Consider the following 54,712-nt stretch of genomic DNA (forward strand, 5'->3'; position numbering starts at 1 on the left):
GTTGTTCCTGTTGTTCCTGTTGTTCCTGTTGTTCCTGTTGTTCCTGTTGTTCCTGTTGTTCCTGTTGTTCCTGTTGTTCCTGTTGTTCCTGTTGTGACAGGAAGGAACGCTTGTCGGGTGGGGCAATCACAAAAGCAAGCTAGGGGGCGGGTGCTGGCAATATGAAAAGCTGTGATGTTCCATCAGGGCTTTGCAAACCGGGGGATGAGAGAGTGGATGATCTGCCACTGCGTGGCTCTGGCTCACTTGTCGACATAGGTGTTTGCGTTTGCCGGAAAGCAAAAAACCGACCCTGAGGTCGGTTTTTTTAAATTTGGCGGTGAGGGAGGGATTCGAACCCTCGATACTATCCACGATTATGTAAACCACTGATTTCATTGCGATGCAATGACTTGTAACATTGCCGATTGTACCACTAGTTTGTACCACTAGACGCATTAGATCACTTACTGCTAAACCCAATGCAATCCATTAACTCAGGGCCTCAAGTTAGCTACTACGACTCAATTTTTGGGCTGATACTCTTGAAAATATCGTTCTGCTAAAGCTTCAGCCTTGCCTAATTCTTGTTTGTTGAGTTTTTTTTCATGCTCATGGAGCACATGACTACTTACAGAGTCACCATTTGCTGACGCTGTCAATAACCAAGCATACCCTTCAACTAAATTATTCTCACCTAGCAGATAGTAACTAACAGCACGTTGTGCCTGGGCATGACCTTGCTCAGCAGCTTTCCGCCCCCAAGCATAGGCTTGCGTTTTACTCCGAGGAATTCCGTGCCCGTAGTAATACATATTGCTGAGTGCAAATTGTGCATCAATATGGCCTTGCTCAGCGGCCTTTCTATACCACATAACAGCTTGCTTATCATCAACTTGAACAAAAGCCGATGGAGCTTGTTCGGTTAACGGGCCAAGGTCCATCAGAGGAGCTTGATACAAACGTCCCAGTTGATATTGAGCTTGGGCATACCCTTGATCTGCTGCTTTAATGATCAGCTCCACACTCTTCTTTTCATCCTGAGGTATCCCTTTACCTAAAGCATACATCCTAGCAAGCTCATACTGAGCTAGTGCATAGCCTTGGTTTGCGGCGTTACGATACCACTTCACAGCTTGCTTATCGTCTTGGCTTACCCCTTGCCCTTGTTCATACATCCAGCCTAGTGCGTATTGCCCATCAGCTTCCCCTTGCTTGGCTGACTCTTGAATTCGTTGAGCCATTGCGGCATCAATTTCAGTCCCTGTCGCCTCAGTAACCCCGCTCAGAGCTATGCTGACCACTATTAGTAGAGCTGTTAATAATCCCTTTTGGGAGAACATAGAGTTTCCTTTGAACAATGTTTCTAAACATAAACTTGGCGATGGTGGTCGTTACCTCTGACCAACTATTCGATGTACACTCGACACGCTTATTCCTAGCCGTTTCGCAACAGATGCCTTAGCGATGCCCTGCGATAGAAGATGCAGCACCTCATCCCGCTTCTCCATCGCTGTCGGCTTCCGGCCCTTGTAGACCCCTTTGGCCTTAGCCAAGGCGATTCCTTCCGCCTGACGCTCCAGCATGATTTCCCGCTCGAACGTGGCGATGGCCCCGATCATGGTCAGCATTAGCTTACCTGTCGGAGTGGCCGTGTCGATGCCTAGATTCTGGATCTGTAATGTTACCCCTTTGGCGTGTAACTGGTCTGTGATCTCCAGCAAGAGCCTAGTTTACCAAATATCTCGACTGGCTTGATGCCCAGCATACAAGCTAAAGAAAAAGGAGCTCTGATGTGAGCTCCTTCAAGTCTACTAGGCTAGAATCGCCACTGCCGGAAACAGCAGAAGCACATGGAACACCAACAGGATCGGGGTCGGATAGCCCTGCACCTTCCCCAGCTCCTCTTTTACCCCCTCTGATAACGCATCGCTATTACGGTAGCAAGGCAGTACGAAGAGCATGGCAAAACCGAGGTAGACCATACCGGCACCTATCTGGCCCACAGCTTCGTACTGTGACATCGCGAAATCAATCAAGGGGTTCCCAGCCATGCCATCACGTTTAAAGCGGATAAACCATCCGAACATGATGCCTGCTGTTGTCATACCAACCGACGCCAGGGCAATGACTCGCAGCTTACTCTGAGCCATCCCTATCGCCCTAAGCCGCTTTTCGAGGCAGATAAAGCTGATCAGGGCCCAGTGGAATGACCAAAAGGCCGCGACCAACAGCATGATCGGCAAGCCTGGGAAGCGATTTGACCGAAAGCCTGCCATTCCCAACCCAAAGTAGAACACGATGACAACCACCGCAGTTAACCATATTCCCCACAAGTGAGCCTTCAACATCCCCGAGAGGTAGGCGTTGTAACTGCAAATGCCCCCCCGCTGGTAGGGATTATTGTTGACCTCACTCGAATCTAGCTCAGGGTCTCTACGCAGCGACTGCTTCAGCCACAGACGATAACGGGCCCATTTGCTCGCCATCTGTGTCGAAAACGTCTCCCGCTGCTCGAAGAACCGGCCGGACTCTTGTTTCGTCTTCTCTTGTTCCATGTAGTTTTCCTTGTTGTCAAAACTATTCATTCGCCAGACAGTCCACGCAAGATCCGCTGCACACTGGAGAGACTGATCCCCGTTCGACGTGCGATTTCGGCCTTGGCTAGTCCCCGTTCAGCGAGTGACAGCACCTCCTCCCCTTTAGCCATGGCGGTCGGCTTGCGACCTTTGTAGACCCCACGCTGTTTTGCCATAGCAATCCCTTCTGCCTGACGCTCCAGCATCAGCTCCCGCTCAAACGTGGCGATGGCACCGATCATGGTTAACATCAGTTTTCCGGTAGGTGTCGAGGTATCGATACCCAGATTCAAAATCCTCAGAGCAACCCGCTTAGCGTGCAGGTACTCCGAGATCTCCAACAGGTGGCGAGTGTTGCGAGCCAAGCGATCCAGCTTGGTCACCATCACTACGTCTCCCTCACGAACAAAATCCAGCATCAACGCGAGCTGAGGGCGGTCATCCTTGGCACCGCTCACCTTCTCCCTGAATATCTTGCTGCACTCGGCCAGAGCCTGAAGCTGGGCATCCAGGCTCTGGCCCACAGTGCTGACACGTGCATATCCCACCAGTGCCATGGTCTCCTCCTGGTCAATAGGGCAAGGTACACTGACGCGACCGGTCAGAAGGTCGAAAGGAACCCATATGACCGGCAAAAAGTGGCACTTTCGCTCGCGTCACACGGGCTTGGTCTATTGACCTGTGCCAGTGATACAAATGAAAGCGGGCCGCTCCGTGATGGAGGGCCCGCAAGGGTTGTCAGCCAGATAGCTCTGGCTGCTTTATCTATTGGTCATGCAGGGTGCCGACCGAGGGATCTCAATGACGCGTCGCCCCGCCCGGCATCCGCAATACCTTGGCCAGCTCCTCGGCATGAGCCTTGTCACGGGCGATTAGGCGGATCATCAGGGTTCCCCCTGCAATGGCAACCAGAGTCACCGAGGTCAGGATCATTTTGTTCATGGGTAGTCCTCTTCGTTCATGTTGTAGAAGTGTGGCGGCATGTAGCGAGCCATCATCGCGTTGACGATGACAGACGCGAACGCCGTCAGGGCTGCCTTCAAGGCGTCCAGCAGCAAGGTTTTCATGAAGTCATTCATAGCGATTACTCAGGGGTTATCTTCAGGCGGTAGACCTCCATCCGGTGATAGTCGAGAAAGTTCCTCTCCCAGAGCCGGTAGAGGTCCATGGTGGTGGCCAGCGGCCACTCTCCACACCAGAGCTGTGAGGCCAGCCCGGCGTTGAAGTCAAAATCGAGATCCTTGACCAGCTCGCCACCGAGGTAAGTGAACTCGGTGACGTAGGCCATCCCCCAGCTACCAGCCCGTTTTTCCAGACGGATTTCGACCGGACGGTAACCGCCCGTGTCGGCGGAATAATCGGGACTGCGGAAGTTGAGGGTCAGGGCAGTGGCATCGGGGTGGAGGTCGATTAACTTGGCGAACAGGGCCTGTAGCGGTTTGGATGGGGTCATAGCAGCCCCCTGTCGGCAAACGAAACGATGTCGTGCTGTCCCACCACAAAGTGGTCGAGCACTCGCACGTCTACCATCTCGAGCAGATCCTTGAGACGAGTAGTAATCGCTTTGTCTGCGTCTGAAGGGTCGACCATACCGGAGGGATGGTTGTGGGCCAGTATGACCGCTGCGGCGTTTCTGTTGAGGGCCGCCTTGACCACCTCACGGGGATGAACAGTGCCCGCATTGATGGTGCCAAAGAACAGCTCTTGGTAATCGAGCAGTCGGTGTTGATTGTCGAGCAGCATGACGGCGAACACTTCCCGCTCGTACTCCCCCATCTTGAGCCGAAGGAAATCTGCTGCCGCTTTGGGCTGAGTGAAGGCGTGGCCCAGATGCCGCTGTCGGCTCTCCAGAATGGCCAATGCCTGATTGATGATGTGATCACTCTGTCCGGGGTGATCGTCGTAGTGATGTGTCATAACAGTAACCTCGCGTCGTTTTGGTACACGAGTTACTTATGCCAGGGGGCCTGGTTGTTATTGAATCCGAACGGGACTGGTATAAGGGGTGCAGGGGCCCACATTCACCTATGAGCCCTCTTAAAACTTTTTAGACGGATTTCACGGTTTTCCCTTTCATGACGCGATATGTTTCCACTTATGGTCAAAAAGGAGGGATAAAAACCCACTTGAGACCATTTGTTAGCAATACAGTCTCGTTTTGTGTGAAGGAGAACACCAGTGGCAACTACTCATTTTATCCCCGCTCAACCCAGTGAGTACGGTTACATCATTGTCGAACCAAATGACAACGGAGAAACAACCCTTGAGCGTTATCCATTGCTCGGGTACGCCGTCAAGATTACAGAAGGCAAGCCAGAAGACTTCAAGATACAGACACAGCCAGTCTGCACAACAGGTGAGAGCTTCACCCCGAACTTCATCCAGCGCTATGACGGCACCTTCAGCCGAGCTGATGGCGAGTACCTCTGTCACTCCCTGTCAGAGATGATGAATCTTTTCGGTTTCGAAGCAGATGATCTGCATACTCTGCCCCCGGCAAATGCCAAAGAGCTATCAGGATACGTCTGGCGCCCACTGCGAAATCCGCAAAGCTAATATCTGCTGATTTTGGATCTGGCCCTTTTGCCCGCCACCAAAGGCAAAGGGGCCATTTCGGATGTTCAATCTGCTGAAATCTCATCTGTTTATAGAACTTTTTCTGTATGGAATCTCGTAGAAAAAGTTCTTAAATCTGCCAAAAATTCAGCAGATCGGCAGACCTCCTCGACCTACCTAGCTACCTAGCTACCTAGCCCTAGGATGTTGTTGCCACTTCCTTTGCTCGGTCTCGTTGCCCGCTGAAGGAGCACGTCAACCCTGACATGCCTCTCCAGAAAACGCCTACTGGCTCTGTGTCCGTAATGACTGATGGCCAGCCAACCCCTCGAGCAGCAAGTCCAGCAGCATATTCTGCAACGCCTTGGCCTTATCGGGGTGAGAGAGGTACGTCAGCGACATGCCCTGCTGGGTTTCCATTCGTCCGATGACCGCTTCATCCACCGCATTTGGAAAATCGCCATGCAGAATCGATTCCCGTGGGTTATTGCGGACCTGCTCCATCAGGGGCCCGTTTTCACTCAGCTTAGTCACCATTCCCTGCACCCAGTCGAGCTTGTCCCCATCAGTCACTTCCAGGCCAAACAGATCGTTCATCCGAGCCAGCAGCTCGGAGAGGAAATCCTTCTTCTCCTCTTTCGGCTTGGCACTGCCGAGGGATGCAATGCCCTCCAATCCATAACCGGCAGCATTCTCTTTGAGTTGCAGATCCTGGGTCCGCTTGGCCTTGAGGTGGTAGTGGCTCAGCATCACCGAGGAAAGGTCTACTTGCTCTTCATCCAACACCTCTTCCCGCAGCAGGGGCAGCAGGTGGCGTGCAAAGACACACAGCCGCTCCATGTCGTAATCGTCGAAGGGGGTGATCTGGGAGACAAACTCATAAAACCGCACATAGCCGTTGAGGTTCTTCTTGAACAGCTCCAGCACCGAACGGGCTTCCCCTGCCTCTTTCAACCGCCGCTCGGCGTTGGCCTGATCGCTACCTGATCCGCCCTGTTCCATCAGCCATTTGAGCTGGGTCCGACACTCCCGAATAGCATCGATGGCCAGCCGGTAACGCTTGGCGAAGCGATCTCTGGCCGGAACGGCGTGCCGCAAGAAGGCATCGGCCCCCCGTTTGGGGTCGAAGTAGGCATCGGTAAACGCCACCACCTCGGGCCAGGTGAAGATCCCTTCGCCCTTGAGCTTGTGGAACAGGTCATAGATAAGGTTCGGGTCCGACACTGAATCCAGCGTGGCGGTTTCGTAATACTTTTGGAACTCTTCCAGCACATCCTGCGGGTCGTTCACGAAGTCGAGCACATAGGTACTCTCCTTGCCCGGATAGGTGCGATTGAGCCGCGAGAGGGTCTGGATGCAGTCCACCCCGGTTAAGCGTTTGTCCACATACATGGCACACAGCTTGGGCTGATCGAACCCGGTCTGGAACTTGTTGGCCACCAGCATCACCTGATAGTCAGCCGTATCGAACGCCTTACGCATGTCCCGGCCCTTCAGCTCCGGGTTCATGTTCCGCTCGTTCCACGTCTGTCCCTCGTCCTCGATGTCGCCCGAGAAGGCCACCATGGCCCGAATGGCTTGATAACCCTGGACCTTAACGTACTTGTCGAACGCCAGCTTGTAGCGGACCGCCTCCATCCGGCTGCTGGTCACCACCATCGCCTTGGCTTGACCGGCCAGCAGCGGTGCAACGTGCTGGCGGAAGTGCTCGACTATCACCTGCACTTTCTGGCCAATGTTGTGCGGGTGCAGCCGGACCCACTGGGATAGCTTGCGCTTGGCCTTCTTGCTGTCCACTTCTGCATCAGCCGCTTCGCTCTCCATCGCCAGCTTATAGGCCAGTTGGTAGCTGGTGTAGTTCCGCAGCACGTCAAGGATGAACCCCTCCTCGATCGCCTGGCGCATGGTGTAGACATGGAATGGCTCGGGTTTGTTCTCATCAGAAATGGGCAGATGGGGCTTGGGCGAGCGACCGAACAGCTCCAGCGTCTTGGCCTTCGGGGTAGCAGTGAAGGCGAAGTAGCTGATGTTCTGGCTGCCGCCACGGGCAGCCAAGGTCAGGTTCATCACATCCTCGGCCGAGAGCTCTTCTTCATCATTCAACTGCTCGGCCATCAACACCTCACGCAGCTGACGGGCAGTCTTGCCGGTCTGGCTGGAGTGAGCCTCGTCGGCCACCACCGCAAAGCGGCTGGATTTCAGGCTGGAGCTCTCCTGAATCGCCTTGAGCACATGGGGGAAGGTCTGAATGGTGACGATAATGATGGGAGTGCCGCTGGTCAGTGCCTCGGCCAACTGAGCAGATTTGCTGCCATCCCCCTCTTCCCGATTAATGCGGGAGATCACCCCGGATGCGTGATCGAACTGAGCGATGGTCTCCTGCAACTGGCTATCGAGCACGGTCCGGTCGGTGACGACGATGACCGAATTGAATAGCTTATCCCCGTCACTGACTCGCCGCAGCGACGCGAGCTGATGGGTCAACCAAGCGATAGAGTTCGACTTGCCCGAGCCCGCCGAGTGCTGGATCAGGTACTTCTGGCCGCTGCCTTCTTGGCTCAACGTTGCAAGCAGCGTCTCCACCACCTTCCACTGGTGATAGCGGGGGAAGATCATCGTCTCTTTCTTCTTGAGACGGCCCAGTGCGTCCTCTTCGTGCTTCACCTGCAGATGCAGATAGCGACCCAGAATATTGAGGAAGGTCTCGGGTGCGAAAATCTCCTGCCATAGGTACTCGCTGGCGAACCCTGTCTCAGGCTGATCGTTCCCCGCACCGCCTTGGGCTGTGCCACGGTTGAACGGCAAGAAGAAGGTATCTGCCCCAGCCAGCCGGGTGGTCATCGCCACCTCGAACTGATTGACGGCAAAGTGCACCAGCGCCCCCCGCCTGAAGGCCAGCAAGGGCTCACGCTTGCCCGCCGTCACCAATGGGCGGTCGACGCGGTACTGCTGCTTGGCGTTCTCCAGGCTCTGCTTGAAGCACGACTTGAGCTCCAGCGTTGCCACCGGTATGCCGTTCAGGAACAGGGTGAGGTCGAGTCGTCCATCATAGCCGTGAGGGCTGTAAACCAGCTCCGGCACCACCCGCAGCCGGTTCTTGGCATACCGCTCAACCAGCTCTGGGTTAAGGTCATGGTCGGGCTTGAAGGTGGCCACGGCCAGCCGATGCCCTCGGTCCTCTACTTGATGACGGAGTAACCACAAAGTACCCCGCTCATCGCTCTCAAGGGATCGAGCCACGGCGTTGAGCAGATGACGCTCTGGCTCCTCACCGTAGGTTTTACAGTATTTCTGCCACCCCTCTGGCTGGCTCTCCTGCACATAGGCGATCAAATCTTCCGGATAGAGGGCTCGCTCTTTGTCATAGAGTGCCGACTCACCGACCAACCAACCTGATGCGACCAGTTGCTCGATGATATGATCCTGAAATGCCTTCTCCCGAGCCCTATTTTCCAAACTGAGGTCCAGGCTCATGGCTGACCCCCTCGGGCCAGCAGTACCTGATAAAGCGACTGCATCGCCGCCAGATGCCCCGGCAGACGGCTATAGATCTCGACCGCAAGAGCTTCCTTGTAGGTATGCGAGGTCAGGTTGCGATCTTTGAGCATCGACAACCAGACCGTCTCATCGGCCAGCCAGTGGGCCGCATAGGCTTGGCTCATGCACTCACGGGGGGTATTGGCTTCGATACCTTCCGCCGCCAGCGCCTTTTTCAGGGTCTTCCAGGTCAGTTCGATACAGAACTCGAAGCGTTGGATGCTGGCATCGACCACCAGCGGTTGGCTCGCGTCATAGCTCAGGGATTCGGCGAGACGTTGCAGGGCGTTGCCAAGGGCAACCAGATTCAGATCCAGACTCATTGCACTTCCTTAAGGCGTCATTCGTCGGTAGAGAGGCACCCTGTCACGCAGGATGGCCTGATACAGCAGGCTCTGGGGCGACTCCTCATCGAGTCGCACACAATCGATAGGGAGCAGGGTATCGGCCTCATCGATGATCGCCAACACCTGCTGCCATTGCGCCTCGCAGGCACCGGGGCACTCGATGGCGAGATCGATATCGGAGCGTTCACGCTGCTCACCCCGGGCTCGCGAGCCAAATAGCCAGATCGCCTCGACAAACGGTAATCTCGCCAGTGCCTGTAGAAATTGGTAATCGGCAAGCTGCATACCAGACCTCAGTATTTCTTATGCTCATTGGCTTGGCTGTAGAGAAGGAATTCCATCTGCGACATGATACGGGCTTCTTCACGTAGACGGCGACCCTGATCGCGGCAAAACAGTACCCGGTTGGCATCGACAATCGCAAAGGCAAGCGGAATGGGCGCCTGATTGATATCGACCACCGATAACTGCCCCTCGGCCAGCCCCAAGGCTCGCTGCCAGTCGAGGGCCAGCAACTCGGGCCGCAACCGGTTATCCAGAGAGTCAACCAATTTGACGGGGTCGAAGGCTACCGCCAGATCCCAATCGCTATGGGGCCCAGCGTTCCCCTTGGCGTGGGAACCATAGAGCCACAGCACCATCACCTCGGGGTGAGCGGCGGCGAGTGCGGCTAACTGTGTGGTGAGGGTAGGCAGAGTCATACCATTCACTCCTGTGCGAGAAAACGAGAAGGTCTGATAACGCGATCGTCCGATTACGCTTCGCTAATCGAACCTACGGGCTCACCAGCAGCAGATCGATACGATCTTGCTCGCGAAATACCTGCAGGTCGTCGTAATCGCAGAGATCGATATCGAGCAGAGAGACTTCGCCACTACGTCGATCCGGCAAGTCATAGAGCAACCTTGAAAGCAGCGACTCAAAGAAGCGAGAGCCCAAACCATGGGGCTCACGGGGATTGAAGAGGGTGCCGAAAAAATGGGAGTGGCGGATCTCCTGACGCACCATCCCCATTGCCTCAAACAGATTGAACTCGGAGACCATGCCCCCCAGCTTATCGAGCTCCTTGCTATCGAAAATCAGCTCGGTCAGCCAGCGGTACTGCTCGTCATTGCTGGCTGGTGCGATAGCATCAGTCGCCTCGGTTGGCGGCATTGAACTCATGCTGCTGCCTCTTCTGCTGGCGGTGTCCAGCCACGCAGATCGATCTTGCCGGTCACGGCGGCGGAAATCAGGGCGGTACGGCGTTCTTGCATCAGTTTGATTGCGGTATCCGCCTTGCTAATTAAAACTGAGAAGGTTATCCGATGAGTTTTTATTTCAGATAGAATTGCTTCGACTTCACCCGATGGAGGTAGAGGTATCACAATTGACTTAACGATGTCAGTATTAAGGTTAGGCTGCCCCGAGCCTTGCTTTATGCGTTCTCGGAGATTATCAGTCAGGGTCGATAGGTAAAAGTAAGCATATTCAGTGTTTACAGAAAGTTTTTCAAAACCAACCACACCATCATTGGCATTTGCATCTATTGATAATATTTTAGGCACACCAAGAGTTGCTCCACTGTTTGACAGCAAAAGCGTACCTCGCTTGAATACTCTGCTCTGTTTACTTCCTTTTTCAGTAAGAAAGCTCTCCGTGCTTTCTAAATACACTTCTTCATCTTTAGTAATCTCTGCAACTGTGACCCAAGGAGAATAGTCGCCATCAAAAAGTTCGGGGTCACCAGCTGGGCGAGGAGAACCGCCTCTTACAACATTAGAAATAAATCCGAACTTAGTGACATTCCAATGCTCGGGTACTTGGCCGAGCCACTCGACGCCGGAGTCTTTCATCGGGGCATCGGGGTTGAGACCCTTGGTGACGGCGTGGGAGATCACCGCTTGCCGTTTCTCTTTCAGCAGTTCGATCAGCCGCTGCTGCTTGGCAATCAGCCGATCAATCCGTGCGGTTTCATAGTCGAGGAAGGCTGCAATTAGACTTTGCTCCTTTACCGGTGGTAAAGGAACCAATGTATCGGCTAAGGGACCAAGATTTAAAGCTCTGAACGTTGCCCCACCAATAGAGCTTTCCCACTGCTGGTAACTCGACAATGACCTTAAACACCAGAAAAAGTATCGAGTATCATGATTAATCGCAATTGCGATTCGTGCAGTTCCCTGTGTAAGATTTGCTCCCCGTAAACTATCAGGAACTATCATTAACTTACCAAAACTCGGGCCAATAGAACAAATTATGTCCCCACTATCGACCATGCTTCGACGATAACTTTTTGCAATTTCGTCAGACGTTTTTAATAGCTCAATGCCTTCTTTTATTCCATCCTCATCTGTCATATCAGTGGGTCGAACGTAAGGAATCCCATCTTCAATGTTTGGTCCGGCTTGAACAATACCATAAGTTATTGGTCTCTCTGCCGAGACAACTCTTTTCAATGCAGTCCAAGACCATGCAATAGGTACTTTGCCAAACCAGACAATCCCTGAATCCCTATATTCTGAATACGGCTTATATTTACCCACCAACTTTTGCTGAGACGCTACAACGACTTCGCTCATGAGTGTACCTCCGCCAGCAACTGCATAATCTCCTTGGCGACCGCATCGAGATCGGCGTCGATGGCTGCTAGCTCCCGGGGCGGCTGGTACTGGTAGAAGTGGCGGTTAAAGGGGATCTCGTAGCCAACGATACCCACCTGGCCATCGAGCGGGTCGGTTTTACTGGTGTCTATCCAGGCATCCGGCACATGGGGCAGCACCTCACGCTTCAGATATTCATGGATGTCTTCCCCCAGCGGCACATTTTCGTTATCCCGCAGATCGGAGTTGGCTTCCGGCTCGCCCTTGGTTTTACACACTTCAGCGGCATCGTCCTGCTCAGCCAAATGGCTTACCAGCAGTTTGAAGGCCGGGGCTGGCAGCTTGACCTCACCTAGCAGCTTGGTCAGTTGCTTTTTGAATTTGTCGCGAGAGAGCAACTTGGCCTCAGCAAACTGGCCCAATGCTGTCAGAATGGCAGACTGCAGGGTGCCATCGAGCTTGGCCCACCCCTTATCGGCAGTGAGGCTGGCAAGGCGCTCGGCATCCTGCGGATAGAACGCCAATTTCAGTGGCCGCTCCACCGTGATACGGCGATAACCGAAGGCGGTGGTGGGGAAAATCTTGGCGATCGGGCTCGCCTCGAAACGGCTGGCGAGGCGGACGATTTGCTCAATGGCCTCGTCGCTCAATTGCTTACGCTTGGAGCCCAAGGATTTTCGCATTGGGCTGTGCATGTCGCTGGCGTTGATCAGCAGCACCTTGCCCTTACGCTCGGCCGGTTTGTGGTTCGACAGCACCCAGATATAGGTGGCGATGCCGGTGTTGTAGAACATGTCGGTGGGCAGGGCCACCAGGGTATCGAGCAGGTCGTGTTCCAGGATGTAGCGGCGGATCTCGCTCTCGCCGCTGCCCGCTCCACCGGTAAAGAGCGGGGAGCCGTTGAGGATGATGCCGATCCGGGCACCCTCCGGCTTCATCTTGGCGATAAGATGTTGCAGGAACAACAGTGAGCCGTCAGAGACACGGGGCAGACCTGCCCCGAAGCGGCCGCTGTGGCCCTTTAGCAGGTGTTCGTCCCGCACTTGCTTCTCGACCTTCTTCCAGTCCACCCCGAATGGCGGGTTGGAGAGGCAGTAGTCGAACTTCTCCAGCGGCAACTGGTCGTCGGAGAGGGTATTGCCCAGCTTGATGTTGCTGATGTCCTGCCCCTTGATCAGCATGTCGGCCTTGCAGATGGCAAACGACTCGGGGTTGAGCTCTTGGCCGAAGGTGGCAAGTCGTGCCGCCGGGTTCAACTCGTGCAGGTACTCCATGCCGCAGGAGAGGAAGCCGCCGGTGCCCGCGGTGGGGTCATAGATGGTTCGCACCACGCCTGCCGTCGTCAGGGCCTCGTCATCAGCCGCAAACACCAGCGAGGTGGTGAGCCTCACGATATCGCGGGGGGTGAAGTGCTCCCCGGCGGTCTCGTTGGAGCTTTCGGCAAACTTGCGGATCAGCTCCTCGAACACCAGACCCATGTGGTAGTTATCGACGGTCTCGGGGGAGAGATCGACGTTGGCGAAGTTGCGAACCACCTTGTAGAGCAGGTCGGCATCTTCCAGCAGATCGATGCTGGCGGCGAAGTTGAAGTGCTCGAACACCTCGAACGCCTCACGGGAAAAGCCCCGCACATAGGCATCCAGGTTGTCACCGATCTGCTTCTCGCCAAGGTTGTCCAGGGTGAGCTTGGCGGTGTTGTAGAAGCTCTGCCCGGCGCTATTTAGCAGCAACTTATGGCGGGCCAGCTCGGGCATGGCCTTGGTGCTCTCTGCGGTGGCCAGCACCTTGTCACGGGTCGGGGCCAGCACGCACTCAAGACGACGCAGGACAGTGAAGGGCAGGATGATGCGGCCATACTGGGACTGTTTGAAATCACCTCGCAGGAGGTCAGCCACCGACCAGATAAGGTTGGCAAGGGATGAGATATTGGTTGTCATGGAAACCCCGTGGAACGCTCGAAATAGCGTGATCCTATCACAGCATCTGGCCTCCAGTCGTGGCCTCGGAGCAGGCTGCGTAAATCTGCCGTTTTTGATTTTCCCGTTTGGCCCGCCAACAAGGGCAAAAGGGCCAATTAGGGTGCTCAATCTGCGGAAATTTCAGCATTTTATAGAACTTTTTCTGTATGAGACTTCGTAGAAAAAGTTCTTAAATCTGCCAAAATTTCAGCAGATCGGCAGACCTCATATCCTACCTATTTGGCGGGGGCGGAGGGCAGCAATCAACTTAGCAAGGGATGTCACTACATCACCTGTTGTCAATCATTAGAATATTTCATGAATAGCCGTTTTTGCGTTGTTCACAACGAAAACTCGAAATGGGACCTTGGGGAGGAAAAAAGAGGGGTTGTATTGCTTCTGCCGATCCGTATAGTCGGGGTTGTCGGCGGGCAGACGCCCCCGCACATCGCACCTTGGCTCACGCCATAGGCCCACGGGGGGCGCTGTTACCCGACCTGATTACCGCCGCTTGGAACACACACAACCTAATTTTAGTTCCACAGCAGCGGTCCTCTAAGAGGAGAGACACCATGTCTCAATCCACTCAATTTGACCTTGAATTTGCCCTGGCCGATGCTGGCCACTCCCTGACTATCGACTTTGCTGCCATCAAAGAGCAGTTCCCCATTATGGATGTCGCCTCGGCCCTGACCGGGCAAGACGTCAAGAAAGTCGGCTCCAACACCTATCGACTGGATGATGCCAGTTGCCCACTGTGCGGCCATAATGATTGCTTCACCCTCTATCCTGACGACGATAGGTTTAAGTGCTTTAGCTGTGATGAACATGGGGATGTGCTCGATCTAGTCGTCAAGTGCGACAAAGCCCGTAGCCCTGCTGATGCAGCCCGCTTGCTCCTGCTGGGAGAACTGGCAGTCACCCCAACCGTTCGCAAAGTGGTGAAGCTGGAGCAGCCGATCTACACGGCCCCACCTGCTCGCCTGCAAGAACTCTTCAATCTCGCAGCTAGTCACTATCAGTCCCGTCTGGATGTAGACGAACTGATGGAGCGGCGTGGCCACTCTGAGGAGGTGTTGGTGGGGTTGGATATCGGCTTCTCCGGTGGCCTGAACAAGGTTCTGAAGGATGCAGGGTTCAGCCAAGAGGAGCGACTGGCCTCCGGTCTGGTCAAGCTTCGCAACGATGCCCCAGATCTGCTTCGTGACTTCTTCCCGAGCGGTGTCTATGTGTTCCCGCACTTCGACCGCAACGGACAAGTCAGTCGCTTCACCTTCAAGGACCCGAGCAAGCAGCACCAGTACCAACTGCCGAGCGCCTGTTGGCTTAACGGGGTGCAGTTCTACGGGGAAGAGTGTCTGAATGCTCCAGGTCCTGTCGCCTTGGTAGAGGGGGAGAATGACCGCCTGTCGCTGGTGGATGCCGGTTGGCCGGGCCCTGTGCTGGCTAGCATTGGCACGCTGTCACAGACCCAGCTGGAGTGGTTGAAGCGTGAGCTGGCTGACCGTGACGTCGTAACCTTCTTCGACACTGATGACGCGGGCGACAAGTACCGCTCAAAGGTGGCCCAACTCGGTCTCAAACTGACCCAAGTAAAGCTGCCGGATAGCGTCAAGGACATCGACGAATACCTGCATGGCGACAACCCCTTGCCTCTGGCCGAACTGGTGGCGGCATTCACCCTAGTTGAGCCTGTGGCTGAAGCCGAAGCCGAAGCCGAAGCCGAAGCCGTTCAGGACGATGATCAGCAGCCGGAAGTAGTCAAGGTCATGCCACGTACTGCCATCTTTGAAAACGAGCTCAACGATTCGGCCAACGCTGAACGGTTCGTGCAGATGCACGGGCATAACCTGAAGTTCGTCCCTGAGTTAGGTGGCTTCATCCACTTCGATGGTACGCACTGGACCCAGAATGACTTGACGCCCATGATCCTTGCTCAAACCGTGGGCAAAGAGATCCAGGAAATCGGACAGATGTTGATCAAGCAGGCGTGCAAGAAAGAGGAGCTGTCTTGGGCCTATGCAGTGCTCAGACACGGTTCTAGCAGCCTTAACCGAGCAGGCATTCAGAACATGCTGGAGCTGGCCAAGCCGATGATGACGGCAAGACTGCACGAGCTGAACGCCAATCCGATGCTGTTGGGCACGGCCAATGGTGTCATCGACCTGAAGTCGGGTCGCCTGTTGGCACCGAGACGGGCATTCATGATGACCCACCATAGCCCTGTGGCCTATGACCCAGCCGCCACCTGCCCACGATGGGAGCAGTTCATCGGCGAGATCACCTGTGGCGATGCCGAGTATGCGGCCTTTCTGCAACGTTGTGTGGGCTACTGGATCACCGGCCGCACCGACGAACAGCTCCTGTTCTTCCTCCACGGGGGCGGCTGCAACGGCAAGAGTACCTTCATGTCGGTCATCCAGCAGTTGCTGGGAGAGTTCAGTCGGCAGATCAGCAGCAACGTCTTGCTGTTCAACCGCAACGGCAATACCGGTCCGAATCCATCACTGACCAAGCTGGTGGATGCACGTCTCGTGGTCGCCAACGAGCTGCCAGAGGGGGCCCGTATGGATGAGAACTTGGTGAAGGCCATGACGGGGGATGACGTAATTGTCGCTCGTGCTCCCTACGCCAAGAAGGAGATGGAGTTCCGCCCATCCTTCTCTCTGGTTATGGTGGGTAACCACAAGCCCGAGATCCGCGATACCAGCAATGGTATGTGGCGTCGGATGCTGATGCTGCCCTTCAATGCCTCCTTCACGAAGACACAGTTGGACCCGATGTTAATGGAGAAGCTGCAAGCCGAGATGTCCGGTATCCTCAACTGGGCCATCAAGGGCTGCCAGATGTGGCAGGAGCAGGGCCTCAAGGCGTCCATGCCTGCCAGCCTTAAGGCGGACGTCGAAAGCTACCGTGCCGAGTCAGACCTGGTGGGGTGCTTCCTGGAGGAGTGCAGCCAGGCCAGAGCAGGGGCCAAAGTGCCCATGAGCGAGGTCTACGCAGTCTACAGCCGCTGGGCACAGCAGAACGGTGAATGGGCCATGAAGCAGTTGGCCCTCAAGAAGAAGCTGATTGAGAAGGGCTTTGCTGTCCCCCGCTACAACAGCAAGGCAACCGTCATCGGGTTGACCCTGCTCGACAGCGAGATGGCGGACATGAGCGTAACGCCAAGCCGGGAACAGCGGCCTGAGCCAGGAGCTAACTACACAGTATAACGAATGGGGGGCCTGCGGGCCCCTCTGCCGTTTTTGATTTCCCTGCTTTCCCCGCCAACAAAAGCAAAGGGCCCAAACCAAGCAGTCAATCTGCGGAAATTTCAGCATTTTATAGAACTTTTTCTGTATGAAATCTCGTAGAAAAAGTTCTTAAAAATGCGAAAATTTCAGCATCTCGGCAGACCCATCCTTCCCTTTATCCAGCATCGGCAGGGATGAGAGCCAGCGGGATGGCATCAATGACACCCTTCTTCAAGCTCAGCGTATAGGTGCCGTACCTTCTGCCTGTTGCCGTCCTCTCGCCAGATTGGCTGTGGCCTGTGATGGAGTTCTGTACATCCTCACGTACACCCGTTTCCCGCATGAAGTTGATAAAGGTATGCCGGAAGCTGTGGAACGGTTGAATATCTGTTCGCTCAATTTTGAGCTTTTCACGTAAATACCGCTGCCACCAGACTCCCAGTCGCACATGGTAGTTCTGCTTGGGACCAGAGGGTTGCAACAGGGGGAAGAGACGACCATCGGCAGGCAATGAGCGGAGGTAGTCCAGCAGGCCCAGCGCCAACAGATGGGGGTGTACTGGAATGTCTCGGTTACTGCTGCGGTTCTTGACGCTCTGGTCTTCTCGCAACTCCGCCACCCGGAAGAACCAGACGCCATCCTGCTGTATGACATCCGCTACGTAGAGCTGGCAAATCTCCTCGGCCCGAGCCCCTGTGTAGTAGAGCATCAGCGGCACCCAGTAGTGAGCCTCCCCGAATCGGGTATGCTGAGTACGTCTGGCAAACAGCGGGGAACCGAACATGGTTGCCAGCTCGGTCGAAGTGTACGGGCGCTCCGGCTCAGCCAGCGGGTTGATGACGCTTTCCGTGTACTTAGCCCCGTGAGCAGGATTGAACTCTAGCAGGCCATCGTCCACCGCATGACCTAGCACCGCTGACAGGGCTCGTCCCAGTTTCTTGACGGTAGCAGCAGTCAGACGAGGCAAACTGTGCTCTGCTGCATAGGCGATCTGCTGGCGTAACGGCATGGCGGACACATGGCGTTTAGGGCGAGCTGGCAGCTGCTCCATCAGGTTGCGGAACTCGGAAACGTCCCTCTTGGAGATGTCTTCGATGCCCTTATCCCCCATCAGCTCGATGAACCGCTCCACGGCGACCTGATACTCAAGGATACGGCCATCGGCTTTCTTCGGCTCTCGCCGCTTGATGGTGGCCTTGTAACGCTCAAACAGGGCAGACAGGCGGATCCCCCGAGTGCTGATTATGGTCACCGTGGTGTCACCAGCAGGAACAAGGGGGATCTCGGGCTGGCCGATACGTCTTTGATTGGCGTTCGTCGCGGTATTCTGTATGACCGCTCTGGAGAGGGCCTTGAACTTGCCCGCCAGCAGCTCGGCGAAAGCGACATAGTTGGCCGAATCGACGCACAGGCGAAGCCCCGTGAGCTGGAATGCCTCGTCGATGTAAGGCTTCATCCAGGTCAGGAAGCGGGCAAGCCCTTTCTGCACATCGCGGGTTCGTTTGGCGTCTTTTTCCTCCTCCAGCTTGGTCAGAATTTCGGTGTAGTCCTCCCAGACCAAACCATCACCATCCCACACCTGACGAATGAAGCGACCACGTACATCAGGCTCGTCCAGTCGCTCTATCATCGAGTTGTACCAACAGTCTGCCGCATTGGAGAGGTCGAGGGGCTGGACCGCTAGATCAATCTTGGCGGCTTCCAGCAGGCGATAAAGTTCATCTAGGACAGGTAGAGCGGCCCGACGTGCTTCAGACTCGTTCGTAGTACTCAGAGAACGACGAAACTCCCACTGGTCGTTAAGCAAAGGGCGTAGTTCTTTGGGGATGACGACACGGGCGTACCATGTGCCATTTCGGTTTTGGAGTAGGTTGCTCATAGACCTCATTTTGTACCACCTTTTTGTACCACCTCGGAAGTGCCGGGATGGAAGGGTTGATCACAAAATCGCTATGAAATCAGGAAGTTTTTGACCTATAAAGAAAAACCCCCGCTCGAAAGCAGGGGTTTTCAATGTGGCGGTGAGGGAGGGATTCGAACCCTCGATACGTTGCCGTATACACACTTTCCAGGCGTGCTCCTTCAGCCACTCGGACACCTCACCAAATTTTCGTTCGCTGCGCTGTTGCGCTGGAACGGGGCGTAATTTAGGGGAAAGGGCTGTGTGGGTCAACCACTTTTCCCCTTATTTTTCATAATCTTTTCCGAATGCCTAACCCTTGCGCAGAATGCCGGTTTTTTAAACCGGATCAGGGCTTGTCGAGGATGATCAGACTGTCCGGCAGCTCGTTTTGATCCCGGGTGGCTGGGAAGGCATCGGTCAGAATGGCGCTAACGCGCTCCACGCACTCCAGAAAACCCTGTTCGATCTCCCTGTTGCGCACTCGCGCCACGAAGTCGTCGATGATCTCCTGCCACTGGCCGTTGTCGATATGCTGGGCGATGCCATCATCCACCAGTATTTCTACATAGTGCTCGGCGGCCGAGACGAAGATCAGCACCCCGAGTCGGTCGCGGGTGCGGTGCAGCCCTTGCTCGACAAATTGCAGGCGTGCCATCAGGGCCGCCCGGTGCTGGCGAACCTTCTTCGGGATGAGCCGCATCTTGATGGGGGTCCAGTGGAACAGCAGGCTCAGCAGCAGCCAGACCGACCACTGCACCAGCAGGATTTCGTACCAGTCTAGCCAGAAGCCGAGCTGGAACACCAGCAGCGGGGTGAGCATCGCCAGCAGCGCCGCCCAGAGGGTGGGAATGTAGCGATAGCCATCGCTGGCCGGGGCCAGCACGGTGACCAGTTCAGCATCAGTCTCTAGCTCCGCTTCGCGCACCTTTGCCTGAAGCGTGTGGAAGAACTGTTTAGAAATCATGATTTGTCTCTTTACTCCTGTTACCAGCCACCGGAGGCTCCGCCGCCGCCAAAACTGCCGCCGCCACCGTTGAATCCGCCGCCGGAGCGACCACCAAAGGAGCCGGCACCCAATCCACCGGCCATGTAGGACGACCGACGTCGTCCTCCCGGCCCACCGCCACCCCCTCCGCGCAGGTTGTGGAGTACGATCATCGCAATCACCACCAGAATAAACAGCCAGGGGCCGCCACCGTTGTCACTCTTTGGCTGCTCGACCGGCTGATATTCTCCGGCGAGTGCCTTCATGATGCTCTGGCTGCCCGCCATGATCCCGGCCACCATATCGCCGCGCTTGAAGGCGGGCAGGATGCGGCCATGGATGATGTTGGCTGCGATGGCGTCGGGCAGGGCGCCTTCCAATCCATAGCCTACCTCGATCCGCACCTTGCGCTCATCCTGGGCGATCAGCAACAGCACGCCATTGTTTTTGCCTTTCTGGCCGATCCCCCAGTGGCGACCGAGCTGGTAGCCGTACTCCTCGATAGTCTCCCCATCGAGGCTGTCGACAGAGACCACCACCAGCTGGATGCCGCTGCGTTTTTCAAAGGCCGCCAGTTGCTGGGTCAGTTGATGGGCCTGTTTGCGGGACATCAGACTGGCTTCATCCACCACCCGTCCGCTCAGCGTCGGGAAGTCGGGTGCCGCTTGCAGGGCAGTGGCCCAGAGCAGCAGACAGGGAAGAAACCAGCGCAGCATCATCTTCATTGGAAGCTGACCTTGGGCGCCTCATCGGCACCGGGTTTGGCACTGAAACTGGGTTTGGCTTCCAGATCCGAGTAGAGCAGCTTGGACCAGATAACGCCGGGGAAAGTGCGGATCTCGGTATTGAACTGGCGCACTGCCTCGATATAGTCGCGGCGTGCCACCGAGATGCGATTCTCGGTTCCTTCCAGCTGGGCCTGCAGGGCAAGGAACTGCTGATCCGCTTTCAGCTCGGGGTAGCGTTCTACCACTACCATCAGGCGGGAGAGGGCGCTGGAGAGCTGGTTCTGCGCCGCTTCAAACTCCTTGAGCTGGGCAGGATCGCTCACCTGCACGCTGCCGACCCGGGCGCGGGCATCGGTGACCGCCTTGAGGGTCTCCTGCTCATGGCTGGCGTAGCCCTTGACGGTGGCGACCAGATTGGGAATGAGGTCGGCGCGGCGCTGATACTGGTTCTCCACCTGCCCCCAGCTCGCCTTGACCTGCTCATCCAGGGTCGGAATGTTGTTCATGCCGCAGCCGGTCATGCCGAGCAGCAGGGTCAGGGTCAACAGGCTCTGCGTGGTTCTGCGCCAGAGTGATGTGGCCATCTTGTTGTTCTCCTTTGGTATTTCGAGTCGATAGTGCGCCATGGATGGTGTACGACCAAGAGTGCACCACCATACCAGCTTGGGGTCAGTTGCCACAACGCACAGGTAGCTCAGGTCGCTTGTTGATACCGGAGACCTTGGGCAGCTGGGGCTTGTCTTTTAGCCAGGATGCCAGCTCTTCCCCACAGCCATTGCCGGGCGGAATGGGAGCCTGGGGTTCACAATCGGGGCTGCCCACCGGGCAGCGCAGCCGCACGTGGAAGTGGCTGAAGTGGCCCACCCAGGGGCGTAGCTTGGCGACCCAGGGTTCGTTACCAGCCTGTTGGCAGACCGCGGATTTGATCACCGGATTGACGAAGATGCGGGCCACCTCGGGTTTGCTGGCCGCAAGCCGCAGCAGGGTGAGCTGCTGGGGGCCAAAGCGGCCTGGCAACATCTTGTAGCTGGGTTCGTCGATCAGCGCCCACTCCTTGGGGGCATCCTGCTCCCACTTGCTGATGGGACGGTTGGCCATGCGAAACCAGATATCGGCATCAAGTCCGGTCTGGTGGCTGCGATGGCCGGAGGTAAAGGGGCCGCCCCGGGCCATCGCCAGATCAGCGATGTAGAGATCCGGCAGCCCGGCCATGCGGGTCTGGTTGGCCAGCGCTTGCAGGTAGTGGATGAGGTCGGGGTGGCCGTAGTAGCGCAGCCGCTTGGTGCGGATCACCTGATAACCCGGCCCTTCGAGGGGCAGGGATACGCCGTTTCTCAGGCAACCGGCGGCATAACCGCCGATGGCTTCCGCTTGCAATACGGTCGCCAGCAACAGGGACGTCAGCATGTGCGTGCTCCTTGTTTTGCTTCGAGTCGGCTCAGCAATACGAACAGACTCAAACATATAAATAAATAGGCCGCGGCCACCAGCAGCCAGATCTCGTAGACCAGTCCGCTGGAGTTGGCCATCTCGGTGCCGACGAAGGTGAGCTCCTGCACCGAGATAAGGGAAACGATGGCGGTATCCTTCACCAACGCAATGAGCTGGCCGGTGAGGGGGGGGAGCATCAGCAGCATGGCCTGCGGCAGGATCACATGGCGCAGCCGCACCCAGGGAGAGAGCCCGAGGCTCTGCGCCGCCTCCCACTGGCCACGGGGGATGGCGGCCAGCCCGGCGCGGACAATCTCGGCGACGAAGGCTGCGCTGATCATGCCAACGCAGAGGGTGCCTGAGATGAGGTTCTCCCAGCGGGCAGATGGGCCAAACAGCGCCTCTTGCCACGGGGAGAGTGATACGGTGCCGAGCCAGCGTGAGAGGCCGCTCGCAGGCAGCAGCTGGTTGGCGATAAAGAAGTAGAAGATGAAGATAAAGACCAGCGGCGGCAGATTGCGGATCAGCTGGATAAACAGGGTCGCGGGCATCACCAGCCAGGGGCGGCGGCTGAAGGCGGCTACCCCCAGCGCAGTGCCGAGCAGCAGCGCCAGCACCATGCCGAGCAGGGCGATGCGCAAGGTGGTGAGCAGACCGCTGAAAAAGTAGGGCAACTCGCCGTGAGGGCCGGGGGTGAACAGCAGATCGAAGGCCTCATGCCAGCGCCACTGATAGGCTACCCCGATGTGCAAGCGGCTGGCCAGCCAGAGGCCAGCCAGCAGCAGGATCAGGGCGATCGTCCCATCCAGCCAGTTGATGTTCCGACATGCCCCACGGACGATGCGCCGGATGGTCTCTTTTAGAGCAATCAGCATCAGGGGTTGGCGACCTGCGCTTCCCACGCCAGCGACTTGAACCAGTAGTCATGGCGCGCCTTGAGCCAGCCATCGGCCTGACGGGCGGCGATCCACTCGTTGAACTGCTCAGCCAGGGCATCATCCCCTTTGCGCAGGGCAAACCCTTCACTCCCCTCAGCCAGCGGTTTGGCAAACGGCATAAAGAGGGCATCCGGGTGGCGCAGCGCCTCTTGCTCGGGTTTCGGGGAAGAGGAGAGGGCGCCGTGGGCGCGGCCGTTCAGCACCTCCTGAAATACCTGTGACTCGTCATCAAACTGGCGCAGGGTGGCCTTGGGGAAGTGTTCTTTTGCCACCTGTACCGGTGAGGCGCCACGGCGTACCGCCAGGATCACCCCGCGCTGGTTGAAGTCCGCCACGGTTTTCTTCTCTTTGGCCATAGTGCTGGAGGCGGCCAACTGCACCCCGGAGTGGGAGTAGGCCTGGGTGAAGCGCACGCTCTTCTCCCGCTCGGGGGTGATGGTGAGGCCGCCGATGATGACGTCATACTTTTTCGCCAGCAGGGAGGGGATGATGCCATCCCAAGCGGTAGGCACGAACTCTACCTGCCAGCCGTTGTCGGTGGCGAGGCGACGGGCCACGTCAATCTCGAAACCGATCAGGGCCCCCTGCTTGTCGCGCATCGCCCAGGGGGCGAAGGTGGACATGCCGACCCGCAGGGTACCGCTCTGCTCGATCTGTGCCTGGGTGTCGGAGGGGGCAGTTTGTGCCAGTGCCGGAGTGAGCAGGCTTGTCAGTAGCAGGGCAGCGCCCGACAGGGTGGTCTTGAATGACAGATTCATGGTTAGCGTCCTTGTTGATCCGGATTCAGGTGACGGGCCAGCGCCCGCGAACAGGCTGACAGCGTCAGGGTTAACAGCAAATAGAGGGCGGCCACGGTAAACCACACCTCAAAGGTCAGAAACGTATCGGCAACCAGAGTACGCCCTTCGTTGGTCAGATCGAAGATGGCGATCACACTCACCAGCGCCGAATGTTTGATAAGGGAGACCAGCTCGTTGGTCAGTGGCGGCAAGGTGATGCGCACCAGCTGGGGCAGGATCACCTTGCGCAGGGTGATGGCCCGTGACAAGCCAAGCGACTGGGCTGCCTCCCACTGTCCTTTGGGAATGGCCTGTACACCTGCACGCAGCACTTCGGCGGTGAAGGCCCCCTGATAGAGGGAGAGGCTCAACACGGCGCAGGCAAGGGGGGCCAATCCCAGCATGGGGCCCAGCAAGAAATAGAGAATATAGAGCTGCACCAACTGGGGCGTGGTGCGCACCAGCGCCAGATAGGCGATGGCGAGCCAGGGGCCGAGCCGGGAGGGGAGCAGCCGCAGGCTGACCACGCACACCCCGACCGCCAGAGTGCCCAACAGGCTGAGCAGCGCCACCTGCAAAGTGACCAGCAGGCCGTTTAGCAAGGGGCCGGCATAAAAGGTTCCCTCATCCCACTCGCCGAGAAAGGGCAACACCCGCGGCCACTGCCACTCATAGCCCATCTGGCGAGCGCCGCTATAGAGCGCCCAGCCCAGTAGCGCAGAGAGCATCACAGAGCCTGACAACCAGCCAAGCAGGCGGGGGCGTTTGAGCCTAGCCATGATAGCTGAGCACCTGTTCGAGGAAGGCTTGGGTACGCGGGTGCCGGGGGGCGTTGAACAGCTGGGCGGGCGGGGCCGATTCGATGATCTTCCCTTCATCCATAAAGAGCACCCGATCCGCCACCTGACGGGCAAAGCCCATCTCGTGGGTGACGCAGATCAGGGTCATCCCCTCGTCAGCCAGCTCGCGGATCACATCGAGCACTTCGCGGATCATCTCGGGGTCGAGGGCGGAGGTGGGCTCGTCAAACAGCATCAGCTCGGGTTGCATGCAGAGGGAGCGGGCGATGGCGACCCGCTGCTGCTGGCCGCCGGAGAGCTGGTGGGGGTACTTGTCGGCCTGTGCCTGAATGCGCACCCGCTCGAGCAGCCCGAGCGCCCGGGCTTTGGCCTCCTGAGGGCGCAACCCCAGGGTATGCACCGGCGCCACCATCAGGTTCTCCAGCACCGTCATATGGGGGAAGAGGTTGAACTGCTGAAACACCATGCCGACCCGACCTTGCAGGCGACGCAAGTAGGCGGGGGTTACCGGCTCGCCAAACAGGAACAGCTGGCCGTCGTCGATCCCCTCCAGCCCGTTGATGGTACGGATCAGGGTCGATTTTCCCGAGCCTGACGGGCCACAGATGACCCACTTCTCTCCCCGTTCAATGGTGAGATCGATGTGATGAAGAGCCTGAAAATCGCCATAGAATTTGTCGACGCTACAAAAGCGCACACAGGGTTGCGAGCTGGTCAAGAAGTGGGTTCCACTGAGAATCATTTACGCCATGGTATTGATTTTATAGGGGGATGACAAAGAAAACCCCCTTGTCAGCATCCTGATGGCTATTCACAATGGCGCCATTTCGTGATGACAGGAGCTTTTCATGCGTATTACATCCTTGCTTGCCGGTTCGCAGGTGCAGCTGTTGATGCCGCCAGCGGTTCGCTATCGCTGCGTCATTTTTCTGCTGTTGCTGGTGAGTTGGGGCGTGGTGGTGGCCTCCTTGTGGGATGGCTGGGGTGCCATGGCGCTGCTCAACTGGGTAGGCGTGGTCTTTGGTGGCATCACCGGGATCATGGTGTCGCTGCCCCGCAGCTGGCAGCCCTGGCGCCTGGCGGAGCTGGGGTGGGATGAACAGCATATCTATCTGCTCAATGGGAATAAGGATGAAGCGCTGGCGCTGCCCCGCAGCCAGCTGGTGGCGCTCGAGCGGGAGCGGCGAGTGGGTCACGACGGCCAGTGGCTCGACTTCAGCCTCGATCTGCAACTGAGTGAAGAGGAGCTGGCTGCGGCCATGACCTTGCTGGATCTCAAGGCGGGGGAGCTGCATCTGGTGAGCCCGTCTGTCTATCGCTTCGGCTTTAAACGGGCCTGGCACGGTCGCCGGATGCTGGCGCAACGGTTGTCAGATCTGCAATTGGCCTGAGTCGACTATTTTCTCGACAATTCCCGGCAAAGCTCAGATACTGCCAGTGACTCGAATTGATCTTGTCTGCACTGTTAACCCAAGAGATCAATCACTTGACGACAGTGTGGAGAAGGCCACGGCATGAAGCCATGGCAGGTCCGGCATAGGGGTTGTGCCCTTACCGTTATGCTGGGAATTGCATAGAGAAGGCACCTTGAATCGAGAGTGGATGGCATGAAGATTTACGTAGGAAATCTGTCGTACCGGATGACGGCCGACGAACTGAAAACCCTGTTCAGCCAGTTTGGACAGGTCGACAAGGTTGATATCATCATCGACCGTGATACCGGCCAGTCAAAGGGGTTTGGTTTTATTGAAATGCCGGTCAATGGTGATGCCGAGAAGGCCATCGCTGGTCTGCATGGCACTGAAGTCGGTGGCCGTACCATCACCGTCAACCAGGCCAAACCGAAGACAGATGCTCCCCGTGGTCGCCCGCAACAGCGCCACCGCTAAGGTACCTCGGCAATAAAAAAACGGCATGGGTTTCCCCCATGCCGTTTTTGTTTCTGGACGTTTTGTTGTGATCAGGGGACGTCGTAACCGAGCGCCGCCTTGCGGATGCGGAACCACTGCTGGCGATTGAGGACGATGGATTCGGCGGCCACGGCGGCAGCAATCCGCTCCCGTTTGCCGGAGCCAATCAATGGCAGCGGCTGGCTTGGCAACATCATTACCCAGGCGTAGACCACCTGCTCGATAGTCTGGGCGCCCACTTCCTGACGGATCTGCTCCAGTTCGGCACGCAGCGGGGCATAGGCGTCATCGCTGAACAGTCGGCCGCCGCCGAGACATGACCAGGCCATCGGCTTGATGCCAAGCTGCTGGCACTGATCCAGGGTGCCATCGAGGGTTCCTTCCTGATGAAGCGGAGAGATCTCCAGCTGGTTGGTGACCAGCGGGAAGGGGAGGCGCGATTGCAGTAGCTCGAACTGACGGGCGGTGAAGTTGGATACCCCGGCGTGCTTGATCTTGCCCGCCTGTTTCAGGGTGATAAAGGCGTCGGCCACTTCATCTGCGTTCATCAGGGGATCCGGGCGGTGGATCAGCAGCAGGTCCAGATGGTCGGTGCCGAGCTTGCGCAGCGAGGCCTCGGCGCTGGCGATGATATGGTCCTTGCCGGTGTTGTAGTGGTTGAGAGCATGCTCCGGCTTGGCGGTGAGGGCGATGCCGCACTTGGTGACGATCTCCATCCGGCTGCGCAGGGAAGGCTCGAGGCGCAGGGCGTGACCAAAGGCCTCTTCGCACTGGTAGCCACCATAGATATCGGCGTGATCGATGGTGGTGACCCCCAGATCCAGATGATATTTCATCAGATCGAGCAGAGCGGCCGGAGAGAGCTGCCACTCCATCAGGCGCCAGTAACCCATGATGAGGCGAGAGAAGGTGGGGCCTAGCGGATGCAGGGCGACACGGGATACAGACATGGTTGACTCCTTGAAAAACACGATGCGAAAACGATGTGCAACATAGATGACTGCGGGCATCTTGGCCTCATGTGGCTGGCAAAGCAATAATGGGCAGTGGCATGATTCGAACTTTGGTTCTGATCGCAGAGTAGGAGAGAGAGTTGGATGGAAGGATTTGCCGAGCGCTTGCAGAGCCTGATCGGGGAGATGAGCGTGAGCGCGTTTGCCCGCAAGGTGGGGCTCAGTGAAGCGCTGATCCGCAAATATTTGAAGGGAGCCGAGCCTGGCCTGGCGCGGGCCAACCAGATCGCCATGGGGGCCAACTGCTCGCTGGAGTGGCTGGCAACCGGCTGCGGTTATCTCTACCGTCAGGCGGAAGTGGTAGACAGGGAGGCGCTGGCAGCGGCGCAGCTACTGCTGGGCGAGCAGCAACCCGGGGTGGGGCTGCCCGATGAGGAGGCACTGGTCACCCTGCTCGCCTATTACCAGTTTTTGCGCACCCACAAGAAAGCGGACGGTTTTCTCGACTTGGCGCTGGCGCGGGAGTTTGGTCGCCATCTGGGGGAAGCGTGATGAGGGGCATATTACCCTTTAGTCGTGTCACGGCCGGTTGATTATTCTGATACGCTCTAAGCAAGATTACTCTCCATGGAATGGGCGATGAGCTACTTGATCCTCGGAAGTGGTGCGCTGGGCTCGGCGCTGGCAAGAGAGCTGATGGCAAGGGGGGAGTCCTTCCTTCTGGCCGGGCGCACCTATCCAAAAGGGATCGAGATGGGGGCTTTCTTCCCGCTGCAAGAGGTGGACGCCATCTCGTTCGACGCCCTGTTTACCCTCTACGATACCGATCCGCTTCCCACTGTGGTGATCAACACCATCGGCCTGTTGCACGATGTCAGCTTTATGCCAGAGCGGCGGGTCGAAGAGGTGCACCCCAAGTGGCTGTGCGACAGCCTGCTGGCCAATGCCTGGCCAACACTGGCGCTGGCTGCCCGTTTCAGTCGGTTGATGGGTAATGACCATCCGCTGTGGCTCTGTGCCATCTCTGATCTGGCGGGCTCCATCACCTCCAATCTGGAGGGGGGGCGTTACAGCTACCGGATGAGCAAGGCGGCCCTCGACATGGGGGTGAAAACTCTGGCCCTCGAGTGGGCGCAACGTTTCCCGCAAGCGGGGGTGGTGGCGGTGGCGCCCGGCTTGATGGACTCCCCGATGAATGCTCCCTTTCTGAGCGAGTTGCCTGCGGAGCAATTGCAGGAGCCTGCCGAGGTGGCGGTGAAACTACTCAATCTCATCAAGGGGTTATCGTTGACCCAATCGGGTCAGCTACTGGATCTCAACGGTCAGCCGCTGCCTTGGTAAATCCCGCCTGCGGGTTCTATGGACGTCTATTGGCTTCACATTCTGCTCATGCGCCCCTTGCCAAGCGAGGGGCGCATAGCTAACGTCACTCTCCTGTTTCAGGAGGGATCTCATGCGCTATATCGATTTACGAAGTGACACCGTCACCCAGCCTACTGACGCCATGCGTCAAGCCATGCTCCACGCCGAAGTCGGTGACGATGTCTATGGTGAAGATCCGGGCGTCAACGCGCTGGAGGCCTTTGGGGCCAGATTGCTGGGCAAACAGGCGGCGCTGTTTGTACCGTCCGGCACCATGTCCAATCTGTTGGCGGTGATGAGCCACTGTCAGCGCGGTGAGGGGGCCATCCTCGGCAACGCCGCTCACATCTATCGCTATGAAGCGCAGGGGAGTGCCGTGCTGGGCTCCGTAGCCCTGCAACCCTTGCCGATGCAGCGCGATGGCACACTGGCATTCGATGATATCAAGGCCGCGCTGGCCCCTGATGATGCCCACTTCGTCCAGACTCGCCTGATCTGCCTTGAGAACACCCACAACGGCAAGGTGCTGCCGCTCTCCTATCTGCAGGAGATGGGGGCATTTGTTGCTGAACGTGGCTTGAAGCTTCATCTCGATGGCGCCCGGCTCTTTAACGCCGCCGTGGCCAGCGAGACCCCGGTCGAGGTGATCGCCGCTCCATTTGATAGCATCTCTATTTGTCTCTCCAAGGGGTTGGGCGCACCGGTGGGCTCGCTGCTGGTGGGCAGCCACGATTTCATCGCCCGTGCGCGCCGCCTGCGCAAGATGCTGGGAGGTGGCATGCGTCAGGCGGGGATTCTGGCGCAAGCCGGTCTGTTTGCCCTCGAGCAGCATGTGACCCGCCTGGCCGATGATCACCGCCGTGCCAAACGGCTGGCCGAAGGGTTGGCTGCACTGTCGGGCATCGAGCTTGACCTCTCGCTGGTGCAGAGCAATATGGTGTTCCTGCGGCTGCGTGAGGGGGAATCGGCCCCTCTGCTCGCTTTTATGAAGGAGCGGGGGATCATCTTCTCCGGTTACGGCGAGCTGCGGCTGGTGACTCATCTGCAGATCAACGATGACGATATTGAAGAGGTGATCGACGCCTTCACCGAGTATCTCGGGGCGCGTTGAGACGGCTGGTCAGGTAGAGGTTATACCAAGACCTGTTCATACCGAAATAACAGAGGGCGCCGCGGCGCCCTCTGTTATTTGCTGCAAGCTCAAGCCTGCCGCTGGCCGCTCATCAGCATGGCCTCATCGGTGGCATCGTAGATCATCACCGCGATGTGGGTCACCTGACCGCCGAAATCGGCCAGTGGTACCAGCGTCAGGTTCTGGAACATGTGGGGGGCCGAGCCGGTAATGGGGCGGTAGTTGGAGAAACGTAGCAGATAGGGCTTCTGCTCCCAGGTACTGAAGGCGCGGTTGTTGAGCTTGAAGACCATGTTGGCCTTGCGCTCGAACCAGGCTCTGTCCACATCGGGGAAGAGCTCGAACAGTACGCCATCGCGCACGTCACTGGCCAGTCGGCCGCTGTGGCTCTCCATAAAGCCGTTCCACACCTGTACCTTGTACTCCTTGTCGAGCACTACCAGGCCTACGTCCAGGTTCTGGACTATGTTCATCAACCAATGAAATTCACGGATTTCCATAGTCACTCCTAGAGCATGTGCATGATTTTGTTGTTCATGGTGGCGATGGAATCTTCGGTAAACAGCAGCAGCAGATCACACTGCACCGCGTAATCCTGGATCCGGTAGTTGATCTCGATGGCGAGCGTGCGGCGCCAGCGACTCTTGTTGGTGTTGATCAGCTCGTTGATGGGTCTGTGCTGGCCGAGCACCACCGGGTGCCCCTGACTGAAGGGGGTGTCGAGCTGGTTGGCGTAGCCGCGCAGGAAGGCGCCGATCAGCACGTTGGCGGTATCCATCAACAGCTCCAGTTCGGCGGTGCGATCCAGCGTCCCCTGATGGTTCATCAGCTTGGCCAAATCTTTGAAGCTGGAGTCATGGAACAGGATCAGCGCTTCACCGGCGATCCCCGCTCCGATAAACCCCTGACAGACGGCGGAGAGGGTATCTGAATCTGCGGCCGCCGAGAGGGCCATATGCAACTCTGATACTTCCAGCACGTTGACGTTGGGGATAGGCAGTACCACGAAGGCGTTGAGCAGACGAGCCAGCAAGTCGGCCGCCTGACCCATGGAGACGTTGGCCAGCTCCTGATAGACATCGCGGATTTCGGGGGTGATCTTGACGCCTGCATCGGCTACCACGCCGCTTGTCAGCTGCTCGGGGGCGCTTGGTTGACCGCTCGGGGCGGCACTCCAGAAATCATGCTTTTTGAGCAGGGCGAGCAGGGTTTCGGGGGCGGCGGGTTTCTTGATGAAATCGAGCGCCCCCAGCCCCATGACCCGTTGATAGGCCTCTGGCTGGATATCCCCGGAGACCACGATCACCTTGTTGCGCAGACCCTCCCGTTGGAGGGTCTCCAGCACGCCGTAACCGTCCATTTCCGGCATGGTCAGATCGAGGAAGATGAGATCGCCATGACCCATCAGTACCTGTTCGATCCCTTCGAGACCATTGGCTGCGTAGTGCAAATCGACTTTCCAGTCGGCCGGGAGCGCCCGCGCCAGCTGTTTGCGGGCGAACCCGGAGTCATCACATATCAATACATTCATGGCGTTAGGCAGGCTCTGTTGGCAAGGGATGCTATAAGTGTGGCCCGCTAACGGTCAGATGCAATGGGTGAGGCTATCACCTTGTGAAAATTGGTTGTCCCACTGCCGATTGCGATAGCGTGCTGAGTATTTTTCAACAAATTCAACGAACATCTTAACACGCAACGGAGCGAACTGGTGCTGGCAACACAACATGTAGAAGGGGCGATTGCCGGTTTGCCAGTCGGTCAGTACCGGCACCAGCTGCTCGTCATGGAGGAAGCTGCTCAGATAGTGCAGCGGGGCGTTGACGATCCCCAGATGACGTCGGGCTGCGCGTACCGCGGCCTGGGTCTGGTTGACGGTCAGTTTGGCGCTGCGTTTGATGCAGACGCTCTGGCCATCCTTGTCGGTCAGCTGCCAGTGTTGGTGAGGCCAGCAGTAGATGAGATCGTGCTCTTCCAGCTGGTTGGGATGGGAGGGGGTGCCCTTTTTGGTCAAATAGAGTGGTGAGGCAAACAGGCCGTACTCGATATGGCCGAGACAGATCGCATTGGGCAGCGACTGGGGCAGCTCACCGTTGAAGAACACCAAGTCCCGATCATTGTCGAACAGGTGCTGGTGATCATTGGTCTGGGTGATATCGAACTGTACCTCGGGATAGTGCAGCCCGAATTCGGCCAGCATATCGATGAGGATGGTGTTGGAGAGCGCGATGGGCGCCGCTACCCGGATAAGCCCTGTGATATCGGCCTCTTGACCCTGGATCTCGCTGGTGGCCTGCTCGATTTGTGCGAGTGGCGTGCAGAGACGTTCGTAGTATCTGAGGCCATCATCGGTAAGGCGGAGCTTGCGGGTAGAGCGATGTAGCAGGGAGCAACCCAGTTGCTCTTCCAGCTGGGAAATGCGTCGACTGATGGTGCCTGTTGGCATGCCCAGTGCGGCTGCAGCGTGGGAGAATCCTCCCTCTTGCACCACCTTGACGAACAGGTAGAACTCTTCGATGTGCTTCATAAACGCTGTTCTGGGTGTAACAAGGGGGCAACCATAAAAAGAGCGTTCCGGGTTGGCAAGGGTAATTTAGCGTTTAATTGATCTGGATTCGATTTCTGTTGATACCAGTTATCCACCCGCCCGTCATCTCAGTTTCCCCGAGCTGGTGATTATTCCGGCACGATGCCAAATGGTACTGCGGCAGTGATGTTTGCCATATTCCCTGATTTGTTCAGCTATAACGGCAGGCGAAGGCCGATATTGCAACCTGATGGAAGGGCGCAGGGTTGCTCTGCGTACTCAGCCGGGGTGGTTTGCCATCCACTGCCAATGTGATGCAGATCATATATTCGGGTTTTGCTAATTGCCTGTTGAAAAATGAATTTGGGGTATATCAATTCCCCCTTAGTGAACTATTTTTGTCCGTTTTGGCGTTTTTTTGGCTGTTTATCCATCCGCTTGGTTAATTAATGGAAGCTTTGTGACAGAGAGTGATGACTATTTCCACCATTGATTTAAATGTTAATAACAAATTTGTCGCAGCAAATATGCAATTGCTCTTTCAAGGTCTCGAGTGGATAGCTCTTAGTGCTTGTTTTTACTGGGGAAAAAAGTTAAAAATCGACTATATGATTTGCCTGGATTAACAGGGTCCTTGGCTGAGTCCTTTGTAGTATTCCCGTACAGGCTGCCCTGTTGTTGATATCTGAAATAGTTTTGTCCGCTCTTGGCTATGTGAAAAGGGATAATGGCCGAGAGGTATTTGCACCTTGCATTCTGCAGCTAGCGGTTTGCCAGATCTGTTTTCCGGTTAACCAGTGACCATCCAGCATGAATGACCTTGACCAGATGAATACGCTTGACGAACGGTTACTGAAGACGATGGATGTTCTGCATACCCCGATCTGGGTTTATGACATCGAGCATCACCATATTTTCTGGGCAAACAGCGCCGCGCTCTCCGTGTGGGAGGCGACGTCTCTCGACGAACTCTGCTCCCGCGACTTCTCTGCCGATATGGCAACCGCCATCGATCTGCTGCTGCAGCGCTATCTGGGTGATTTTCAGCAGGGTCGCAGTTACAACGAGTGGTGGACCCTCTCCCCAAAGGGGGTCAAGAAGCAGATCTATCTGCGCCTCTCCGGTATTCAGCTGGCTGGCCGGCTGATGATGATGACCGAAGCGGTGCTCGACTCCGATACCCTCTATCAGGAGTCCTCGCTGGCAACCGGCGATACCCTGGCCTGCCTGTTCGATAGCCATGGTGTGTTCGAGAGTGGTAACTATCACTTCGAAATGTGTTTCGGCCACCAGATCGCCAAGCTCTCCCAGGTTTTCTCCGGCAATGATGACAGCTTCTACCAGAAGCTCTCCCGTCTCGATGAAGTGGTGACCGAGGGGGAGTGCCGAACCCTCAAGGGGATGCGCTGGTTCCAGTATCAGTTCCGCTATATCCAGCAGGGGGCCCGCATTCTGCTCACCATGCGGGATATTACCGATCGCAAACTCGAAGAGCTGGAGCATCGCCACCTCGCCTGGCACGACTCCCTAACCGGCCTGCTCAATCGCTATGGCTTGATGAAATCCCTCGAGGCCTATTGCGGGCTGGGGGAGCGTTTCGCGCTGGTGTTCATGGATCTGGACAACTTCAAGCTGGTCAACGACAACTACGGCCACAAGGCGGGAGATCGCCTGCTGGAGCGGGTCGCCGGTCGCCTCAAACAGATTTGCCCGCGGGATGTGGAGCTGGCTCGCCTCGGTGGCGATGAATTCACAGCACTGGTGCCGCTGGGCAATCAGGGGGAGCGGGCACAAGAGGTGGCCGATCAGATGCTCTCCCAGATGACCAAGCCACTGCAACTGAGCGGGCTGCCGGAGGTGACCATCGGTGGCAGTATCGGTATCGCCATTTATCCCGATGATGCGGATGACGGGGACAACCTCATCACCCGTGCCGATATGGCCATGTATCAGGCCAAGCAGATGGGGCGGCTGCGCTGGCAGCGTTTCACCCCCAGCATGCAACAGACCCTGCAGCGCAAGCTCAATCTCAAACAGTTTCTGGCCAAGGCCATCGGCCGCCAGGAGCTGAGCCTCTGTTACCAGCCGCAGGTCGATGCCGCCAAACGGCGTCTGATCGGTTACGAGGCACTGCTGCGTTGGTACAACCCGGTGCTCGGCCATGTGTCGCCGGTGGAATTTATCCCGCTGGCCGAAGAGATGGGGCTGATCCGCGAGATCGGCAGCTGGGTGCTTTCCACAGCGTTGGCACAGGTCGCCAGCTGGCAGAAGCGCTTCCATCAGCGAGTGCCGGTCTCCGTCAACCTCTCTGGTTTCCAGCTCTCGTCGGCGTTGCCCGGGCAAGTTCGCCAGCAGCTGGAGCTGCACGGGGTGGATGCCTCCCTGTTGACGCTGGAGCTGACCGAAACCGTGCTGATGCTCGATATGAAGGGGTGCCTCGGCATTCTCGACGATTTGAGCGAACAGGGGATCAAGATTGCCATCGATGATTTCGGTACCGGTTACTCCTCGCTGGCCTATCTCAACCGGTTGCCGATCAACAACATCAAGCTGGATCGCTCCTTCGTGGTCGGCCTCAACTTGCCGGTTATCCGGGCGACTGCGGCCATGGCCACCAATCTGGGGTTGGGGATCATGGCGGAAGGGGTGGAGGAGCCTCACGAGCTGGCCGCCCTGCAGACCCAAGGGTGCCATGTGTTCCAGGGATATCTGTTCAGCAAGCCGCTGACTGTGGCGCAAGTCGAGGCGAGCGGTTTTGTGGTTGAGTGCCAGGTTGGGCGTTATCCACTGCTAGATGCCGTGATGGCAGAGTAACAAGTGTGCGTTAGGCCACAACTTGGGATTTTATTCCGCAATATTTAATCAAAATTAATCATTCTTTTGCGATCGGTCATGAGACGGATTGGCTGGAATTGCTAGCATGCGACCTCGTTTCTAGGGAAAGGAGTATCGCAATAATGAGTCATGCTGCTGTCAATGACCGTCCGGCCAGCCCTCCCAAAGGTTGGCTGAACCGTTTCCTCAATGGCGTCGAGAAAGCCGGGAACAAATTACCCGACCCCGCCATGCTGTTCCTCTACGCCTTGCTGATCGTCTGGGTCGGCTCCTGGGTGTTGTCACAATTCCAGTTTGATCTGGTCAACCCCCGTACCGGGGAGGCGGTAGTGGTCAACAACCTGCTGACCGGTGCCGGTCTGGCCGAGTTTCTCTCCACCATGGTGACCACTTTCACCGGCTTTGCCCCGCTGGGGATCGTGCTGGTGGCCATGCTGGGGGTCGGGGTGGCCGAGCAGTCCGGTTTTATCAATACCGGTCTGAAAAAGTTGCTGAAAGTGACGCCTGCCCGTTTTCTCACTCCCATGCTGATCCTGGTGGCGATCGTCAGCCACACCGCCGCAGATGCGGGTTATGTGCTGGTGATCCCCATCGGTGGCATCATCTTCCACGCTGCCGGACGCCATCCGCTGGCGGGGATCGCCGCTGCCTTTGCCGGTGTCTCCGGCGGTTTTGCCGCCAACTTCCTGCCCTCCGGCGGGGATGCGCTGCTGCAGGGTTTTACCCAGTCCGCCGCTCAGTTGCTCGATCCTGACTACATGGTCAACACCCTGTGCAACATCATCTTTACCGGTGCCTCTTCGCTGCTGATCATCTGCGTCGGCTGGTTCATCACCGAAAAGGTGGTGGAGCCGCGCCTCAAGCACGTGGCGCTCAACGAGGATCTGGAGAGTGCCGACGAGATGGGGCGCTACAGCGCGCAAGAGAGCCGGGCCTTCAACTGGGCCGGGTTTGCCATGCTGGCGGCTATCGTGCTGCTGGCGCTGGCGCTCTCCCCGAGCGATTCACCGCTGCGTGCTGCCGATGGCTCCCTGACCACCTTCGCCGCGCCGGTGATGAAGTCCATTGTGCCGCTCATCTTCTTGCTCTTTATCCTGCCCGGGATTGTCTACGGCTTTGTCGCAGGTAGCTTCAAGAGTGGCAAGGATGTGATCGATGCCATGTCGGCCACCATGAACAAGATGGGCTCCTACATGGTGATGGCCTTCTTCTGCGCGCTCTTTATCAAGGCGTTTGGTGACTCCAATCTGGGCACCCTGCTGGCCCTCTCCGGTGCCGAAGTGCTCCATGCGCTGGCGCTGCCCGGTGAGGTGACCATCGTCGGGATGATCCTGCTCACCGCCAGCGTCAATCTGGTGGTGGGGTCGGCTTCGGCCAAGTGGGCGCTGATCAGTCCGATCCTGGTACCCATGCTGATGGCGGTGGGGATCTCCCCCGAGCTGACCCAGGCGGCCTATCGGGTCGGGGATTCTGCTTCCAATATCATTACCCCGCTGATGGTCTTCTTCCCGCTGGTGGTGGTCTATTGCCAGCAGTATGTGAAGAGCACCGGGATCGGTACTCTGGTCTCCATGATGCTGCCCTACTCGCTGGCCTTCCTGGTGAGCTGGACGATTTTCCTGCTGCTCTACTGGGCGCTCGGCTTCCCGCTCGGGTTGCAAGCCCCTTACGTCTATCCGGCCCCTTAAGCTGGGTGTGCGAGGGAGCCTTGGGCTCCCTCGTTTTTTTCGCTATGGTGTTACCTCATTTTGGAGGTGCCATGAATCAGACCATCGATCTTATCCTTTCCCATCGCTCCATTCGTCAGTTCACTGCCGAGCCGATTGCCCCGCAGCAGCTGGATGCCATCCTCGCCGCCGCCCAGTCCGCCTCGACCTCGAGCTTTTTGCAGGTGACCAGTATTGTGCGAGTCTGCGAGCCCGAGGCGCGTCAGCAGTTGGCCATGCTGTCGGGCAATCAACCCTATGTGGTGCAGGCGGCCGAGTTTCTGGTGTTCTGCGCCGATTACCACCGCCACACCCAGATCGTGCCCGAGGCCCAGACCGGCTATGCGGAGCAGTTGCTGATCGGAGCCATCGACGGCGCCCTGATGGCGCAAAACGCCTTGCTGGCGGCGCAGTCGCTGGGGCTGGGCGGGGTCTATATCGGCGGCATTCGCAACCATCCGGCCGAGGTGAGCGAACTGCTCGGCTTGCCCCATCAGGTGATCCCGCTGTTTGGCCTCTGCCTTGGTCATCCTGCCCAGCAGCCGGAGCAGAAACCCCGTCTGCCCAGGGGATTGGTGGTGCATCAGGAGCGCTACCAGCACGAGCTGGATCGCGACCTGCTGGCCCGGTACGATCAGCAGATCGCGGACTACTATCAGGCCCGTAGCAGCAACAACAAGCAGCAGACCTGGAGCGGCCAGATCCGCGCCATTCTGGGCAAGGAGTCCCGCCCTTTCATGCTGGGATTCCTGCAATCGCGGGGCTTTAACCTCAAGTAATGGCACTGATGGGCGATACTATGGGGAGGTGACCGTCATGGTCATCATCCCCTGATCCTGCAATCTCTCCCTGAGACCGGGGGCACAGCTTGGTGACAAATCGTGGGCAAGGGGGGATCTGCAGGCTACCTTAAGTGGGTAAGCTGTTGTAGGATCACGCAATTGGATAGGAACAGGGGTTTGGACATCCTATGATTTTAACTTTGGTATTGCTGTCTATTGGCGCACTCCTGTTTTTGGTTATCGCCTATAACGTGGTGCAGCAATATAAGCAGAAGGCAGAGGCGGACAAGCGTCACGCCGTTGCCAGACACAAGACGGTGGCTGACGAGACCGAAGAGGTGTTGCTGAACGTCAATCTGGTGCCTTTCTCCAAGAACATGGTGTTGCTGTTGCAGCACCGGATCCTCGATGCCTATCGCGCCATCGCCCAGGTGATGCCGAACAATCAGATCAAGCAGCGCATCGTCGATGTGCAGACCCAGATCAAGAATGTGCAGGAGAACTACAGCGTGCAGGATGAGGGTCAGTTCAAGACCCCGGAGTCCGATCGTCAGGCGATCCAGATGCTGCAGCTGGTCAAGAAGATGCGGGCCGTGCTGCGAGTCGAGCACAACAAGGGCAAGATTGACCCGCAAGGGTTTGCCCAGGAAGAGCGCCGCCTTGAGCTGATGCAGCTCAAGATCAATATCTCCAATCTGGTCAAGCGGGCGATGGATGCCCGCATTCAGGGCCAATATGGTACATGCCGCCAGCTCTATACCAAGGGACTCTCTGCCATGGCGAGCGTGGGCGACAAGGATCCCTATCTGCTGGCCCGTGAAGAAGATATGCGTCAGGGGCTCAAGGAGCTTGAAGAGCTGCAGCAGCAAAACAGCGCGCAGGATCTGCAAAACATCAAGGACAAGGAAGCCGACGAGCTCGATGTCCTGTTTCAACCCAAGAAGAAATGGTAAGCATGTCCCATCCACTCGATTCCACACTGGGGCCAATGGCCCCATTTGTTTCTCAGCTGTTGGCCGAACTGGCCGCCACTGGCGTCACCATTTCCCGGCCAACGGTCGATCACCTCTGTTATCGGGCGGCTACCCTGCAGGAGTACCGCGCGCTATGTGCTGTGCTGGCTGAGGCGGGCTCCTTGCTGGTGGAGGGTATGATTGGCGGACGTCCCATCGCCACTTATCAGTTGCATCAGCCGCTGTTGGCTGGTGAGGTACAGGTAGCCTGTATCGAGCTGGCTGCACCGAAACCGGGTCGCGTCCATCAGGCGGGGCTGGAACATATCGAGCTGGTGGTCACTTCACTGCAAGATCTGGTAGCGCGCTATCCCGAACTGCCATTCAAAACCGGCAACATGCAGGATACCCGTAACCCCGATATTGGCCTGATGTTGCCCTCCGGACAGATCAAGTTTCACCTGCGCTCGCTGGCGGAGGTGATCGCCGAAGAGGTAGCGACCGACGCTGTGGTCGCGGTGCCTGCGGATTATTTCGATCAGGAGTGATCCTGCTCTAAATGCGGTGCGAGCCTGACAGGCTCTTGAATAACGCAGCAAAAGGGGTCACCGGTGTGACCCCTTTTGTTATCTGGCGGTGCTGGGTTGCTAGATCGCCATCTGCTCGTGGGTGACCCTGTTTGCGCTGAGGCTGTTACCCGTGTCGGTGGGGTTGCTGGGCGGGCAGTGGCGATTGGCTTCGCTGCTTGAGACGGCCGAGCCAGAGGCTCAAGCCTGCCGTCAGGATGAGGACCAGTTCAATTCCCATGACCAGACCGCCCAGCTCGCCTTGCTCCCAGAAGGGGTGCAGGTAAAGTCCCCCCAGACTGGCTCCCAGATAGTAGGCTACCAGATAGAGGGAGGAGGCGAGGGCGCGGTTGTGTTCGACATGATGACCGACCCAGGCACTGGCGCAGGCGTGTGCCAGGAAAAAGCCGAAGCTGGAGATCAGCAAGCCACTCAGGATCCCGGGCAGGCTTCCTTGCAGCAGCCACAGACTGCCGAGGGCCATCAGGGCGATCCCGACCAGCAGCATGCGTTGTGCCCCCCAGCGGTTGGCAAAGCGGCCGCTCAGGGAGGAAGCCACCGTCCCCGAGAGATAGGTGAGAAACAGCATGCCGAGCCATTGGGTGGGCAGGGAGAAGGGGGGCTTGGCCAGTAAGAAGGTGAGGTAGCTGAACTGGTTCAGAAACACCATAAAGTTGAGGCCGCCAATCAGATAGGCCCCTACCAGCAAGGGATTGGTCAGGTGTTGCTGCAAGGCGCGGGCAAATTGACCGCGAACCGGGGCGCTCGCCACAAAGCGGGTCTGATGGGGCAGCAGCCAGAAGACCAGCGGCAGCAGCGACAGGCTGATCACACCGATCCCCAGAAAGGTATGCTGCCAGTCGCCAAACCAGCCCGCCAGCAGGCCACCGACCACCCGACCGGCAATGCCTCCGAGGGAGTTGGCGGCAATATAGACCCCCACCGCCGAGAGCAGCGCCCGTTTGCTGAACTCTTCCCCCATATAGGCAATCGCGGTCGCGGGCAGTCCTGCCAGCAGCGCGCCCTGCAGGATGCGTAGCAGCAGCAGGGTGCCAAACTGCTCAACCAGCGAGATTAACAGTGAGAGCAGGATCGCCAGGGTGAGGGTTCCCAGCATGACCTGCCGACGGCCATGGCGATCCGCCAGTCTGGCGCAGATCAGCAGGGAGGTGGCGAGGCCTGCAGTGCATCCTGCCAGGGTCCAGCTGGCCGAGAGGGAGTTGACCGAGAAGACCTCGGCAATCAGGGGTAACAGGGGATGGGTCTGGTAGAGGTTCAGAAACACCAGAAAAGAGCCCAGGCTGAGGGCCAGGGTTGCACGTATCCACTCGCGACTTCCAACTTCAATCATTGCGTATTGTCCTGACTACTTTTGGTCAGGGTAGAGTCCTTGCGGTTATAAATATAATATATTTAAGTTATCCATCTCATAATATGAATTGATACATGGATCTGAAACAGCTCACCTATCTGCTGGCGGTCAGGGATGCCGGCTCATTTACCAAGGCAGCCAACAGTCTGCATGTGGCACAGCCGGCCATCAGCATGGCCATCGCCAAGCTGGAGCAGCAGCTCGAATTGCGGCTGTTTGATCGACAGGACCGGGCGGTACGGCTCACCCCGGAGGGAGAGGTGCTCTGTCGCCATGCCGAGCGCTTGTTGCTGCAGATGCATCAGGCCGAGGCCGAGATGGCCGAGCTCAAGGGGTTGGAGCGAGGGGAGGTGCGGATCGGGATCCCCTACATGATGGGCTCCTACTATTTCCCCCCTCGTCTGATGGCCTTCAAGCATCGCTATCCCGGCCTCAAGATCCGGATCGAAGAGGCCGGTACCCGCGAGCTGCTCAGCCGGATGGTGGATGGCTCCCTCGATCTGGCCATTCTCATCACCAGCGATCTGCCCCCCGCCATCGAGGGGGCACATCTGCTGAGCGAAGAGATGTTGATGGTGGTGGGGGACGATCACCCCTTGCGCGGCGAACCGGCCGTCACCCTTTCGCAGTTTTTCGCTCAGGAGCTGGCGCTGTTTCGCCGTGGTTTTTACCACCGGGAGCATATGGAGGCGCTGGCCCAGAGCCTGGGCGTTGAACCCGATATCGCCTTCGAGAGCAATCTTATCCCTCTGCTCAAGGCGGTGGTGCGGCAAGGTTTTGCGGTGACCACCTTCTTGCGGATGGTGCTGGAAGAGGAGCCGGATCTGAGTGGCGTACCCTTCGACCCGCCCATCTACCTCGACCTCTGTGTGGCGTGGCGGCGTGGTGATCCGCTCTCCATGGCCAACCGTGCCTTGCGTGATTTTCTACTCAAGGATCGCCCGGCCTGATGGCGGCGGGTCATTGCTGAAAGTTTGTTACTATTAACGGTGGGTTCGCTTGAGGGCTACACCATGAAATTGCAGCAATTGCGCTATATCGTCGAGGTGGCCAACCACAGGCTGAATCTGTCGGCCACCGCCGAGAGCCTCTTTACCTCCCAGCCCGGGATCAGCAAACAGGTGCGGATGCTGGAGGATGAGCTGGGGATCCAGATCTTCGAGCGTAGCGGCAAACACCTGACCCAGATCACTCCCATCGGTCGGGACGTGATCAAAGTGGCCGCGGAGGTGCTGGACAAGGTGGCCACCATCAAGGTGATGGCCAGGCAGCATGTGCATCCGGAGCAGGGAACCCTCACCATTGCCGCTACTCATCTGCAAGCCCGTTATATTCTGCCCGCCATCCTCAAGGGTTTTATGGCCCGCTTTCCCAAAGTTGCCGTAACTGTGATGCAGGGGAGTGCGGCGCAGTGCCGCGTAGCCGTGCATGATGGCGCTGCCGATCTGCTGCTGGCGGATGAACCGGAGGAGGGGAGCGATCTGCTCATGCTCCCCTCTTTTCAGTGGCAACGGGGCTTGGTGCTGCCCAAGGATCATCCGTTGGCCAAAGCAACATCGCTGACCCCGGCCGAGCTGGTGGAGTTTGCATTGGTGACCGATGGAAGGGCGCTCTCTGCTGCACATGGCACTGATTGCGCTCATGCCGAGAGCCGGATCGCCTGCTGTGCGAGCGACAGCGATGTGCTCAAGACCTATGTCAGACAAGGAATGGGCATCGGGGTGATGGCAACTTTTGCTTGGGAGCCCCAGCGCGATGGCGATCTGGTGCTCAAAACGGCGCCCTGGCTACCAGGCGGTGTGGCCACTATCGGGTTGCGCAGAGGGGCATTTTTATGCGGCTATCTCTACGATCTGATTGAACGTCTCGCGCCGCAATTGACCCGCGAGCGGGTCGAACAATACTGTGCTGCCCGCACTGGCGAAGAGCTTGAAGCTCTGCTGGCCAATTTGATCGTACCACTTAGATAGCTTGGGTTGATGTGTGGTCGTCCCAAGAAAAACGCCTCCGATTGGGAGGCGTTTGACTATCTGGCATTCGTCAATGCAGGCTCATTTTTTGAGCATGTGATCTAGCTTGTTGGCCTTGGTCGACAGATAGAACTCGTTGTGGGGATTGCGCCCTTCCTGCAACGGTACCCGTTCGGCCACCGGAATACCGAAGGATTCCATGGCTTTCATCTTGCGCGGGTTGTTGGTCATCAGTTTGAGAGACTTGACCTCAAGCTGCTTGAGCATATCGGCGCAGATGGTGTAGTCGCGCATATCGGCGGCGAAACCAAGGGCTACGTTGGCCTCCACGGTATCAGCCCCCTGATCCTGCAGGTGATAGGCGCGGATCTTGTTGAGCAAGCCGATGCCACGGCCCTCTTGACGCACATACAGCAACACGCCACGACCGGCTTTGGCGATATTCTCCATGGCCGCCTGCAACTGGAAACCGCAGTCACAACGCAGGCTGAACAGGGCGTCGCCGGTCAGGCACTCTGAGTGGATCCGGCCCAGCACGGGCTCTTCACCGGTAATGTCGCCCATCACCAGTGCGGCGTGATCTTTGCCTGTGCCGGTTTCCTGAAAACCTACCAGCGTGAAGGTGCCCCAGGGGGTTGGCAATTTGGATTTGGCCACGAGGGTAACGCTGCTCATAGGTTGCTCCTTACTACTAACGGCTCAAAAAAGGGGGCCAGTTTAGCGCGCCTTGTCAGGAACGACCATAAGAACAAGTCCCTGCATTGCTTAATGAAATCTCCAAATGAGATACAAGCACAGCTGTCCGTCGGGGTTTTGGCCCTTTGTGCGGATTGATGACTGCCAGGCTCACCACATTCGGGTATAATCGGCGCCCATTAACCCACCCCTTCGGGATGGGAGCAACACAGTGCAGGAGAGAAGTTATGCCTCAGATGGCCCCCGTAATGACAATTGATGGCCCCAGTGGTGCAGGTAAAGGCACATTGTGTCAGCTGCTTGCTGAGAAGCTGGGTTGGCACTTGCTGGACTCGGGCGCCATCTATCGGGTGTTGTCCCTGGCCGCCCTGCATCACGATGTAGAGCTGGACAGTGAAGCCTCACTGGTGCCTCTGGCTGCCAATCTGGATGTGCAATTTCAGGTAGAAGGCGATTTGGTCAAGGTGATCTTGGAAGGGGAAGATGTCTCCCGCACCATCCGCACCGAAGAAGTGGGTAATGCTGCCAGTAAAATCGCTGCCTTCCCCCGGGTGCGCGAAGCCTTGCTGCGCCGTCAGCGTGCATTTCGTCAGGCCCCGGGTCTGATTGCCGATGGTCGTGACATGGGCACAGTGGTTTTCCCCGAGGCCGAGGTGAAGATTTTCCTCGACGCCAGTGCCGAAGAACGGGCCCAGCGTCGCTATAAGCAGTTGCAAGATAAGGGCTTTGATGTTAAGTTTGAGCGTCTTTTAACCGAGATTCGGGAACGTGACGATCGCGACAGAAATCGCGCTACTGCACCCCTGAAACCGGCAGAAGATGCTCTGGTGGTAGATTCTACCTCCATGACCATAGATGAAGTGCTGGCAACAGTACTCGCCTATGCAGAGCAACAACTTGGTGATGCCAGCGCAAGCTGACATCCGGTCGTCTGCACCAAGGATGGCGCAGATTATTTAAAACAGCCCCGCTTGTGCCGGATTGCAAGTGGATGTTTCATTTGTGACATAAACAATGATCGAATCTTTTGCTCAACTCTTTGAAGAGTCCCTGAACGCCGTTGAAACCCGTCAAGGTTCCATCGTCAAGGGTACTGTCGTTGCTATCGAGAACGGTTTCGTACTGGTTGACGCCGGTCTGAAATCCGAGTCCGCTATCCCGGCTGAAGAATTCAAGAACGCCATGGGCGAGCTGGAAATCAACGTCGGCGACACCGTTGACGTGGCTCTGGACTCTATCGAAGATGGTTTCGGCGAAACCAAGCTGTCCCGCGAAAAAGCCAAGCGCCACGAAGCCTGGCTGCAGCTTGAGAAGGCTTACGAAGAGCAAGCTACCGTTATCGGTATCATCAACGGCAAGGTCAAGGGTGGTTTCACCGTTGAACTGAACGGCATCCGTGCCTTCCTGCCGGGTTCTCTGGTTGACGTGCGTCCGATCCGTGACACCGCTCACCTGGAAAACAAAGAACTCGAGTTCAAAGTCATCAAGCTGGACCAGAAGCGCAACAACGTTGTTGTTTCCCGTCGTGCCGTGATCGAGACCGAGAACACCTCCGAGCGCGAAAGCCTGCTGGCTAACCTGCAAGAAGGTCAAGAAGTTAAGGGTATCGTCAAGAACCTGACCGACTACGGTGCATTCGTAGATCTGGGCGGTGTTGACGGCCTGCTGCACATCACCGACATGGCGTGGAAGCGCGTTAAGCATCCTTCCGAAATCGTCAACGTTGGCGACGAGATCGCTGTCAAGGTTCTGAAGTTCGACCGCGAGCGTACCCGTGTATCCCTGGGTCTGAAGCAGCTGGGCGAAGATCCCTGGGTTGCTATCGCCAAGCGTTACCCGGAGACCACCCGTCTGTCTGGCCGCGTGACCAACCTGACCGACTACGGCTGCTTCGTTGAAATCGAAGAAGGCGTTGAAGGCCTGGTACACGTATCCGAGATGGATTGGACCAACAAGAACATCCACCCGTCCAAAGTTGTTAACGTTGGCGACGTGGTTGACGTGATGGTTCTGGACATCGACGAAGAGCGTCGTCGTATCTCTCTGGGTCTGAAGCAGTGCAAATCCAACCCGTGGCAGCTGTTTGCCGAAACTCACGCCAAAGGCGACCGTGTTTCCGGCAAGATCAAGTCCATCACTGACTTCGGTATCTTCATCGGTCTGGATGGCGGCATCGACGGCCTGGTTCACCTGTCTGACATCTCCTGGAACAACCAGGGCGAAGAAGCCGTGCGTGAATTCAAGAAAGGCGACGAGATCGAAGCCGTTGTTCTGCAAGTGGATCCGGAGCGTGAGCGCATCTCCCTGGGTGTCAAGCAGATCGAAGAAGACCCGTTCAACAAGTACCTGGCTGACAACAAGAAAGGTGCTATCGTGAAGGGTAAGGTTACCGAGGTTGATGCCAAAGGTGCCGTTATCGAACTGGCTGACGGCGTAGAAGGCTACCTGCGTGCCTCCGACGCTGCTCGTGACCGCGTAGAAGACGCCACTCTGGTGCTGTCTGTTGGTGACGAAGTTGAAGCTAAATTCATGGGCGTTGATCGTAAGAACCGCACCGTAAGCCTGTCTGTCCGTGCCAAGGACGAGGCTGATGAGCGTGTTGCTATCGATAACCTGAACCAGCAAGAAGAAGTTGTGTTCAGCAATGCTATGATGGAAGCGTTCAAAGCCGCCAAGGGTGAGTAATCCTTGATGCAAGAAAAGGGCGGCATTGCGCCGCCCTTTTTTATCCTGGCAAAATGAATATTGCATGTGATCGGGGAAGGAGATTTAACGTTATGACCAAATCAGATCTCATCGAACAACTGGCAGCCAGCCGCATGCATATGCCGGCCAAGGATGTCGAAGCCGCCATCAAGGAGATCCTTGAGCAGATGGCGTCGACCTTGCAAAACGGCGACCGGATTGAAATCCGCGGATTTGGCAGTTTTTCACTGCACTATCGTGCGCCCCGTGTGGGCCGCAACCCCAAGACTGGGGACAAGGTTGAACTGACCGGGAAATATGTCCCGCACTTCAAACCTGGCAAAGAGTTGCGCGAGCGCGTCAACATCATTGAATAATGCAGAAATGGGCATACCTCGGGTATGCCTTTTTGCTTTTTGGCACCGGTTCCTGTGCCAATCGTCTTGTTTCTTAAACTCTTTTCCCATTCACTCTAGAGTCTGCCTGCGATTTTAAGGATAATCAGCCTCTCATTAGATACTGACAGGGAGCTCTTATGAAGCGTATTTTGGCCCTCATTCCGCTGGTGCTGGTGTTTGTTCTGACCCTGGCGCTGGGCTCACAAAATGGCCAGCTGGTTCAGTTCAATTACCTGATCGCTCAGGGTGAGTTTTCGCTTGCCATGCTGTTGGGCTTCTTCTTCGCTGGCGGTTTTTTGCTGGGCTGGCTGGTATTCGGCCTGCTGTTCCTGCGCCTGAAAATGCAAAACCGCACCCTCAACCGCACCATGCGTCGTCAATCCCGCGAGTTGGAGCTGGCCCGGTCACCGGGTAAGGAATAATGTTCCTCAATGCTTGAACTGCTTTTCCTGCTGTTACCCATCGCCGCCGGTTATGGCTGGTACATGGGTCGCAGGAGTGTTCGCCAGGACACCCAAAAACAGAGTAACCAGTTTTCCCGCCAGTATGTGGCGGGCCTCAACTATTTGCTGTCCGATGAATCCGACAAGGCTGTGGATCTCTTTATCCAGCTGCTTGAGGTGGACAGTGAAACCATCGAAACACACCTCTCCCTCGGCAACCTGTTTCGCCAGCGTGGGGAGGTCGATCGTGCCATCAAGATCCACCAGAACCTGGTAACCCGCCAACTGACCCGGGAGCAGCGACAGCTTGCCCTGCAGGAGCTTGCGCGCGACTTTTTGGCTGCTGGTCTGCTGGACCGAGCGGAAGCGCTCTGGAATGAGCTGTGTGACGACAGCGATTTTGAAGAGACGGCGCTGGCACAGCTGTTGATCATCCATCAGCAGTTGCGGGATTGGGATAAGGCCATCGATGTGGCGGTTCGTCTGCAAAAATTCCAGGGCAAGAAGCTGGCCGACCCCATCTCCCATTTCTATTGTGAACAAGCCGAGATCGCGCTGCGTGAGGGCAATAAAGGGGAGGGGCTGGCCAAGCTCAAACGGGCGCTCAGTATCAATCCGGCATGTGCCCGGGCCAGTTTGCGCCTCGCTGAGCTCGCCATGGCCGAGGGGGAGTATGAGCAGGCCAGCAAGGAGCTGCTGCGGGTGTTCGAGCAGGATATCGACTTTGCCTCCGAGGCAATGCCCAAATTGCTCGAGTGCTATCAGCAGTTGGGCCGCACGCCTGCGTTGATCCCGCTGCTTGAGAAGGCAGTGGAAGATCACGCCGGTGTCAGCGTGACCCTGGCCCTTGCCAAGCTGGTTGAAGAGCGTGATGGCCTGAGTCAGGCCCGTTCGCTGGTGCTGCGTCAGCTGCGTCGTCATCCGTCGATGAAAGGTTTTTACCAGTTGGTGGGTTTTCAACTGGCCAGTGCGGAGGAGGGGCCTGCCAAGGAGAGCCTCGAACTGCTGCAACAGCTGGTCGGCGAGCAGATCAAAATCAAGTCAACCCACAAGTGTCGGCAGTGCGGCTTTGCCACTCACTCGCTGTTCTGGCAGTGCCCGTCTTGTCGCCAGTGGGGTTCCATCAAGCCGATCCGTGGTCTGGACGGTGAATAACAAGCAATAGGATGTGAGATGCAAGATCCCAAAGTACTGGTAGCGCTGGATTATCAGCACGAGGCAGATGCCTTAGCGTTCGTTGAACGTATCTCTCCGGCCCAGTGCCGTCTCAAGGTAGGCAAGGAGATGTTTACCCTGTTTGGCCCGCAGTTTGTACGCCAGCTGGTGGCCAAGGGATTCGATGTCTTTCTGGATCTGAAATTTCACGATATTCCCAATACCGTTGCCAAAGCCGTGGCTGCCAGTGCCGAGCTCGGTGTCTGGATGGTCAACGTGCATGCCAGTGGTGGTGATCGGATGATGCGTGCCGCCAAAGAGGCGCTGCTACCTTATGGCGACAAGGCCCCCCTGCTTATCGGCGTGACCGTGCTGACCAGCATGGAGCAGTCCGACATGATCCCTCTTGGTCTGGATGTAAGCCCGGCCGAGCAGGTGATCCGGCTGGCTACCTTAACCAAGGCATCCGGCCTGGATGGGGTGGTCTGCTCTGCCAACGAGGCCCATGAGTTGAAAGCCTTGCTGGGCGAAGATTTCAAGCTGGTGACCCCGGGTATTCGCCCGACCGGTTCAGCGGCCGGGGATCAGCGCCGGGTGATGACACCGAAAGCGGCGGTCGAGGCGGGGTCCGATTATCTGGTTATCGGTCGCCCCATTACGCAGGCTGCCGATCCGGCCGCCATGCTGGCCAGCATCAATGCCGAGCTGGTTGGTGCGTAACAGGCTCACTCAGTGATACACGGTGCAGGCCGAGCAACAGGCCTGCACCTGCCCCGATAAGATGAGAGCCGATGTGTACCCTGGCATTGATCAGGGTGGATATCGGGCTCTCTCCTGCGTTGTAGAAGTCCATCGCCAGCTTGAGCCCCATCCCTGCCAACAGTAGCCAGCCCGACGTGCGGCGTCCGTGGCGGATATCCTGCATTGCCCCCCAGACAAACAGACCATGCAGCGAGCCGGATAGTCCCATGTACCACTGGGTCTGCGGGCACCACCACCAGATCCCCAAGCCCACTGCCAGCCAGAGCAGCAACATCAGCAGCGGCAGGCAAGCCCCACCCAGATAGTCGCGAAACAGGCTATAGAGGATGGCGAGGCCGCCCAGATTGAGCAGCAGGTGCCACAGATTGGTATGAGCCAGATTGCCTGTTATGATCCGCCACCCTTCGCCCCCGGCGATCAAGGGCCGATCGAAGGAGAGCTGAAGATTGGGAACGGTAAAGAAGAGTAGCAAGCTGGTGAGAGAGAGCGTGATAACCCAGAGCAATCCAGATTTGTCTGACAACATGAAACAGTCCAACGACAAGAACAGTCGATACTGTACACGTTGCACCCGAGCCCTCAAAGCCTGCCTGTGCGATTATATTGTGCCGGTTGACAATCACACGCCCCTCTACATCTTGCAGCACCCCAACGAGGTGGCACATCCCAAGGGGACTGCGGCGCTGCTGGCGGCCTCTTTGCAACAGTGCGAGATCCATGTGGGGGAGGACTTTTCCCGCGATGAGTGGCTCAATGTGCTGCTGGCTGACCAATCCCGTCGTTATTATTTGCTCTGGCCGGATGAGGATGCTATTTCGCTGACCGATCTTCGTCAACAGCGGGAGAGTGAATCCTCTGGCTCCGCATCAGTCGCCTTTATCTTGCTTGACGGCACCTGGCGCAAAGCCTATCGCATGTTGCAGAGCAACCCGGCACTGGCCCGCTTGCCCCGCATCGGCATTGGTGCCATTGCCGGTCAATATGCCATTCGCAAGAAACCCTTTCCCGATGCCCTCTCTACCATAGAGGCGGGCTATCACCTCTTGTCCCGGTGGGAGGGGAGGCCGGAGCACTATGCGCCCTTGCTGACCCTGTTTAACCGGTTGAATACCCAGTGGCAGGACTTTGCCGAAGGCCGCCGCGCGTGACATTTGAAGGAGTTATCAAGATGAAAAAAGCAGTCGTGGTTTTCAGTGGCGGTCAGGACAGCACCACCTGTCTGGTACAGGCATTGGCTCAGTATGATGAAGTGCACGCCATCACCTTCGACTATGGCCAGCGCCATCGGGAAGAGATCGACACCGCGCGCCGTCTGGGCAGTGCACTGGGGATTGCCGCCCACAAGGTGATGGATGTGACGCTGCTCAATGAGCTGGCGGTCTCTGCCCTGACCCGTGACGACATTCCTGTCAGTTGCGAGCTGCAGGATAACGGGCTGCCCAACACCTTCGTGCCGGGCCGCAATATCCTGTTCCTGACCCTGGCCTCCATCTATGCCTATCAGGTGGGCGCCGAAGCGGTGATCACCGGTGTCTGCGAGACCGACTTCTCCGGCTATCCCGATTGCCGTGACGAGTTCGTCAAGGCCCTCAATCAGGCGGTGTCGCTGGGGTTGGATCGCGGCATCCGTTTTGAAACTCCCTTGATGTGGCTCGACAAGGCCGAGACCTGGGCTCTGGCGGATCACTATGGTCACCTCGACACGGTGCGCCAGCAGACCCTGACCTGCTACAACGGCATTGCCGGTGACGGTTGCGGCACGTGTCCTGCGTGTGAACTGCGCAGTCGCGGCCTGAACAACTATCTGGCCGACAAGGCGGGCATCATGGCCAGACTGTTTGAGAAAACCGGGCTGGGTGAGAAAAGCGCAGAGTGAGCCTGCGTCTTGCCGTGGCTTGGGGTATAATCCGCGACTTTTGCAACAAGCCGTGATCGAGATGCACTACCCAATCAACGAGATTTTCCAGACCATCCAGGGGGAGGGCATCTTTACCGGCCTGCCCGCCATCTTTGTTCGCCTGCAGGGTTGCCCGGTGGGCTGCCCCTGGTGCGATACCCGTCATACCTGGGTTGTTGATCCGGCTCGTGAAGTGGGTAAGGCGGCGGTACTGGATCGTTCCAACGAATCCGATTGCTGGAGCCAACTCAGCAGCGCGCAGATTATCAAGAGCTTTGGCGATCTGGGTTATCAGGCGCGCCATGTGGTGATCACCGGTGGGGAACCCTGCCTCTACGATCTGCACGAACTCTCGTCAGCCCTGCTGGCGGCGGGTTATCAGGTGCAGATTGAAACCAGTGGCACCAGCGAGATCAAGACTCATGAGCAGACCTGGGTGACCGTCTCCCCCAAAATTGGCATGAAAGGGGGGCTGCCTGTGCTGGTCTCGGCGCTGGAACGGGCCAACGAGATCAAGCATCCGGTGGCCACCGAGCACCATATTGAAGAGCTGGATGTGCTGCTCGCTACCGCTACCCTGCGCCCGGACGTAGTCATTGCCTTGCAGCCGATCAGCCAGAAACCAAGGGCCACCCAATTGGCGATGGATACCTGTATCGCGCGTAACTGGCGACTCTCAATCCAGACTCATAAATATCTGGATATTGATTAATATGGATTGGCTATCCGACGAACAGGTGCTGCTGACTCTGACCAACAAGATGCCTTACGGTAAATATCAGGGGCGGCGTATCATCGATATTCCCGAGCCCTATCTGGTGTGGATGGCGCGCAGCGGTTTTCCGGAGGGTAAATTGGGCCAGACGCTGGCGTTGGCTTACGAAATCAAACTCAATGGACTCGAATCCATGATTATTCCCATTATTAACAGGATGTCGGTATGAGAATATATACGAGGCAGGGCGATAAGGGCATGACCCGGCTGGCCGATGGTATCCAGTTGCCAAAGGATCATTTGCGGGTCGAGACCTACGGTTATATCGATGAGCTCAACTCCCATATTGGCTTGCTGATTTGTGACGTCCCGTCGCAAGAGGTCGGCTTATTGGCTGATTTACAGCTGTTGCAACAGGAGTTGTTTGATCTGGGGGGCGAGTTGGCATTCTCTAGCGACGCCCAGAATGAATCAATTTGGCAAGTTAATGGCGCCTGGACCACTCGCCTTGAACAGCAGATAGATCGTTATAGTGAGCCATTGCCGCCGCTGCGCCAATTTATATTGCCCGGTGGTTCCCGTGCCGCGGCGCAAGCGCATGTGGTGCGCACTCTGGTGCGTCATTGCGAGCGCTTGCTGCTGACATTGAGCCGGGAAGAGCGGGTCAATCCCGAGGTGCTGCCCTATCTGAACCGGATGAGTGACTGGTTCTTTACCGTTGCCCGCTATCTTATCTGCGTGGCAGGGGATCGTGAAGTGCTGTGGGTCAAGGCAGCAGATCGCCCGCAATCGGCTATCTGATATGTCACGTTTAAGCGGCAATAAAAAACCTCGCCAAGGCGAGGTTTTTTATTGGCAACGCAAGAGCCGTCAGATAGCAAAATCTTCCAGTGATTTGCCTGCTGCCACTGCGCTGGCAATAGCCGAAGGCATACGGCCCTGGCCGGTCCAGGTTTTCTCTACGCCATTATCCTGATAGCGATATTTGGCCGGACGTGGCGCCCGCTTGGCTTTTTCTGATTTGCCGGGGTTGGTCGCGACAGCGCTTACCAATTCTGCCGGGTCAATACCGGCGGCTTTCAGCATTTCGCTATATTCGTTGATTTTACGCAGATGCTCTTCACGGGCCTGACGCTCGGCAGCTTCATCCTGCTGACGTTCAGCAACGATCGCAGAGAGTTTTTCCAGTGCCTCTTCCAGTTGTTCCAGAGAAAGCTCGCGGCAGGTCGCACGCAGACTGCGGATATTAAGCAGTACCTTTAAAAATTCATTCATAGGAGTTACCACGTCGAGTCAGAGAAAAATATTATGTTCCAGCTGATTCTTGCTTGGTGATTTAAATAAGTCAAGCCGGGTTAAATATTATATCCGTGGGGAACATCAATACAGATATTTAATATGGCCACAATAGGCTTGGTGATTGGATGCCAATGAAACCGCAGTAGGTGAAAATAGCGTCAAAACAGGCGTTGTTGCATCATTTGACTACCATTTTTCGACCTTGATATGTTTATCGTGACTATTTAATCAAAAAACTTGCTATAAGCTGCCATCTCGATAAAATGTGCGGCGAATACCTTTAAGTAGAGGCGCGCTGCCTATGAGTATTTGTGCGGAGGGTGATGCCTGTGATGCACAAAGAAAGGAGTCAGCGCCGAAGTGGCCAGGCCATCATACCGGGCTGCTGGTTCTGCATCTAATAGGTGCAGGACTGCCATAGTCATCCACTATGGAGCGCTACCTGAAGGGGCTGAGGAGTATGACCTCCCCATAGGTTTTGTTTCTTTAGATCCTCTCGGTAGATCTCCACCTGTAATCTTTAGGTGCAAAGAGATCATGGACATTAGTCATTTCGCCGACTCCGGTTGGTCCGTTCTTCCCCCCCTGTTGGCTGTCGCGCTGGCGATCATGACTCGCCGCGTGCTGCTGTCCCTTGGTGTGGGCATCGTCACCGGCAGTTTGCTGCTCAATCAGTTTTCACCCCTCGAATCCCTGCATTACATGTTGAATACCGTGCTCAAGATCTTCTGGGTCGATGGCGCGCTCAATCGTGACAACGTCAACATGATCCTGTTTATGCTGCTGCTGGGTGGCCTCATCAGCCTGATGAGCGTCTCTGGGGCGACCCGTGCCTTTGCCGAGTGGGCCGAGCGTTGTGCCAAGACCCGCAAGGGCGCCAAAGCCCTGACTGGCATGATGGTGTTTGCCTTCTTTATCGATGACTTCTTCCACAGCCTGTCGGTGGGGGCCATCTGCCGTCCGGTGACCGACCGCTTCCAGATCTCCCGTGCCAAATTGGCCTATCTGCTGGACTCCACCGCGGCGCCGGTCTGCGTGCTAATGCCCATCTCCTCCTGGGGGGCTTATATCATCGCCCTGGTTGGCGGCATCATGGCGGCCCACGGTCTGACCGAGCAGAGCCCCATCGCTGCGTTTGTCGAGATGATCCCGATGAACCTCTACGCCGTCTTCACCCTGATCATGGTGTTGGTGGTGATCGCCTGTCAGCTGGATATCGGCCCGATGCGTCAACACGAAGCGTGGGCGCTGGAAGGCAAGCTGTGGGATGAGTCCAAGGGCCGCCCCATCGGTCTGGATATGGAGAGCCCGGAAGAGAGCAACGGCGGCATGATCGACATGGTACTGCCGATCCTGACCCTGACCGCCGCCACCATCTATTTCATGATTGATTCCGGTGCTGCGGTGCTGAGCGAGAAAGGGCTGCCCTTCAGCGTGCTTGGCTCGTTCGAAAATACCAACGTCGGCTCTTCGCTTGTCTACGGTGCCCTGTGCAGTCTGGTGGTCTCCATCGGTCTGGCGATGCGCCTGAAGTTGGGTGCCAAGAACTGGATCAAGGCCGCTCCGCAGGGCGTCATGGCCATGCTGCCAGCCATCAACATCCTGCTGTTTGCCTGGACCATCGGTGCCGTGGTACGCGACGTGGAGACCGGCAAGTACCTGGCTTCGCTGGCTAACGGTAACCTGCCGATCGAAGTGCTACCTGCCGTGGTCTTTATCCTCTCCTGTGCCATGGCGTTTGCTACCGGTACCAGCTGGGGTACCTTCGGCATCATGCTGCCGCTGGCCGGTGACATGGCCGCCGCCAGCGACATCAGCCTGATGCTGCCGATGCTGGCGGCGGTACTGGCTGGCTCGGTGTTCGGGGATCACAGCTCACCCATCTCCAGCACCAGCATCCTCTCTGCCACCGGTGCCGGCTGCCATCACATCGATCACGTGATGACCCAGCTGCCTTATGCACTGGCCATCGCCTTCGGCGCGGCCATCGGTTACCTGGCGATGGGCTTGATGCACTCCAGCCTGGCCGGTTTCAGTATCAGCGCCCTCTGGTTCGTGCTTTTTACCGGCTATCACCTGAAAAAGGCCAAAGCGCGGCCAGTGCTGGCCACCGCGTAACATTTATAGAGCAAGGGGCCCGCGGGCCCCTTGGTTTTGTCAGGGGCTTTGGTTAGCATGCGCCCCATAAATTCAGTTTCGGAACAGTATCATGGCTTCACTGCACTACAAATTTGCCACCATGAATTCAGGCAAATCCACCCA

General features: G+C 57.1%; 59 protein-coding genes, 1 tRNA gene, 1 pseudogene and 1 riboswitch (1 of these 62 cut by a window edge). Of the genes and pseudogenes, 27 read left to right on the forward strand and 34 right to left on the reverse strand.

Annotated features, from left to right (window positions below):
* Window positions 1–503: 503 nt before the first annotated feature.
* From AB5Y97_RS18365 to radC, 8 genes are all read right to left on the reverse strand, one after another.
* Complete coding sequence (locus AB5Y97_RS18365) at window positions 504–1,322, reverse strand: tetratricopeptide repeat protein (protein WP_279458698.1); 819 nt, start codon at window positions 1,320–1,322, stop codon at window positions 504–506.
* A gap of 51 nt (window positions 1,323–1,373) precedes the next feature.
* On the reverse strand, window positions 1,374–1,703 hold the full coding sequence (locus tag AB5Y97_RS18370) for a recombinase family protein (protein WP_335830987.1): 330 nt from the start codon (window positions 1,701–1,703) through the stop codon (window positions 1,374–1,376).
* A 90-nt stretch (window positions 1,704–1,793) separates the two neighbouring features.
* A complete protein-coding gene (locus tag AB5Y97_RS18375; RefSeq protein ID WP_264786727.1) occupies window positions 1,794–2,537 on the reverse strand; it encodes a hypothetical protein in 744 nt (247 codons plus the stop codon).
* Between the two features lie 26 nt (window positions 2,538–2,563).
* Window positions 2,564–3,115, reverse strand: a complete 552-nt coding sequence (locus tag AB5Y97_RS18380) for a recombinase family protein (protein ID WP_060389232.1) — start codon at window positions 3,113–3,115, stop codon at window positions 2,564–2,566.
* 241 nt (window positions 3,116–3,356) lie between these two features.
* On the reverse strand, window positions 3,357–3,500 hold the full coding sequence (locus tag AB5Y97_RS18385) for a hypothetical protein (RefSeq protein ID WP_005345168.1): 144 nt from the start codon (window positions 3,498–3,500) through the stop codon (window positions 3,357–3,359).
* Window positions 3,497–3,625 (reverse strand): hypothetical protein, encoded by a 129-nt coding sequence (locus AB5Y97_RS18390; protein ID WP_254902196.1) that lies wholly within the window; start codon window positions 3,623–3,625, stop codon window positions 3,497–3,499. Before AB5Y97_RS18390 ends, AB5Y97_RS18385 begins: the two co-directional genes overlap by 4 nt.
* A 17-nt stretch (window positions 3,626–3,642) precedes the next feature.
* Window positions 3,643–4,011 carry a DUF2787 family protein gene (locus tag AB5Y97_RS18395; RefSeq protein WP_368158669.1) on the reverse strand — a complete coding sequence of 123 codons (369 nt, stop codon included), beginning with the start codon at window positions 4,009–4,011 and terminating at the stop codon, window positions 3,643–3,645.
* Entirely contained in the window at window positions 4,008–4,475 is a 468-nt protein-coding gene (radC, locus tag AB5Y97_RS18400; protein ID WP_368158671.1) for a DNA repair protein RadC, read from the reverse strand. Before radC ends, AB5Y97_RS18395 begins: the two co-directional genes overlap by 4 nt.
* 261 nt (window positions 4,476–4,736) lie before the next feature.
* Here radC and AB5Y97_RS18405 point away from each other — a divergent pair, with 261 nt between their 5' ends.
* Complete coding sequence (locus AB5Y97_RS18405; RefSeq protein WP_094697607.1) at window positions 4,737–5,114, forward strand: hypothetical protein; 378 nt, start codon at window positions 4,737–4,739, stop codon at window positions 5,112–5,114.
* A gap of 285 nt (window positions 5,115–5,399) precedes the next feature.
* Here AB5Y97_RS18405 and AB5Y97_RS18410 read toward each other — a convergent pair whose 3' ends face one another.
* The 7 genes from AB5Y97_RS18410 to AB5Y97_RS18440 all read right to left on the reverse strand — a co-directional run bounded on the left by AB5Y97_RS18410 (window position 5,400) and on the right by AB5Y97_RS18440 (window position 13,514).
* Window positions 5,400–8,588: a type I restriction endonuclease subunit R gene (locus AB5Y97_RS18410; protein ID WP_368158673.1), complete on the reverse strand. Its 3,189-nt coding sequence runs from the start codon at window positions 8,586–8,588 to the stop codon at window positions 5,400–5,402.
* Window positions 8,585–8,974, reverse strand: coding sequence for an HI0074 family nucleotidyltransferase substrate-binding subunit (locus AB5Y97_RS18415; RefSeq protein ID WP_005345157.1), 390 nt, complete (start codon window positions 8,972–8,974; stop codon window positions 8,585–8,587). Before AB5Y97_RS18415 ends, AB5Y97_RS18410 begins: the two co-directional genes overlap by 4 nt.
* Before the next feature lie 9 nt (window positions 8,975–8,983).
* Window positions 8,984–9,283 (reverse strand): nucleotidyltransferase family protein, encoded by a 300-nt coding sequence (locus tag AB5Y97_RS18420; RefSeq protein WP_111901650.1) that lies wholly within the window; start codon window positions 9,281–9,283, stop codon window positions 8,984–8,986.
* A gap of 8 nt (window positions 9,284–9,291) precedes the next feature.
* The gene (locus AB5Y97_RS18425; protein ID WP_202040198.1) at window positions 9,292–9,699 is read right to left on the reverse strand and encodes a nucleotidyltransferase domain-containing protein; all 408 of its coding nucleotides are present in this window, start codon (window positions 9,697–9,699) and stop codon (window positions 9,292–9,294) included.
* A gap of 73 nt (window positions 9,700–9,772) precedes the next feature.
* Window positions 9,773–10,162 carry a PD-(D/E)XK nuclease family protein gene (locus tag AB5Y97_RS18430; protein ID WP_202040197.1) on the reverse strand — a complete coding sequence of 130 codons (390 nt, stop codon included), beginning with the start codon at window positions 10,160–10,162 and terminating at the stop codon, window positions 9,773–9,775.
* Window positions 10,159–11,556 carry a restriction endonuclease subunit S gene (locus AB5Y97_RS18435; protein ID WP_202040196.1) on the reverse strand — a complete coding sequence of 466 codons (1,398 nt, stop codon included), beginning with the start codon at window positions 11,554–11,556 and terminating at the stop codon, window positions 10,159–10,161. The genes AB5Y97_RS18430 and AB5Y97_RS18435 overlap by 4 nt, the downstream gene beginning before the upstream one ends.
* Window positions 11,553–13,514: a class I SAM-dependent DNA methyltransferase gene (locus tag AB5Y97_RS18440; protein ID WP_202040195.1), complete on the reverse strand. Its 1,962-nt coding sequence runs from the start codon at window positions 13,512–13,514 to the stop codon at window positions 11,553–11,555. Before AB5Y97_RS18440 ends, AB5Y97_RS18435 begins: the two co-directional genes overlap by 4 nt.
* 593 nt (window positions 13,515–14,107) lie before the next feature.
* Between AB5Y97_RS18440 and AB5Y97_RS18445 the strand changes: the two genes are divergently transcribed.
* Window positions 14,108–16,750, forward strand: a complete 2,643-nt coding sequence (locus AB5Y97_RS18445) for a phage/plasmid primase, P4 family (RefSeq protein ID WP_368158678.1) — start codon at window positions 14,108–14,110, stop codon at window positions 16,748–16,750.
* 196 nt (window positions 16,751–16,946) lie between these two features.
* Here the strand turns inward: AB5Y97_RS18445 and AB5Y97_RS18450 are convergent, their stop codons facing one another.
* The 11 genes and pseudogenes from AB5Y97_RS18450 to AB5Y97_RS18500 all read right to left on the reverse strand — a co-directional run bounded on the left by AB5Y97_RS18450 (window position 16,947) and on the right by AB5Y97_RS18500 (window position 25,077).
* The gene (locus tag AB5Y97_RS18450) at window positions 16,947–18,401 is read right to left on the reverse strand and encodes a site-specific integrase (protein ID WP_368158709.1); all 1,455 of its coding nucleotides are present in this window, start codon (window positions 18,399–18,401) and stop codon (window positions 16,947–16,949) included.
* 75 nt (window positions 18,402–18,476) lie between these two features.
* Window positions 18,477–18,659: pseudogene (locus tag AB5Y97_RS18455) on the reverse strand (DUF6538 domain-containing protein); the annotation flags it as partial.
* 128 nt (window positions 18,660–18,787) lie between these two features.
* Window positions 18,788–18,875: transfer RNA gene (locus AB5Y97_RS18460), tRNA-Ser, on the reverse strand.
* Window positions 18,876–19,020: 145 nt separating this feature from the next.
* A complete protein-coding gene (locus tag AB5Y97_RS18465; RefSeq protein WP_368158680.1) occupies window positions 19,021–19,638 on the reverse strand; it encodes a TPM domain-containing protein in 618 nt (205 codons plus the stop codon).
* Between the two features lie 20 nt (window positions 19,639–19,658).
* Window positions 19,659–20,384, reverse strand: a complete 726-nt coding sequence (locus AB5Y97_RS18470) for a YgcG family protein (protein WP_368158682.1) — start codon at window positions 20,382–20,384, stop codon at window positions 19,659–19,661.
* Entirely contained in the window at window positions 20,381–20,971 is a 591-nt protein-coding gene (locus AB5Y97_RS18475) for a LemA family protein (protein WP_167572572.1), read from the reverse strand. The genes AB5Y97_RS18470 and AB5Y97_RS18475 overlap by 4 nt, the downstream gene beginning before the upstream one ends.
* Window positions 20,972–21,056: 85 nt before the next feature.
* Complete coding sequence (mepA, locus tag AB5Y97_RS18480; protein ID WP_368158684.1) at window positions 21,057–21,794, reverse strand: penicillin-insensitive murein endopeptidase; 738 nt, start codon at window positions 21,792–21,794, stop codon at window positions 21,057–21,059.
* Window positions 21,788–22,693 (reverse strand): amino acid ABC transporter permease, encoded by a 906-nt coding sequence (locus tag AB5Y97_RS18485; RefSeq protein ID WP_368158686.1) that lies wholly within the window; start codon window positions 22,691–22,693, stop codon window positions 21,788–21,790. The genes mepA and AB5Y97_RS18485 overlap by 7 nt, the downstream gene beginning before the upstream one ends.
* Window positions 22,693–23,514, reverse strand: a complete 822-nt coding sequence (locus AB5Y97_RS18490; RefSeq protein ID WP_139442150.1) for a transporter substrate-binding domain-containing protein — start codon at window positions 23,512–23,514, stop codon at window positions 22,693–22,695. The genes AB5Y97_RS18485 and AB5Y97_RS18490 overlap by 1 nt, the downstream gene beginning before the upstream one ends.
* Before the next feature lie 2 nt (window positions 23,515–23,516).
* Window positions 23,517–24,314: an amino acid ABC transporter permease gene (locus AB5Y97_RS18495; RefSeq protein WP_368158687.1), complete on the reverse strand. Its 798-nt coding sequence runs from the start codon at window positions 24,312–24,314 to the stop codon at window positions 23,517–23,519.
* The gene (locus tag AB5Y97_RS18500; protein WP_368158690.1) at window positions 24,307–25,077 is read right to left on the reverse strand and encodes an amino acid ABC transporter ATP-binding protein; all 771 of its coding nucleotides are present in this window, start codon (window positions 25,075–25,077) and stop codon (window positions 24,307–24,309) included. Before AB5Y97_RS18500 ends, AB5Y97_RS18495 begins: the two co-directional genes overlap by 8 nt.
* A 106-nt stretch (window positions 25,078–25,183) precedes the next feature.
* On the opposite strand from AB5Y97_RS18500, the gene AB5Y97_RS18505 reads away from it, so the two are divergent.
* Together AB5Y97_RS18505 and AB5Y97_RS18510 are read left to right on the forward strand one after the other, a co-directional pair.
* On the forward strand, window positions 25,184–25,726 hold the full coding sequence (locus AB5Y97_RS18505; protein WP_368158692.1) for a hypothetical protein: 543 nt from the start codon (window positions 25,184–25,186) through the stop codon (window positions 25,724–25,726).
* Window positions 25,727–25,942: 216 nt separating this feature from the next.
* A complete protein-coding gene (locus tag AB5Y97_RS18510) occupies window positions 25,943–26,224 on the forward strand; it encodes an RNA-binding protein (protein ID WP_005337180.1) in 282 nt (93 codons plus the stop codon).
* 71 nt (window positions 26,225–26,295) lie between these two features.
* On the opposite strand, the gene AB5Y97_RS18515 is transcribed toward AB5Y97_RS18510, so the two are convergent.
* Entirely contained in the window at window positions 26,296–27,195 is a 900-nt protein-coding gene (locus tag AB5Y97_RS18515) for an aldo/keto reductase family oxidoreductase (protein WP_368158694.1), read from the reverse strand.
* Between the two features lie 147 nt (window positions 27,196–27,342).
* Between AB5Y97_RS18515 and AB5Y97_RS18520 the strand changes: the two genes are divergently transcribed.
* From AB5Y97_RS18520 to ltaE, 3 genes are all read left to right on the forward strand, one after another.
* Window positions 27,343–27,750 carry a helix-turn-helix transcriptional regulator gene (locus tag AB5Y97_RS18520; RefSeq protein WP_005351138.1) on the forward strand — a complete coding sequence of 136 codons (408 nt, stop codon included), beginning with the start codon at window positions 27,343–27,345 and terminating at the stop codon, window positions 27,748–27,750.
* An 87-nt stretch (window positions 27,751–27,837) separates the two neighbouring features.
* The gene (locus AB5Y97_RS18525; protein WP_179901978.1) at window positions 27,838–28,539 is read left to right on the forward strand and encodes a short-chain dehydrogenase; all 702 of its coding nucleotides are present in this window, start codon (window positions 27,838–27,840) and stop codon (window positions 28,537–28,539) included.
* A 112-nt stretch (window positions 28,540–28,651) separates the two neighbouring features.
* Entirely contained in the window at window positions 28,652–29,671 is a 1,020-nt protein-coding gene (gene ltaE / locus AB5Y97_RS18530; protein WP_257124758.1) for a low-specificity L-threonine aldolase, read from the forward strand.
* An 89-nt stretch (window positions 29,672–29,760) separates the two neighbouring features.
* Here the strand turns inward: ltaE and AB5Y97_RS18535 are convergent, their stop codons facing one another.
* The 3 genes from AB5Y97_RS18535 to AB5Y97_RS18545 are packed head-to-tail and all read right to left on the reverse strand — an operon-like array spanning window position 29,761 to window position 32,216.
* Entirely contained in the window at window positions 29,761–30,192 is a 432-nt protein-coding gene (locus AB5Y97_RS18535) for a PAS domain-containing protein (protein WP_005337175.1), read from the reverse strand.
* An 8-nt stretch (window positions 30,193–30,200) separates the two neighbouring features.
* Complete coding sequence (locus AB5Y97_RS18540; RefSeq protein WP_111901339.1) at window positions 30,201–31,223, reverse strand: response regulator; 1,023 nt, start codon at window positions 31,221–31,223, stop codon at window positions 30,201–30,203.
* Window positions 31,224–31,277: 54 nt separating this feature from the next.
* Window positions 31,278–32,216, reverse strand: coding sequence for a LysR family transcriptional regulator (locus tag AB5Y97_RS18545; RefSeq protein WP_047438361.1), 939 nt, complete (start codon window positions 32,214–32,216; stop codon window positions 31,278–31,280).
* Between the two features lie 861 nt (window positions 32,217–33,077).
* Between AB5Y97_RS18545 and AB5Y97_RS18550 the strand changes: the two genes are divergently transcribed.
* The 5 genes from AB5Y97_RS18550 (at window position 33,078) to AB5Y97_RS18570 (ending at window position 39,040) form a co-directional block, all read left to right on the forward strand.
* Window positions 33,078–35,030 carry a bifunctional diguanylate cyclase/phosphodiesterase gene (locus tag AB5Y97_RS18550; RefSeq protein ID WP_100653949.1) on the forward strand — a complete coding sequence of 651 codons (1,953 nt, stop codon included), beginning with the start codon at window positions 33,078–33,080 and terminating at the stop codon, window positions 35,028–35,030.
* Between the two features lie 143 nt (window positions 35,031–35,173).
* Window positions 35,174–36,739, forward strand: coding sequence for an AbgT family transporter (locus tag AB5Y97_RS18555; protein ID WP_005351146.1), 1,566 nt, complete (start codon window positions 35,174–35,176; stop codon window positions 36,737–36,739).
* Window positions 36,740–36,810: 71 nt separating this feature from the next.
* On the forward strand, window positions 36,811–37,536 hold the full coding sequence (nfsA, locus tag AB5Y97_RS18560) for an oxygen-insensitive NADPH nitroreductase (protein ID WP_113740687.1): 726 nt from the start codon (window positions 36,811–36,813) through the stop codon (window positions 37,534–37,536).
* Between the two features lie 191 nt (window positions 37,537–37,727).
* Entirely contained in the window at window positions 37,728–38,492 is a 765-nt protein-coding gene (locus tag AB5Y97_RS18565; protein ID WP_005337161.1) for a hypothetical protein, read from the forward strand.
* Window positions 38,486–39,040 (forward strand): VOC family protein, encoded by a 555-nt coding sequence (locus tag AB5Y97_RS18570; RefSeq protein ID WP_368158697.1) that lies wholly within the window; start codon window positions 38,486–38,488, stop codon window positions 39,038–39,040. Before AB5Y97_RS18565 ends, AB5Y97_RS18570 begins: the two co-directional genes overlap by 7 nt.
* Before the next feature lie 145 nt (window positions 39,041–39,185).
* Here AB5Y97_RS18570 and AB5Y97_RS18575 read toward each other — a convergent pair whose 3' ends face one another.
* Window positions 39,186–40,409 carry an MFS transporter gene (locus AB5Y97_RS18575; protein WP_368158700.1) on the reverse strand — a complete coding sequence of 408 codons (1,224 nt, stop codon included), beginning with the start codon at window positions 40,407–40,409 and terminating at the stop codon, window positions 39,186–39,188.
* Between the two features lie 95 nt (window positions 40,410–40,504).
* On the opposite strand from AB5Y97_RS18575, the gene AB5Y97_RS18580 reads away from it, so the two are divergent.
* Both AB5Y97_RS18580 and AB5Y97_RS18585 read left to right on the forward strand, forming a co-directional pair.
* Entirely contained in the window at window positions 40,505–41,380 is an 876-nt protein-coding gene (locus tag AB5Y97_RS18580) for a LysR family transcriptional regulator (RefSeq protein WP_201946108.1), read from the forward strand.
* 63 nt (window positions 41,381–41,443) lie between these two features.
* Complete coding sequence (locus AB5Y97_RS18585; protein WP_201946109.1) at window positions 41,444–42,400, forward strand: LysR substrate-binding domain-containing protein; 957 nt, start codon at window positions 41,444–41,446, stop codon at window positions 42,398–42,400.
* An 81-nt stretch (window positions 42,401–42,481) separates the two neighbouring features.
* Here AB5Y97_RS18585 and ribA read toward each other — a convergent pair whose 3' ends face one another.
* Window positions 42,482–43,075 (reverse strand): GTP cyclohydrolase II, encoded by a 594-nt coding sequence (gene ribA, locus AB5Y97_RS18590; RefSeq protein WP_005337152.1) that lies wholly within the window; start codon window positions 43,073–43,075, stop codon window positions 42,482–42,484.
* 248 nt (window positions 43,076–43,323) lie between these two features.
* Here ribA and cmk point away from each other — a divergent pair, with 248 nt between their 5' ends.
* The 6 genes from cmk to pyrF all read left to right on the forward strand — a co-directional run bounded on the left by cmk (window position 43,324) and on the right by pyrF (window position 48,497).
* Window positions 43,324–44,016, forward strand: coding sequence for a (d)CMP kinase (gene cmk, locus AB5Y97_RS18595; protein WP_201946111.1), 693 nt, complete (start codon window positions 43,324–43,326; stop codon window positions 44,014–44,016).
* Between the two features lie 94 nt (window positions 44,017–44,110).
* On the forward strand, window positions 44,111–45,781 hold the full coding sequence (gene rpsA, locus AB5Y97_RS18600; protein WP_005337148.1) for a 30S ribosomal protein S1: 1,671 nt from the start codon (window positions 44,111–44,113) through the stop codon (window positions 45,779–45,781).
* A gap of 92 nt (window positions 45,782–45,873) precedes the next feature.
* Complete coding sequence (gene ihfB / locus AB5Y97_RS18605; RefSeq protein WP_005299934.1) at window positions 45,874–46,158, forward strand: integration host factor subunit beta; 285 nt, start codon at window positions 45,874–45,876, stop codon at window positions 46,156–46,158.
* A gap of 158 nt (window positions 46,159–46,316) precedes the next feature.
* Entirely contained in the window at window positions 46,317–46,601 is a 285-nt protein-coding gene (locus AB5Y97_RS18610; protein ID WP_005337143.1) for a LapA family protein, read from the forward strand.
* A 9-nt stretch (window positions 46,602–46,610) separates the two neighbouring features.
* Window positions 46,611–47,777: a lipopolysaccharide assembly protein LapB gene (lapB, locus tag AB5Y97_RS18615; RefSeq protein WP_005351163.1), complete on the forward strand. Its 1,167-nt coding sequence runs from the start codon at window positions 46,611–46,613 to the stop codon at window positions 47,775–47,777.
* A gap of 18 nt (window positions 47,778–47,795) precedes the next feature.
* On the forward strand, window positions 47,796–48,497 hold the full coding sequence (gene pyrF / locus AB5Y97_RS18620) for an orotidine-5'-phosphate decarboxylase (RefSeq protein WP_201946113.1): 702 nt from the start codon (window positions 47,796–47,798) through the stop codon (window positions 48,495–48,497).
* Here the strand turns inward: pyrF and rrtA are convergent.
* Window positions 48,472–49,065, reverse strand: a complete 594-nt coding sequence (gene rrtA, locus AB5Y97_RS18625; RefSeq protein ID WP_201946115.1) for a rhombosortase — start codon at window positions 49,063–49,065, stop codon at window positions 48,472–48,474. The genes pyrF and rrtA overlap by 26 nt on opposite strands.
* On the opposite strand from rrtA, the gene AB5Y97_RS18630 reads away from it, so the two are divergent.
* The 5 genes from AB5Y97_RS18630 to AB5Y97_RS18650 all read left to right on the forward strand — a co-directional run bounded on the left by AB5Y97_RS18630 (window position 49,064) and on the right by AB5Y97_RS18650 (window position 51,952).
* Window positions 49,064–49,687: a tRNA-uridine aminocarboxypropyltransferase gene (locus AB5Y97_RS18630; protein ID WP_201946116.1), complete on the forward strand. Its 624-nt coding sequence runs from the start codon at window positions 49,064–49,066 to the stop codon at window positions 49,685–49,687. The two genes, rrtA and AB5Y97_RS18630, sit on opposite strands and share 2 nt — an antisense overlap.
* A gap of 20 nt (window positions 49,688–49,707) precedes the next feature.
* Window positions 49,708–50,415 (forward strand): 7-cyano-7-deazaguanine synthase QueC, encoded by a 708-nt coding sequence (gene queC, locus AB5Y97_RS18635; RefSeq protein ID WP_042013218.1) that lies wholly within the window; start codon window positions 49,708–49,710, stop codon window positions 50,413–50,415.
* A 61-nt stretch (window positions 50,416–50,476) separates the two neighbouring features.
* Entirely contained in the window at window positions 50,477–51,148 is a 672-nt protein-coding gene (gene queE, locus AB5Y97_RS18640) for a 7-carboxy-7-deazaguanine synthase QueE (RefSeq protein ID WP_201946118.1), read from the forward strand.
* Window position 51,149: 1 nt separating this feature from the next.
* Window positions 51,150–51,380, forward strand: coding sequence for a DUF3820 family protein (locus tag AB5Y97_RS18645; RefSeq protein ID WP_182963716.1), 231 nt, complete (start codon window positions 51,150–51,152; stop codon window positions 51,378–51,380).
* Window positions 51,377–51,952, forward strand: coding sequence for a cob(I)yrinic acid a,c-diamide adenosyltransferase (locus AB5Y97_RS18650; RefSeq protein WP_182963717.1), 576 nt, complete (start codon window positions 51,377–51,379; stop codon window positions 51,950–51,952). Before AB5Y97_RS18645 ends, AB5Y97_RS18650 begins: the two co-directional genes overlap by 4 nt.
* 69 nt (window positions 51,953–52,021) lie before the next feature.
* On the opposite strand, the gene AB5Y97_RS18655 is transcribed toward AB5Y97_RS18650, so the two are convergent.
* Entirely contained in the window at window positions 52,022–52,426 is a 405-nt protein-coding gene (locus AB5Y97_RS18655) for an H-NS family nucleoid-associated regulatory protein (protein ID WP_005337123.1), read from the reverse strand.
* A gap of 301 nt (window positions 52,427–52,727) precedes the next feature.
* A riboswitch (Lysine riboswitch) is annotated at window positions 52,728–52,899 on the forward strand.
* 88 nt (window positions 52,900–52,987) lie between these two features.
* On the opposite strand from AB5Y97_RS18655, the gene AB5Y97_RS18660 reads away from it, so the two are divergent.
* Together AB5Y97_RS18660 and AB5Y97_RS18665 are read left to right on the forward strand one after the other, a co-directional pair.
* Window positions 52,988–54,568: a Na+/H+ antiporter NhaC family protein gene (locus AB5Y97_RS18660; RefSeq protein ID WP_201946120.1), complete on the forward strand. Its 1,581-nt coding sequence runs from the start codon at window positions 52,988–52,990 to the stop codon at window positions 54,566–54,568.
* Between the two features lie 91 nt (window positions 54,569–54,659).
* Window positions 54,660–54,712, forward strand: partial view of a thymidine kinase gene (locus AB5Y97_RS18665; RefSeq protein WP_005337121.1) — the start only. The gene runs 529 nt beyond the window's last position; the window shows 53 of its 582 coding nt (coding positions 1–53); the start codon lies at window positions 54,660–54,662; the stop codon falls past the right edge of the window.

This window comes from Aeromonas sp. R10-2 (genome assembly GCF_040908445.1).
Lineage (GTDB): Bacteria > Pseudomonadota > Gammaproteobacteria > Enterobacterales > Aeromonadaceae > Aeromonas > Aeromonas veronii.

Coding starts and splice junctions, on each gene's coding strand:
- AB5Y97_RS18395 (WP_368158669.1), bottom strand. CDS start 4,011: ATGACCCCATCCAAACCGCTACAGGCCCTGTTCGCCAAGTTAATCGAC.
- AB5Y97_RS18425 (WP_202040198.1), bottom strand. CDS start 9,699: ATGACTCTGCCTACCCTCACCACACAGTTAGCCGCACTCGCCGCCGCT.
- AB5Y97_RS18515 (WP_368158694.1), bottom strand. CDS start 27,195: ATGTCTGTATCCCGTGTCGCCCTGCATCCGCTAGGCCCCACCTTCTCT.
- AB5Y97_RS18555 (WP_005351146.1), top strand. CDS start 35,174: ATGAGTCATGCTGCTGTCAATGACCGTCCGGCCAGCCCTCCCAAAGGT.
- cmk (WP_201946111.1), top strand. CDS start 43,324: ATGCCTCAGATGGCCCCCGTAATGACAATTGATGGCCCCAGTGGTGCA.
- AB5Y97_RS18505 (WP_368158692.1), top strand. CDS start 25,184: ATGCGTATTACATCCTTGCTTGCCGGTTCGCAGGTGCAGCTGTTGATG.
- AB5Y97_RS18415 (WP_005345157.1), bottom strand. CDS start 8,974: ATGAGTCTGGATCTGAATCTGGTTGCCCTTGGCAACGCCCTGCAACGT.
- AB5Y97_RS18650 (WP_182963717.1), top strand. CDS start 51,377: ATGAGAATATATACGAGGCAGGGCGATAAGGGCATGACCCGGCTGGCC.
- queC (WP_042013218.1), top strand. CDS start 49,708: ATGAAAAAAGCAGTCGTGGTTTTCAGTGGCGGTCAGGACAGCACCACC.
- mepA (WP_368158684.1), bottom strand. CDS start 21,794: ATGCTGACGTCCCTGTTGCTGGCGACCGTATTGCAAGCGGAAGCCATC.
- AB5Y97_RS18470 (WP_368158682.1), bottom strand. CDS start 20,384: ATGAAGATGATGCTGCGCTGGTTTCTTCCCTGTCTGCTGCTCTGGGCC.
- AB5Y97_RS18575 (WP_368158700.1), bottom strand. CDS start 40,409: ATGATTGAAGTTGGAAGTCGCGAGTGGATACGTGCAACCCTGGCCCTC.
- nfsA (WP_113740687.1), top strand. CDS start 36,811: ATGAATCAGACCATCGATCTTATCCTTTCCCATCGCTCCATTCGTCAG.
- AB5Y97_RS18420 (WP_111901650.1), bottom strand. CDS start 9,283: ATGCAGCTTGCCGATTACCAATTTCTACAGGCACTGGCGAGATTACCG.
- AB5Y97_RS18645 (WP_182963716.1), top strand. CDS start 51,150: ATGGATTGGCTATCCGACGAACAGGTGCTGCTGACTCTGACCAACAAG.
- AB5Y97_RS18540 (WP_111901339.1), bottom strand. CDS start 31,223: ATGAATGTATTGATATGTGATGACTCCGGGTTCGCCCGCAAACAGCTG.
- queE (WP_201946118.1), top strand. CDS start 50,477: ATGCACTACCCAATCAACGAGATTTTCCAGACCATCCAGGGGGAGGGC.
- AB5Y97_RS18520 (WP_005351138.1), top strand. CDS start 27,343: ATGGAAGGATTTGCCGAGCGCTTGCAGAGCCTGATCGGGGAGATGAGC.
- AB5Y97_RS18510 (WP_005337180.1), top strand. CDS start 25,943: ATGAAGATTTACGTAGGAAATCTGTCGTACCGGATGACGGCCGACGAA.
- AB5Y97_RS18375 (WP_264786727.1), bottom strand. CDS start 2,537: ATGGAACAAGAGAAGACGAAACAAGAGTCCGGCCGGTTCTTCGAGCAG.
- lapB (WP_005351163.1), top strand. CDS start 46,611: ATGCTTGAACTGCTTTTCCTGCTGTTACCCATCGCCGCCGGTTATGGC.
- AB5Y97_RS18390 (WP_254902196.1), bottom strand. CDS start 3,625: ATGAAAACCTTGCTGCTGGACGCCTTGAAGGCAGCCCTGACGGCGTTC.
- ltaE (WP_257124758.1), top strand. CDS start 28,652: ATGCGCTATATCGATTTACGAAGTGACACCGTCACCCAGCCTACTGAC.
- AB5Y97_RS18655 (WP_005337123.1), bottom strand. CDS start 52,426: ATGAATGAATTTTTAAAGGTACTGCTTAATATCCGCAGTCTGCGTGCG.
- AB5Y97_RS18380 (WP_060389232.1), bottom strand. CDS start 3,115: ATGGCACTGGTGGGATATGCACGTGTCAGCACTGTGGGCCAGAGCCTG.
- AB5Y97_RS18440 (WP_202040195.1), bottom strand. CDS start 13,514: ATGACAACCAATATCTCATCCCTTGCCAACCTTATCTGGTCGGTGGCT.
- AB5Y97_RS18585 (WP_201946109.1), top strand. CDS start 41,444: ATGAAATTGCAGCAATTGCGCTATATCGTCGAGGTGGCCAACCACAGG.
- AB5Y97_RS18630 (WP_201946116.1), top strand. CDS start 49,064: ATGAAACAGTCCAACGACAAGAACAGTCGATACTGTACACGTTGCACC.
- AB5Y97_RS18580 (WP_201946108.1), top strand. CDS start 40,505: ATGGATCTGAAACAGCTCACCTATCTGCTGGCGGTCAGGGATGCCGGC.
- AB5Y97_RS18475 (WP_167572572.1), bottom strand. CDS start 20,971: ATGGCCACATCACTCTGGCGCAGAACCACGCAGAGCCTGTTGACCCTG.
- AB5Y97_RS18550 (WP_100653949.1), top strand. CDS start 33,078: ATGGATGTTCTGCATACCCCGATCTGGGTTTATGACATCGAGCATCAC.
- AB5Y97_RS18495 (WP_368158687.1), bottom strand. CDS start 24,314: ATGGCTAGGCTCAAACGCCCCCGCCTGCTTGGCTGGTTGTCAGGCTCT.
- AB5Y97_RS18490 (WP_139442150.1), bottom strand. CDS start 23,514: ATGAATCTGTCATTCAAGACCACCCTGTCGGGCGCTGCCCTGCTACTG.
- AB5Y97_RS18365 (WP_279458698.1), bottom strand. CDS start 1,322: ATGTTCTCCCAAAAGGGATTATTAACAGCTCTACTAATAGTGGTCAGC.
- ribA (WP_005337152.1), bottom strand. CDS start 43,075: ATGAGCAGCGTTACCCTCGTGGCCAAATCCAAATTGCCAACCCCCTGG.
- AB5Y97_RS18545 (WP_047438361.1), bottom strand. CDS start 32,216: ATGAAGCACATCGAAGAGTTCTACCTGTTCGTCAAGGTGGTGCAAGAG.
- radC (WP_368158671.1), bottom strand. CDS start 4,475: ATGACACATCACTACGACGATCACCCCGGACAGAGTGATCACATCATC.
- AB5Y97_RS18465 (WP_368158680.1), bottom strand. CDS start 19,638: ATGATTTCTAAACAGTTCTTCCACACGCTTCAGGCAAAGGTGCGCGAA.
- AB5Y97_RS18385 (WP_005345168.1), bottom strand. CDS start 3,500: ATGAACAAAATGATCCTGACCTCGGTGACTCTGGTTGCCATTGCAGGG.
- ihfB (WP_005299934.1), top strand. CDS start 45,874: ATGACCAAATCAGATCTCATCGAACAACTGGCAGCCAGCCGCATGCAT.
- AB5Y97_RS18450 (WP_368158709.1), bottom strand. CDS start 18,401: ATGATAGAGCGACTGGACGAGCCTGATGTACGTGGTCGCTTCATTCGT.
- AB5Y97_RS18535 (WP_005337175.1), bottom strand. CDS start 30,192: ATGGAAATCCGTGAATTTCATTGGTTGATGAACATAGTCCAGAACCTG.
- AB5Y97_RS18565 (WP_005337161.1), top strand. CDS start 37,728: ATGATTTTAACTTTGGTATTGCTGTCTATTGGCGCACTCCTGTTTTTG.
- AB5Y97_RS18570 (WP_368158697.1), top strand. CDS start 38,486: ATGGTAAGCATGTCCCATCCACTCGATTCCACACTGGGGCCAATGGCC.
- AB5Y97_RS18435 (WP_202040196.1), bottom strand. CDS start 11,556: ATGAGCGAAGTCGTTGTAGCGTCTCAGCAAAAGTTGGTGGGTAAATAT.
- AB5Y97_RS18410 (WP_368158673.1), bottom strand. CDS start 8,588: ATGAGCCTGGACCTCAGTTTGGAAAATAGGGCTCGGGAGAAGGCATTT.
- AB5Y97_RS18485 (WP_368158686.1), bottom strand. CDS start 22,693: ATGCTGATTGCTCTAAAAGAGACCATCCGGCGCATCGTCCGTGGGGCA.
- AB5Y97_RS18610 (WP_005337143.1), top strand. CDS start 46,317: ATGAAGCGTATTTTGGCCCTCATTCCGCTGGTGCTGGTGTTTGTTCTG.
- AB5Y97_RS18500 (WP_368158690.1), bottom strand. CDS start 25,077: ATGATTCTCAGTGGAACCCACTTCTTGACCAGCTCGCAACCCTGTGTG.
- pyrF (WP_201946113.1), top strand. CDS start 47,796: ATGCAAGATCCCAAAGTACTGGTAGCGCTGGATTATCAGCACGAGGCA.
- AB5Y97_RS18525 (WP_179901978.1), top strand. CDS start 27,838: ATGAGCTACTTGATCCTCGGAAGTGGTGCGCTGGGCTCGGCGCTGGCA.
- rpsA (WP_005337148.1), top strand. CDS start 44,111: ATGATCGAATCTTTTGCTCAACTCTTTGAAGAGTCCCTGAACGCCGTT.
- AB5Y97_RS18660 (WP_201946120.1), top strand. CDS start 52,988: ATGGACATTAGTCATTTCGCCGACTCCGGTTGGTCCGTTCTTCCCCCC.
- AB5Y97_RS18445 (WP_368158678.1), top strand. CDS start 14,108: ATGTCTCAATCCACTCAATTTGACCTTGAATTTGCCCTGGCCGATGCT.
- AB5Y97_RS18430 (WP_202040197.1), bottom strand. CDS start 10,162: ATGAGTTCAATGCCGCCAACCGAGGCGACTGATGCTATCGCACCAGCC.
- rrtA (WP_201946115.1), bottom strand. CDS start 49,065: ATGTTGTCAGACAAATCTGGATTGCTCTGGGTTATCACGCTCTCTCTC.